Source organism: Variovorax sp. PAMC 28711 (assembly GCF_001577265.1).
Taxonomy (GTDB): domain Bacteria; phylum Pseudomonadota; class Gammaproteobacteria; order Burkholderiales; family Burkholderiaceae_C; genus Variovorax.
Genome location: NZ_CP014517.1, coordinates 4160310 through 4217553, shown reverse-complemented (window position 1 = coordinate 4217553; position 57244 = coordinate 4160310). Strand labels below are relative to the sequence as shown.

Here is a 57244-nt window from a genome sequence, read left to right as displayed (position 1 = left end):
GGGCGCGACCGCGTTGCATGTGCGGGCGACGCCGAGCTTCTACGTGAACGGTGTTTTTTGTGACGTGTCGTTCGGCCTGGAGCACCTGCACCAGGCCATCGACAAGGCACTTTTGGAAGGTTGAGCGCAATGGAGGCTTTGGACACGTGCGACGTTCTGGTGGTCGGCGGCGGGCCGGCGGGCTCGACCATTTCGGCCTTGCTGGCGGCACAGGGACGCAGCGTGGTGCTGCTCGAAAAGGCGCATCACCCGCGCTTCCACATCGGCGAATCGTTGCTCCCGGGCAATGTGGAACTCTTCGAAAAGCTCGGCGTGCGCGACCAGGTCGACAAGATCGGCATGCCCAAGTACGGCATCGAATTCGTGCCGCCCGACCTCGACTACTGCAGCTACGTCGATTTCTCGGAGGGCTGGGACCCGTCGAAGGATTCGGCCTGGCAGGTGCGCCGCTCCGACCTCGACGAGCTGCTGTTCCGCAATGCCGCCACGAAGGGCGCGACCGCCATCGAAGGTGCACGCGTGAGCCAGGTCGATTTCGACGACCACGGCGCCACCGTGCGGGCGGTGCTCGACGACGGCGCCACGCGCACCTGGCGCGCGCGCTTCGTGGTCGATGCGAGCGGGCGCGACACCGTGCTTGCCAACAAATTCAAGAGCAAGAAGAAGAACCCCCGGCACAACAGCACCGCGCTGTTCGGCCACTTCCGCGATGCGCGGCGGCTCGAGGGCAAGCGTGAAGGCAACATCAGCATCTGCTGGTTCGAGCACGGCTGGTTCTGGTTCATTCCGCTGGCCGACGGCACCACCAGTGTCGGCGCTGTGTGCTGGGCCTATTACCTCAAGGCCCGCGACAAGCCGTTGAAGGACTACTTCTTCGACACCATCGCGATGTGCCCCGAGCTGAACGACCGCCTGAAAGGCGCGACGCTGGTCGACGACGCGGTGCACGCCACCGGCAACTTCGCCTATTCCAGCACGCACGCGACCGGCGACCGCTATCTCATGCTGGGCGACGCTTACACCTTCATCGACCCGATGTTCTCGTCGGGCGTGTACCTGGCGATGCAGAACGCATTCGACGGTGCCGCGATGGTCGAGACGGCACTCGACCGGCCGGCCGAGCTGCGTGCGGCGCGGCAGGCCGTCGAAAAGAAGATGCGCGACGGCCCGCGCGACTATTCGTGGTTCATCTATCGGGTCACGAACCCGACGATTCGCGACATGTTCATGCACCCGCAAAACATCTTCAATGCCAAGCAGGGGTTGATGTCGTTGCTGGCCGCCGATGCCGACCCGGCGCCGGGCTACCGGCGCTCGCTCTTCATGTTCAAGGCGGTCTATTACTTCGTCTCGCTGATCAACTTCAAGCGCACCTGGGCCGGATGGAAGCGGCACAGCATCGCCATCCGCGACGTGGGCGCGCTGAAGGGCGAGACGGTCCTCAGGCCATAGCGGCGCGGCGTGCGCGCTGCGCTTCGTACGCCTTCAGGTGGACGTAGGCGGTGCGCAGCACGGCGGGCACCGCCCCACCAGCGGCGTCGGTCGAGGCCCGCGCAAGCAGGTCGCCGACGATGTGATCCGCTTCCACGGCCGCGCCCCGCGCGATGTCCTTGTACATCGAGGCAGTGAGCGGCAATCCAGCGGTCGTGAGGAGGGTGCGGCCACGCTCCACGGCCGGCGGACGCGGCGCAAAGCCATGGTGCGCAGCGATGGCACTGCATTCGGCGAACAGCGCCAGTGCGACGTCTTGCCCGCCCGCCTCGACGATGTCGCCGACGGTGGCGCGCATCAGGCTCGTGAGGCTCGCCAACGAGGCGATGAACACCCACTTCTCCCACATCTCCTGGAGGATCGTGTTGCTGGCGGTCGCGGCGCATCGGGTGCCTTCGAACTGCGCGGCGATGGTGGCCACGCGGACCGATGCGGCGCCGTCGAGTTCACCGAAGGTCAGGCCGTGCATCTCGCCCATGTGAAGCACGGCGCCTTCGTCGTCGAGCGCCGCCGAAATCATGCAATAGCCGCCCAGCACCTTCTCCTTGCCGAAGCGCTCGGCCAGTTGATCGAGGTGGCGCATGCCGTTGAGCAGCGGCAGGATGACGGTTTCCGGACCGACCGCCGCCGCGAACGATTCCATCGTCTCGGCGAGGTCGTAGGCCTTGCAGCCGACGATGACGACGTCGTAGGGCTTGTCGAGGCCGGCCGACTGTACATGCGGCGGCGATGCCAGGTGAAGGTCGCCCATCGCGCTGCGGATCACCAGCCCGGTGCGCTCGAGCTGCGCGGCGCGGCGGGGCCGCAACAGGAAGGTCACGTCGCGTTGCGCGGCCATCAGCCGTCCACCGAAATAGCCACCGAGTGCGCCTGCACCCACCACGAGAAACCGCATTTGCTGACTCCTGATCTGGAAAGGGGAAGTCGATCATGCGCGTCTTTGTTACTGTTCCCCGTCCCTCACTTTCATCGGAGCCCCCATGAGCCAATTCAAGATCGCCGTCGTCGTCGGCAGCCTGCGCAAGGATTCCTTCAACCGCAAGCTGGCACTGGCGCTCGCGCACCTGGCGCCCGCCGACTTCACGTTCGAGCATCTGGAGATCGGCGATCTGCCGCTCTACAACCAGGACGACGACGGCAACCAGGCCGCTTCGGTCAAGCGCCTGAAGACCGAAATTTCCGCGGCGCAAGGGCTTCTCTTCATTACGCCCGAATACAACCGCTCGTTTCCCGGCGTGTTGAAGAACGCCATCGACCACGCATCGCGGCCGTACGGCCAGAGCGCGTGGGGCGGCAAGCCGGCCGGCGTGATCGGCGTGTCGGTCGGCGCCATCGGCACCGCGCTGGCGCAACAGCACCTGCGCAATGTGCTGGCCTACCTCGATGTGCCCACGCTCGGCCAGCCCGAAGCCTTCATCCAGAACAAGGACGACCTGTTCGACGACAAGGGCCACATCGGCAACGAAGCGACGAAGAAGTTCCTGCAGACCTGGGTCGACAAATACGTTGCGTGGGTCAAGACGCACAACGGCTGAGCGCCGATCGACGCATGCAAAAAGCCCGCGCGAGCGGGCTTTTTGCATGGGCGCGTTGCGCGCTCAGGCAGCGATGGCGGCGTTGTCCTGATTCGCAGCGGCCTTGCCGACCGCTACGTCGATGTCCGAGCGGGCGGACGTCAGTGCGGCGGCCTTCACGGCGTCGCCCATTGCCAGTCCTTCGGCGCGCACGAAGCGCACGTCGGTGATGCCGAAGAATCCGAACACCACCTTGAGGTAGCTCTCCTGGTGTTCCGCGGCCTGGCCGCCGTCGGTGGTCGAGTACACGCCGCCGCGGCTGGAAGCCACGATCACCGTTTTGCCGCCCGCCAGGCCGACGGGGCCCTTGTCGGTGTACTTGAAGGTGCGGCCCATTTGCGCCAGGCGGTCGATCCAGGCCTTGAGCTGGGTCGGAATGCTGAAGTTGTAGAGCGGCGCGCCGATCACCAGCACGTCGGCCGCGAGGAACTGGGTCACCAGCTGTTCGGACACGGCGTTCTCGCGGCGCTGGGCTTCGGTCGGCTCGGCCTGCAGGCCGGTCTTGATGCCGATCGAATTCGCGTCGAAATGCGCCGGCGCATTGACGGCGAGGTCGAGGTGCTTGACTTGCGTGTCCGGGTGCGAGGCCACCCAGGCGGCGACGATTTCGGCGGTGAGCAGGCGGGACACCGAGTGGGCACCCAGGATGGAGGAATCGACGTGGAGCAGCTTCATGATCAATGGCTTTCAAAGAGTCGGCGCTCAAGGTGGCCGGCGTTGTCAGAATTCTATTTTTGTTGCGAGTGGGTGATAAGTAGCTGAAAATCAGTCAGTTCGTTCCAAAAACAGGACAGTCATCGCATGCAAGACCTCAACGACATGGTCTATTTCGCCGAGGTGGCCGAGCGTGGCGGCTTCGCGGCGGCCAGCCGGGCACTCGGCATCCCCAAGTCGCGCCTCTCGCGCCGCGTCGCGGAGCTGGAGGCCCAGCTCGGCGTGCAACTGATGCAGCGCAGCACTCGCAGCCTGTCGCTTACGCCGGCCGGTGAGATCTACCTTCGCCATTGCGCCGCCATGCGCGATGCGGCGCAGGCGGCGTCCGAGGCGGTCGCCCAGGTGCAGACGGAGCCACGCGGCACGGTGCGTTTCAGCTGCCCCGTCACGCTGGCGCAGAGCGCCGTCGGGCCGTTGCTCCCCGAATTCATGCGCCGCTATCCGCTGGTGAAGGTTGACATGCGCGTGTTGAACCGGCCGGTCGATCCGGTGGAAGAGGGCGTCGACCTGGCGCTGCGGGTGCGGCCCGTGATCGAGGACAGCACGACACTCGTGGCGAAATCGTTCGGCCTGAGTCGCGGGCTGCTGGTCGCGGCGCCCGATCTGATCGCGCGGCAGGGGCCGGTGAGCGTGCCGGCCGATCTCGCGAGGCTCGATGCGGTGGCGATGTCGGCCGTCGACGGCCGCTCGACCTGGCGCCTGGAGGGGCCCAACGGTGCCGTGTATTCGCACACGGCCGCGCCGCGCTATCTGGTCGATGATCTGGCGACGGTGCGCTTCGCGGTGCTGGACGGCATCGGGATGGCGATGCTGCCCGACTACATGTGCCGCGACGACCTCGCCGCCGGTCGTCTGGTCACGCTTCTGCCCGAATGGGGGCTGCCGCCCGCGATTTCGCACTGCGTCTTCCCGGCGCGCCGCGCGCTGATGCCGGCCGTGCGCCATCTGATCGACTTCCTGGCGGCGCACCTCAACGCCGACGAGCCGCACACCCCGACGCCGGTCGTTATGCGAAAAACGCCATATTCAAACAATTAGATATTCGTTTGTTATCCGAAGGAAGCTCCGGACAATCGCCGCTCCCATCCTCCTGGAGCGACCATGGCTACCCTTCGACTCGGCGACACCGCCCCCAATTTCACGCAGGACTCGAGCGTCGGCCCGATCGATTTCTACGGATGGGCGGGCAATGCGTGGGTGGTGCTGTTCTCGCATCCGGCGGATTTCACGCCCGTCTGCACCACCGAACTGGGCAAGACGGCGGCACTCTCCGGTGAGTTCGCAAGGCGCGGCGTCAAGCCGATCGCCTTGAGCGTCGACCCTGCGGCCAAGCACCAGGAATGGATCGCCGACATCAACGAGACGCAGAACACCACGGTCGATTTCCCGATCCTGGCCGACGCCGACAGGAAGGTCGCCGACCTCTACGACATGATCCACCCGAACGCGTCGGCCACGGCCACGGTGCGCAGCGTGTTCATCATCGATCCGAAGCACGTGCTGCGCACCACCTTCACCTACCCGGCGAGCACGGGCCGCAACTTCGACGAGATCCTGCGCGTCATCGACTCGCTGCAACTCACTGACAGCCACAAGGTGGCGACGCCGGTGAACTGGCAGGACGGCGACGACGTCGTCATCGTGCCGAGCATCCAGGACCCGGCCGAGATCGCCGAGCGCTTTCCCAAAGGCTACAAGGCGATCAAGCCCTACCTGCGCATCACGCCGCAGCCGAACAAGTAAAGCGACCCTGTGACGGCTCCTCGCATCGTCATCGTGCCGGGCTGGCGCGACTCCGGGCCCGGCCATTGGCAGAGCCTGTGGGAGGCGCGCATGCCGGGCGCGGTGCGCGTGCTGCAGGACGACTGGGTTAGGCCTACGCGCACTGCGTGGGTCGGCGCGCTGGCGCGGCTGGTGCTGGCGAGCGACGAGCCCGTGGTGATCGCGGCGCACAGCCTCGGCTGCATCGCGACGTCGCATCTGCCGCCCGAAGCCGCGGAGCGCATCCAGGGTGCACTCCTCGTGGCGCCGGCCGACCCCGAACGTCGCGCCGTGCTGCACGACTTCGCGCCGGTGCCCTATGGCGCGTTGCCGTATCGCAGCATCGTGGTCGCGAGCAGCAACGATCCTTTTTGCCCCGTTCGGCTGGCGGGTGCCTACGCCCGGGCCTGGGGCAGTGAATTTGTCCGCATGCAGAATGCGGGCCACATCAACACCGACTCGGGACATGGAGAGTGGCCGCTCGGCCTGGCCCTGCTTGAGTCGCTGACTTCCGTAGAAACCTTGGCAACCACATGACTTCCAGAATCAAGACTGCCCTTGCCGTCCTCGCCTTCGCCGCGAGCGGTGTCGCTTCCGCCCAGACCACGTTGCTCAATGCGTCGTACGACGTGGCCCGCGAGTTCTACAAGGACTACAACGCGGCCTTCGTGGCGCACTACAAGAAGACCACCGGCAAGGACGTGAAGATCGATCAGTCGCACGGCGGTTCGAGCGCCCAGGCGCGCTCCGTGGCCGACGGCCTCGACGCCGACGTCGTGACCATGAACACCACGACCGACATCGATTTCCTCGCGGGCGTGGGCGTGGTCGCGAAGGACTGGCAGAAGAAATTCCCGGACAACGCATCGCCGACCACGTCGACCATGCTGTTCCTCGTGCGCAACGGCAATCCCAAGGGCATCAAGGACTGGGATGACCTCATCAAGCCGGGCGTGCAGGTCGTGATCGTCAACCCCAAGACCGGTGGCAACGGGCGCTACGCCTACCTCGCGGCCTGGGGCTACGTGAAGAAGAAGGGCGGCACCGATGCACAGGCGGCTGAATTCGTCGGCAAGCTGTTCAAGAACACGCCGGTGCTGGCACGCGGCGGTCGCGATGCCACCACGGCCTTCCTGCAGCGCAACATCGGCGACGCGCTGATCACCTTCGAATCCGAAGTGGTGTCGATCGACCGCGAATTCGGTACGGGCAAGGTCGATTCGATCTACCCGTCGATCAGCATCGTGGCCGAGAACCCGGTGGCGGTGGTCGAACGCACGACCGCCAAGAAGGGCAGCGGCGAGATCGCCAAGGCCTACCTCGACTGGCTCTATTCCGAAGAAGCACAGGACATCGCGGCCAAGCATGCGCTGCGCCCGCGCTCGCAAACCGTGCTGAAGAAATACGCCGCGACCTTCAAGCCGCTGCAGCTCTTCACGGTTCAGGAACTGTTCGGCAGCCTCGGTGAAGCGCAAAAGGTCCACTTCAACGACGGCGGCCAGTTCGACAAGCTCTACACGCCCGGCGCGAAGTAAATGACCGGGGTCGCTTCTTCGGCGCTGCCGTCCGCGGTGGCGCGGCTTTCACGTCCGGGCCAGCGTGCTGGCCGGCGTGTATTGCCAGGCTTCAACATCACGCTCGGCTACACGGTGCTGTATCTGAGCCTGATCGTGCTGGTGCCGTTGTCGGCGCTGGTGTTCAAGACCTTCACGCTCACCTGGGACCAATTCTGGGTCGCGGTAACGGCGCCGCGCGTCATGGCGTCGTACCGGCTGACGTTCGGCGCTTCGCTCATCGCGGCGCTGGTCAACCTGGTGTTCGGCCTGCTCGTGGCCTGGGTGCTGGTGCGCTACAAGTTTCCGGGCAAGCGCATCGTCGACGCGCTGGTCGACTTGCCGTTCGCCTTGCCGACCGCGGTGGCCGGCATTTCCCTCACGGCGCTTCTCGCCGGCAACGGCTGGATCGGCCAGTTCCTCGAGCCGCACGGCATCAAGCTGGCCTTCACGCCGGCCGGCATCGTGATCGCGCTGATCTTCATCGGCTTGCCCTTCGTGGTTCGCACCGTTCAGCCGGTGCTCGAAGACACCGAGAAAGAACTCGAAGAAGCCGCGACGTCGCTCGGCGCCACGCGGCTGCAGACCTTCACCAAGGTGATCCTGCCGACCATCACGCCCGCGCTGCTCACCGGCTTCGCGATGGCCTTCGCGCGCGCCATCGGCGAATACGGCTCCGTGATCTTCATCGCCGGCAACATGCCGATGGTGTCCGAGATCACGCCGCTCATCATCATCGGCAAGCTCGAGCAGTACGACTACGCCGGCGCCACGGCGGTCGCGCTGGTCATGCTGGTGATTTCGTTCCTGCTGCTGCTCGTTATCAACGGACTGCAAACCTGGCAGCGCCGCCGCGCGGGAGCACCGTTGTGAGTGCGCCCGCCAAGGTGATCCGTCGCGCGCGCGCCGGCACGACCGAAGCGCCCTGGGTGCGATGGACGCTGATCGGCATCGCGCTGGCGTTCATGTTCCTGTTCCTCGTGCTGCCGCTGGCGGCCGTGGCGACCGAGGCGTTGCGCAAAGGGTGGGGCGCGTATGTCGAGGCGCTCAAGGAGCCCGACGCTTGGAGCGCGATCGAACTCACGCTCATCACGGCGGCCATCGCGGTGCCGCTCAACCTCGTGTTCGGCGTGGCGGCGGCGTGGGCCATCGCCAAGTTCGAGTTCCGCGGGAAGTCGTTCCTGACGACGCTGGTCGATTTGCCCTTCGCCGTGTCGCCGGTGGTGGCCGGCCTGATCTACGTGCTGGTGTTCGGCGCGCAGGGCTGGATCGGCCCGTGGCTTGCCGGGCACGACATCAAGATCATCTTCGCGGTGCCCGGCATCGTGCTGGCGACCGTGTTCGTGACCTTCCCGTTCATCGCGCGCGAATTGATTCCGCTGATGCAGGCGCAAGGCACCGACGAAGAGCAGGCGGCGATCGTGCTCGGCGCGACCGGCTGGCAAACCTTCTGGCGCGTCACGCTGCCCAACATCAAGTGGGGCCTGCTGTACGGCGTGATCCTGTGCAACGCACGTGCCATGGGCGAGTTCGGCGCGGTGTCGGTGGTGTCGGGCCACATTCGCGGCCAGACCAACACGATGCCGCTGCACGTGGAAGTGCTCTACAACGAATACCAGTCGGTCGCTGCGTTCGCCGTGGCGTCGCTGCTGGCCATCCTCGCGCTGGTCACGCTGGTGATCAAGTCGGTCATCGAATGGCGCCACGAGCGCGAAATGAAGGCCATTTCGGAGCTGCCGCCCGAACGACCCACGCCAGCGTCTGCGGCCTGAGAGAGAAGAACCATGAGCATTGAAATCCGCAACATCAGCAAGCAGTTCGGCGAGTTCCGCGCACTGAACAACGTGAACCTCGACGTCGAATCGGGCGAACTCGTCGCGCTGCTCGGGCCGTCGGGCTGCGGCAAGACGACGCTGCTGCGCATCATCGCGGGCCTCGAAACCGCCGACCAGGGCAGCATCCTGTTCTCGGGAGAGGACACGACCGACGTGCATGTGCGCGAGCGCCAGGTCGGTTTCGTGTTCCAACACTACGCGCTGTTCCGCCACATGACCGTGTTCGAGAACGTTGCGTTCGGCCTTCGGGTCAAGCCGCGCAAGGAGCGCCCGAGCGATGCGCAGATCAAGCAGAAGGTGACCGACCTGCTCAAGCTGGTGCAGCTCGACTGGCTGGCCGATCGCTATCCGTCGCAGCTGTCTGGCGGGCAGCGCCAGCGCATCGCGCTCGCACGCGCGCTGGCGGTCGAACCGAAGGTGCTGTTGCTCGACGAACCCTTCGGCGCGCTCGATGCCAAGGTGCGCAAGGAGCTGCGGCGGTGGCTCCGCCGCCTGCACGACGAGCTGCACGTCACTTCGATCTTCGTGACGCACGACCAGGAAGAGGCGCTCGAAGTGGCCGACCGCGTGGTGGTGATCAACAAGGGCCACATCGAACAGGTCGGCTCGCCGCAGGAGGTCTGGGACCATCCGGCCAGCCCGTTCGTCTACGGCTTCCTCGGCGACGTGAACCTGTTCCATGGCCGCGCCGACCACGGCGCGGTGCAGCTGGACGGCATGCGGCTCGATTCGCCCGAGCACAGCGCCGCGCGCGACGCCAAGGCCATGGCCTATGTGCGACCGCATGATCTGGGCGTCGAGCGCTACACGCCCGGTGCCACGGGTATCGTCGCCACGCTGACGCGGGTGATCGTGGTCGGACCGACCGCGCGGCTGGAACTTGAGCCCACCGAATCGAATCCAGATAATCCGGGCTCCGGAACCATCATCGAAGCGCAACTCCCTGCGCAACAGTTCCGGGAACTTGGCCTGAAGGAAGGCGACACCGTCGTCGCCACGCCGCGCAAGGCCAAGGTGTTCGTAGAAGACTGGGTTTCTCCTTGATCGATTGGTACTTCGGCGCGCCGCGCCGCGCGTTCGCGCTGATCACCGTGGCCTGCGTGGCCATGTTGGCATTCGGCTTCTATCTGCAGCATGTCGTCGGACTCGAGCCCTGCCCGATGTGCATCGTGCAGCGCTACGCACTCATCCTGGTGGGACTGATTGCCGGACTGACGGCGCTGGCGAGCGGGCGCCGCCTGCAGTCCACCGGGGCGGTGCTGGCACTGATCGTCGCGATCGGTGGTGCCTACACCGCCGCGCGCCAGAGCTGGCTGCAGTGGTATCCGCCGGAGTTCGGCTCCTGCGGTCGCGACATCTACGGAATGATCGAGACCTTCCCGTTGCAGCGCGCCATTCCTATGATCTTTCGCGGCAGCGGCGACTGCACCAAGATCGACTGGACCCTCCTCGGTCTGTCGATCGCGAACTGGTCGTTCGTGTGCTTCGTCGGTTTCGCGCTGTTGTTGCTGGTGCTGATCTTCAAGCGCGCACGCAGCGCCTGACACGCCAGCGCTTCAGGCGCCGACGAAATCCGGAATCAAGGCCGCCACCGCAGCCAGTGCGGCGTCGCGTTGTTCGAGCGCCGCCGCGGTCTGCGTGAGATAGGCCGCGACGAGAACCGGCGGGCGATTCGGCGGCCAGACGACGCCCACGTCGTTGTTGGTGCCGAAGGCACCCCCGCCCGTCTTGTCACCCACTTTCCAGCCAGCCGGGAGGCCGGCGCGGAGCTTCCGGTCGCCGGTCTTGTTGGCCAGCAGCCAATCGCGCAATTGCTCGCGCGAAGCGGGCTTCAACGCATCGCCGAGCACCAGTTTGCGCGTCAGGCCGAGCATGGCCGCGGGTGTCGTCGTGTCGCGTGGGTCGCCGGCGATCGCTTCGTTCAGGCTGGGCTCGTTGCGATCGAGGCGCGTCGTCCTGTCGCCCAGTGAACGCACATAGGCCGTGAGTGCGGTCGGGCCGCCGAAGCTGGCCAGCATCAGGTTGGCCGCCGCGTTGTCGCTCTGGGTGATGGTCGCTTCGCAGAGTGCGCCCAGGGTCATCGTGCCGCCGACATGCGGTTCGGTGAGCGGCGAATGCGGCACGATGTCGGCGCGCGCCACCGTCACCGCACGCGCGAGCTCTTCCTGGCCAGCATCGACGCGGTGTAGCACCCGGGCCGCCGCGAGCAGCTTGAAGGTGCTGCACATCGGGAAGCGTTCGGCGGCGCGGTATCCGATGCGGCGTCCGCTCGCGGTGTCCAGCATGCACACGCCCAGGCGCCCGCCGCTCGCCTGCTCGATGCGCTGAAGTGCCGCCTTCAAGTCGCCGGTGCCGTCAGGACGGCTCAGGTCGCTGGCAGTGGCGCGGGCCGCCATGGCCGCCAATCCGGCGGTCAGGGCCAGTGAAAAAACTCGTCTCTGCATTCGTTGCTTCGGGTTGCTGACTCAGAGCGGCAGGGTGTCGAAAGCCGCGTAGGTGGTCGTCAGCCAGCTCTTCACGCGTTGGCGTTCCAGCAGGCCCAGCGCATGCGGGCCTTCGCGGTCGTTCACGGCTTTCCAGAAACTGGTGTTCTGCGAATCGATCTTGCGCATGCTGGCGTCGTGCAGGCGCGGCAGCGCGATCACGCGCGCCCCGTTCGCCGTGGCCTTGGCGAGCGCCTGCGATGCCAGCAGCATGCCGAAGTCGCTGCCGCGGCCATAGTTCTGCACCACGATGTAGTTGGGCCGACTCCCGAAGGTGTCGATGAGCGTGCCGAGCAGGTCGGTCGAATCCCTGCCATCGTCCAGCACATGCCAGAAATTGACTGCCACGCCGAGTTCGGCGAACACGTCGAACAGGTCCGACTCCTTGATCCAGCGCGACAGCGGTGCCAGCGTTTGCGCGGCCAGGTCGACGATCACGCTCTGCGCGGGGTTCGTCTCGAAGCTGTTCACGATGGTGTCGAGCCCTTCGAAGCTGTCGACCACCACCGGCGACGCAAACCCTTCGTAGAAACGCGTGAAAGAGCTGTGCGACCGGTCGGTGTCGAAGCCGGTGAACGGCTTGCTGTGGTCGATGAAATATTGCGCAAGCACCCGTGCGGTGACCGACTTGCCGACGCCGCCTTTTTCGCCGCCGATGAAATTGATGGAGCTCATGAAGTGCCTGGAAAAAGTTGGGAGAAGGGTGGAAGAAAGCAGCAAAGCATTTTAGGTGCCGCGCCGCGCAAGACCTTGCAGGAAAGGATGCGCCTGCAAGCGCTGCCGGAGCCGTTTTTGCCAGGCTGGCGGCAGGCTGGAGCCCTCGATCATGGCGGGCCAGCGGTCGCGTGCACGGCGGCTGGTGTCGGCGATGAGCTTGCGCACCAGCGGCTCGTGCAGCGCGGCAGCCGCGCAAAACGCGCGCAAGGTGGTCGGCGTGAAAAGCGCGGTGCGGCGGGCGGGGCGCACCGCGCCTGCCGCGCTCGGCATCAGCGGCAGCGCGTGCCCTTCGACGCCTTGCAGCGCCGCGTAGGCCACGATGTCGTAGGCCGGTGCCAGGCGCGGCGCCATGCCGTCGGGGTAAAGCACGCCGAAGTTCTTCAGGTGCCCATCGGGGTTGCCGAGCAGGTCGTTGACGGCGAGGCGCCGCAGCAGTTCCAGTACAGCGTCTTCTCCCAACGACGGAAAGGCCTGCATCGCCAGCGCCATTTCGAGATAGCTCGCGCTGTATTTGTTCAGGGGGTCGATCGAGAGCACCTGTGCGAAGTCTTCGAAGTGGATGCGACGCGCGCCGTCGCGGTCGAAGCGGGTGACGGCGAGAAAGTCGGACTCGTCGGGCAACGCATAGCTGTGCTCCGCATGGATGGCCGAGAGCGGCGCCAGCTCGGCATGGCACACCTCGACGCCCGCGGCGGCGGCCATGTCGAGCGAGAGCTTTTCGAGCCGCGGCATGTGCGGCTGCCCGACCACCGGGAGCTTGGCGATCACGCGTGTGCTGGCGCCCGCGCGGGTGCGCGCCACGTACCGCCCGCCCTGGCGACGCAGCCCCAGCTTGGGTTGCACACCCGAGACCGAAATGCCTTGCGGCAACGGAATCTCGACCACCGACATTTCGAGCGCGTCCTGGTCTTGCGTGACCAGGCGCTGCAATGTCGCGCGGTCGACCGCGACGGGCCGTGCGCCGACCGCGCCGGGCAGGTCGCCGCCGCAGGCAGCCAACAGCTCGAAGTGATCGTCGTCGCGGCAGCCGCGCAACTGCGCGATGTGCGTGCGCAATACGCCCTCGGGCAGCAGGTTCTGAAAGAAGGTCGGCAGGCGTCCGCCCTGGGCATTGAAGAGCGGGTTCTTCACGTCGCGCCACAAACCGGACTGGCCCGCAACGTCGCCGGCCACCATCGACAGCGACAGCACCTCGAGCGGCGGATCGGCGGCCAGCGCCGGCTCGGCGACGAAGCGGCACAGGTCGGCGTACTGAAAGAGCTTGCCGAAGCGCCGGGCGCCGAGCGAAATCTCGAGGATCTTGACGTTCATGCCGCGCTGGCCCGCTTGCGGACGGGAGACGGGGCGGCCGGCGCGCGTGCCACGGCAGCGCCGATGCGCGTGGTGACGGGCCGGTAGTCCGGATCGGCCTCGGCGCTGGCGCCGAAGCCCTTGGGCACGAGCTGCAGTTCGAGCCCCAGCGCGTCGACCAGCGCCAGCAGCGACGACAGCTGCGGGTTGCCTTGCAGGCCGAGCGCATTGCGGACCGACCGGTCGGTCAGGCCGGAGCGAAGCGCGATCGCGGCGTTCGAGAGCCCAGCGGCGTCACGGCGGGCGACGAGTGCAAGCGTGAGTTCCTTTTTATTCACGGAAAGATATTACCGTAAATAGCTTAAAAAGAAATTTGTTTCCTAAGGTTTGGTCAGTGCAATCAGGGGGCCGAGACTGCCCAGAATCCAGTTCTGGCTGAAATCCAGCGCCGCCCGCCGGTACTTTTCATCGGCCTGCGCCGCCATCAGATCGAGCCGCGCGGTGACTTTCGAGAGCTCACGGTCGGCTACCAGATTGCGGCCGCGCTCGCTGATCTCGGTGGCGAGCAGCAGCGGCTGGCCATCGGCGCCGCTTTTGGAGCCGAGCAGCCACAACGAGATTTCGAAGTTGCGCGCTGCGCGGTAGGCGTTCTCGGCATCGACGCCGTCGAGCATCTTCTGCTCCCAGGTGTCGCCATTGGCCTGCTTGAGCATGGAGGCCCAGCCGTACACCAGTGCCGCGATGCGATCGCCCTGGAACCCTTGCGACCCGTTGTCGAACGCCAGCCGGATGGCCTCGATGCCCGTCGTGCCGCGCCACTCCGGCAAGGGCGTGCCCTGCAGGGCCGCATCCCAGGTGCGCTTAATGGCCTCCTCGGCGCTGGGCGCCCATTTGCGCCACTCGCGCGGGTTGCGCCGGTACAGCGTGAGTTGCACGCGTCGTACCGATTGCAGGTTGTCGCGCAGCGCCAGATTGGCGACACGATTGGTCCCGGATTGCAACCATTCATTGCCGGTATAGGTATCGGCGCGCTCCGTGGTTCGCATGGCGCCGCAGCCGTTCAATGCAAGCGCCAACGCCAGCGCTGCCAGAGGCCAGCGGGTATGCGCGAAGGGGGTGGGATTCGGTGATTCGCTCATGGTGCGCACGTTATCATCGGCGCTTCGGGCGGCACCGCATTCCGCATGCGTTTTTCCTTACAAATCAACACCTTGGCAAAAAAGCCAACACGTCGTGCGTCTCAACTCCATCAAGCTTTCCGGCTTCAAATCGTTCGCTGAGCCCACCAATTTTTTGCTGCCCGGCCAACTCGTCGGCGTGGTCGGCCCGAACGGTTGCGGCAAGTCGAACATCATGGATGCGGTGCGTTGGGTGCTCGGTGAATCGCGCGCCAGCGAACTGCGCGGCGAGTCGATGCAGGACGTGATCTTCAATGGCACCACGACGCGCAAGCAGGCCAGCCGATCGAGCGTCGAACTGGTGTTCGACAACGCCGACCACCGTGCGGGCGGACAGTGGGCGCAGTTCACCGAAATCGCCGTCAAGCGCGTGCTGACGCGCGACGGCACCAGCAGCTACTACATCAACAACCAGCCGGTGCGTCGGCGCGACGTGCAGGACGTGTTCCTCGGAACCGGCCTCGGCCCGCGTGCCTACGCGATCATCGGGCAGGGCACGATCAGCCGGATCATCGAGTCCAAGCCCGAAGAGCTGCGCCTGTTCCTCGAAGAAGCGGCCGGCGTGTCGAAGTACAAGGAGCGTCGCCGCGAGACCGAAAGCCGGCTCGGCGACACGCGCGAGAACCTCACGCGCGTCGAAGACATCCTGCGCGAACTCAACGCCAATCTGGAGCGACTCGAGAAGCAGGCCGAGGTGGCCGCGCGCTACAACACGCTGCAGGGCGATGCCACGAAGAAGCAGCACCAGCTGTGGTTCCTGAAGCGCGGCGAGAGCGAGAACGACCAGGCGAAGGTCAAGGCCGATGCGGGCAAGGCGCTGAACGATCTCGAGTCGCGCACCGCCGATTTGCGCCGCATCGAATCGGAACTCGAAACCGTGCGCCAGGCGCACTATGCCGCCGGCGACCATGTCAACCAGGCCCAGGGCAAGCTCTACGAAGCGAGCGCAGAAGTCGGCCGGCTCGAAGGCGAGATCCGCTTCGTGGTCGAAGGGCGGCAGCGGGTGGAGCAGCGCCTTGTCCAGTTGCGCGAACAGATCGCGCAATGGGGCACGCGCCGTGAAGATGCCGAGGCCGAAATCGAAACGCTGGCGGGCCAGGGCGTCACCGCCGAGGAGCAGGCCATCACGCTGGCCGCGCAACTGGAAGACCATGACGCACGCATGCCGGAGCTCGAAGAAGCGCAGCAACGTGCGCAGACCGAAGCCAATGCCCAGCGCGCGACGGTGACGCAGGTGCAGCAGCAGATCCAGGTGCTGGCGGCCGACCAGCGCAACATCGAAGACCAGAACCGCCAGCTCACGCAGCGCAGCGAACGCCTTCGCGCCGACAAGAACGCCCTGGCCGCACCCGATGAAGCACGTCTGCTCGAACTGCAATCGCAACTCGACGTGGCACAGGAATCCTCCGCCGAAGCCGAAGCCCGCTTGCAGGAGCTTCAAGACAACGTACCGCAACTCGACGACGACCGTCGGACGCGGCAGCAGGCCGTCAACACCGAGGGCGCCCGCCATGCCGAGCTGTCGGCGCGGCTCGAGGCGCTGCGTGCGCTGCAGGAAAAGGTCAAGACCGACGGCAAGCTCGCGCCGTGGCTCGCGAAGCACGGCCTCGAAGGCCTGCAGGGGCTGTGGAGCCGCATCCACATCGAGCAGGGTTGGGAGAGCGCCCTCGAATCCGCGCTGCGAGAACGCATGGGCGCACTTGAAGTCAGCCGGCTCGAGATGGTGCGCGCCTTCGGCAACGACGCGCCGCCCGCCAAGCTCGCGTTCTACAGTCCGCCCGCCGCAGGCGTGTCGACCGGGCAGGGCGCCTTGCCCCGCCTGTCGGACCTGCTTCGGCTGAACGACGCCGGCCTCCAGGCCTTGCTGGTCGAATGGCTGCACGGCTGCCTCACGGCGCAGAGCTTCGACGATGCGATGGCGCAGCGCGACCAGTTGCAGCCCGGCGAAGTCATCTATGTAAAGAGCGGCCATGCCGTGTCGCTGCACAGCGTGAGCTTCTACGCGCAGGATTCCGAGCAGGCCGGCTTGCTGGCGCGCCAGCAGGAGATGGAAAACCTCGACCGTCAGCTGCGTGCCCAGACCCTCATCAACGACGAGTCGCGCACCGCGTTGGTCCGCGCCGAGGCCGCATACGCGGATGCCGCTTCGCGGCTGGTCGGTGCGCGCCGTGAAGCCGCCGAAACCCAGTCGCGCGCGCATGAGCTGCAGGTTGAAACCTTGCGCCTGTCGCAACTGGCCGAGCAGACGCGCGCGCGCAGCGAGCAGCTCGCCAACGACCTCGGCGAGGTCGATGCGCAGCTCGAAGAGTTGCAGGAAAAGCGGTTCGCCGCCGAGTCGCGCTTCGAGGAGCTCGACATGCAGCTGGCCGACAGCCAGGAGCGCCACGCGCAACTCGACGAGCGCGTGATCGAAGCCGGTCGTGCGCTCAACGCCGCGCGCGAACAGCACCGCAGCCTGGAACGCCAGGCACAGGAGGCGACGTTCTCGCAACGCACGCTGGAAGCCCGCCGCGGCGAGCTGAACCGCGCCATCGAAACGGCCGCGCAGCAGAACGTCGCGCTGGCCGACGAAGAAGAGCGCGCTCGCGCGGAGTTCGGACGCCTGTCCGACGCCGCAGCCCAGGCCGGCCTGCAAGACGCGCTGTCGCTCAAGCTGGAACGCGAGACCGCGCTCGGCGCGACGCGCAGCCAGTACGACGACCTCACGCAGAAGCTGCGCGCCAGCGACGAGCGGCGGCTGACGCTCGAGCGCGAGCTCGATCCGCTGCGCCAGCGCATCACCGAATTCCAGCTGAAGGAACAGGCCGCGCGTCTCGGCTTCGAGCAGTACCAGCAGCTGCTGACCGATGCGGAGGCCGATCTCGAAGCGGTCGCGCTGTCCATCGACACCGACAAGGTCAAGCTGACCGGCCTGCAGGGCGAGATCGACCGTCTGCACCGCGAAGTCGCCGCACTCGGCGCGGTCAATCTGGCGGCGCTCGACGAACTGGCCACGGCCACCGAGCGCAAGACCTTCCTCGACGCGCAATCGGCCGACCTGAACGAGGCCATCGGCACGCTGGAAGACGCGATACGCAAGATCGACGGCGAGACCCGCGAACTGCTGGGCGGCACCTTCAAGGTGGTCAACGAGCATTTCAGCCGCATGTTCCCGGAGTTGTTCGGCGGCGGCAATGCGAGGCTCGTCATGACCGGCGACGAAATCCTCGATGCCGGCGTGCAGGTGCTCGCGCAGCCGCCCGGCAAGAAGAACCAGACCATCCATTTGCTCTCGGGCGGCGAGAAGGCGCTCACCGCGATTGCGCTGGTGTTCGCGATCTTCCAGCTCAACCCTGCGCCTTTCTGCCTGCTGGACGAAGTGGATGCGCCGCTGGACGACGCCAACACCGAGCGCTATGCCAAACTCGTCACCGCCATGAGCCGCGAAACCCAGTTCCTCTTCATCAGTCACAACAAGATCGCCATGGAAATGGCCGAACAGTTGATCGGCGTGACGATGCAGGAGCAGGGCGTGTCGCGCATCGTGGCGGTCGACATGGAATCCGCCGTGTCGCTCGTCGAAGCTGCCTGATCCCGCACCCGCCCGCACCATGAGCAATCTCACCGTCGCCCTGGCGATCCTCGGCGGCCTCGTCCTCGCGGCCGTCATCGGCTACAACGCCTGGAGTTCACGCCGCAACGCGCCGCGCCAGCCCGATGCCGTCGACGGCGAACTGCCCCGGGGCACGATGCCGGCGCCGCTGTCGCCTGAAGACCCGGTGATGCACAGCGATCCGTATCCGACACCGGGCAACGAGCGGCACGAGCCCTTGTTCGACCCCGATCTGCCGGCGCCCACGGCGCTGCCGATCCCGACGGCGGACCGCCGTGGTGGCCTCGACCCGCTGATCGACGTCATCGCCCCCGTGTCGCTCGACGGTCTCGCCTCGGGCGACGCCGCCATCGCCGCGATGCCCGCGACGCGCCGCGCCGGCAGCAAGCCGGTCGCGATCGAGGGCCTCAACGAGCACACCGGCGAATGGGAAATGCCCGCGCCCGGCCAGCGCTACGGCGCGTTCCAGGTCGGCGTGCAGCTGGCCAATCGCACCGGCGCGCTCAACGAAATCGAATATTCGGAGTTCGTCGTCAAGGCGCAGGCCTTCGCCGACGCGCTCAATGGCGCCCCGGAATTTCCCGAGATGCTCGACGAGGTCTCGCGTGCGCGCGAACTCGATCAGTTCGCGAGCGGGCACGACGCGCAGCTCGGTTTCGTGCTGCGCGCCCTGCACGCGGCCTGGAGCCCTGGCTACGTGCAGCAGAACGCGGCACGCCTGGGCTTCGTGGCGGGGATCATCCCCGGCCGCATGGTCTTGCCGACCTCCGAAGCCGGCCTGCCACCGATCCTCGGCCTGTCCTTCGACACGCAAGCTGCGCTGGCCGATGACCCGGCGCAATCGGCGATTCGCGAACTGACCCTGAGCCTCGACGTGCCGCAAGTGGACCGCGGCGAAGAGCCGTTCCGCCGCATGCGCGAAGCCGCCGCCTCGCTGGCGCGCGACATGGATGGCGTCGTGACCGACGGCGACGGGCAACTGCTGCGCGACGAGACCATGGACGTGATCGGTGCCGACCTCGAACAGCTCTACGACACGCTCGAAGCGCGCGACCTCGCGGCCGGATCGCCGCTCGCGCGCCGGCTCTTCAGCTAACGCCGGAGTCGCGCACGCGTCCCGGCGCCGGGAAAGCCCGGTTGCCGCGGCCTCCGGACGGCCGCTAGATTGCCTTCGCGCACCTCTGCGCGAGGAGACAACCATGAAAAAAACCACCTTCCGGGCCGCATGGCTCGGCGCTGCGCTGGCGTTGCTCGGCGCCTGCACCTCGCCGCCGACGCGGCCCGCGGCCTGGGCGGCGCCCGAAGTGCTGGTCGCACCGTCGTCGTTCGCGGGCGTCCACGGGCTGGCGGTCGACCAGAAGGGCCGCTTGCTGGCCGGCTCGGTCGTCGGCAGCTCGCTGTGGGAAGTCGACCGCACGACCGGCGCTGCAAAGGTGCTGGTCCCCGGGCCCGAAGGACAAGCCGACGACATCGCGGTCGGCGCGCGCGGCGAGCTCGCGTGGACCAACTACCTCATGGGCATGCTGCGCTACCGCGAGAGCGACAGCGCACCGATGCAGGTGCTGGCGAAGGATCTTCCCGGCCTCAACTCGCTGGACTTCGACCGGCGCAACGGCAAGCTCTATGCGTCGCAGGTGTTCCTCGGCGATGCGCTGTGGGAGATCGATCGCGCAGGCAAAGCGCCGCCGCGGCTCATCAAGAAAGACATGGGCGGTTTCAACGGCTTCGAGGTCGGTCCCGACGGCATGCTCTACGGACCGCTGTGGTTCAAGGGCCAGGTGGTCAGGATCGATCCGGCCAACGGCAACATGACCGTGATCGCGGAGGGCTTCAAGATTCCGGCCGCCGCCAACCTCGATGGCAAGGGCAACCTGTGGGTGGTCGACACCCGCTCCGGCGAGCTGGTCAAGGTCGACCTCGCCACGGGGCGCAAGACCGTTGCCAAACAACTCGAACCGTCGCTCGACAACCTCGCGATCGCGCCGGACGGCACGGTCTACGTGTCGAACATGGCCAACAACCAGATCCAGGCGTTCAATCCGGCCACCGGCGACCTGCGGACCCTGACGAGCGGCAAGGTGGCCCTGCCCGCCGGCCTGAAGATCGACGGCGACGACCTCTGGGTGGCCGACGTCTTCGGCTTCCGGCAGGTGGATGTGCGCAACGGCGCGGTGCGCGACGTGTTCCGCATGCAGCGCGATCCCGATCTCGACTATCCGTTTGCCGTGGGGTTGTCGGCCAGGCTGTTCGCGCTGACGTCGTGGTTCACCGGCACCGTGCAGCTGGTCGACCGCCAGACGCTCAAGACCGTCGAGACGATCCACGGGCTGAAGGCGCCCTACGACGCGATTCCGATGGCCGATGGCAGCGTGGTGTACGCGGAGATCGCCACGGGCTCGATCACTCGCGCCAGTGGCCCCAAGTTCGCCGACAAGAAAGTGCTGGCCAGCGGATTGGGCGGGCCGGTCCAGATGGTGCTGGGCCAGGACGGCGCGCTCTATGTCACCGAGGCCGCCGGCAAACTGACCCGCGTGCCGCTCGACGGCGGTGCGTCGCGCACCGTCGCAGAAGGACTCGCGCTCCCGGAAGGCGTGGCGCAGACCCCGTGGGGCAGTTTCATCGTGGCGGAAAGTGCGGCGCGGCGGCTTGTGGAGATCGACGCGGTCGACGGCCAGCGCCGCACGGTGGCCGAGAACCTGCCGATCGGCATGGCCGGCGGGCCCGGCATGCCGCCGCCCTATGTGGTGACGGGTGTGGCCGTGGGGCGCGACGGCTCGATCTACATGAGTGCCGACCTGAACAACGCGATCTATCGCATCCGTCCACAGCGCTGACCTGAAGGGGCCGGGGCCCGCGTCTATGATCGGCGCGAGCCGCCCCGACGCCGACCTCGGCCGTGGGCACACGATGACCCGGCCACGCGCCGTTCCAGGATCGACAGGATGACCCCACGGGAGCAGGCGGTGCAAGAGGCCGCTGCATTGAGCGAACAGTTGCGCCACCACGCGCACCGCTATTACGTACTGGACGCGCCGGAGCTGCCCGATGCGGCGTACGACCAACTGTTCCAGCGCCTGCAAGCCCTGGAAGCCGAACATTCCGACCTGCGCACCGCCGACTCGCCCACGCAACGCGTCGGCGGCAAGGTGCTCGATGGCTTCACCAAGGTGCGCCACAAGGTGCCGATGCTGTCGATCCGCACCGAGACCGACATCACCGCCGCCGGCGCGAGCGCGTTCGATGCGCGCGTGCGCAAGGAACTCGGCCTCGCCGAGGACGGGCCGCCGGTCGACTACGTGTGCGAGCTCAAGTTCGACGGGCTCGCGCTCAATCTGCGCTACGAGCACGGCGTGCTCGTGCAGGCCGCCACGCGCGGCGACGGCGAGGTCGGCGAAGAGGTCACGCAGAACATCCGCACCGTGCAGCAGATTCCGCTGCGGCTGAACGGCAGCGCGCCGCCGGTGGTGGAAGTGCGCGGCGAGGTCTACATGCGTCGCGACCAGTTCGAGGCGCTGAACGAGCGGCAACGCGCGAAGATCGCGGCCGGCCAGAAGAACGAAAAGGTTTTCGTGAACCCGCGCAATGCAGCGGCCGGGGCGGTGCGGCAGCTCGATCCGGCCATCGCCGCCGCACGGCCGCTGAGCTTCTTCGCGTACGGGCTCGGCGAGGTCACGCCGGCGAGCGAGGGTGGCCCCGACTGCACCACGCAGTTCGATTGGCTTCAGCAGTTTCATGCGTGGGGTTTTCCGGTCGCGACGCAGACGCAGCGTGCGCGCGGCGCGATCGAACTGATCGCTTTCCACGAGACGATCGGGCGGCAACGTGATGCATTGCCCTACGACATCGACGGCGTCGTCTACAAGGTCGACAGCGTCGCGCTGCAAAGGCAGCTGGGCTTCGTTTCCCGCGAGCCGCGCTGGGCGGTGGCGCACAAGTACCCGGCGCAAGAGCAGCTCACCACGGTGCAGGGCATCGAAGTCCAGGTGGGCCGCACCGGCAAGCTCACGCCCGTGGCGAAGCTGGCGCCGGTGTTCGTGGGCGGCGTGACGGTGACGAACGCGACGCTGCACAACGAAGACGAAGCGCGGCGCAAGGACGTTCGCGTCGGCGACACCGTGATCGTGCGGCGCGCCGGCGACGTGATCCCCGAAGTGGTCGGCGTGGTGCCCGAAAGCGCAGCGAAGCCCGACGATCAGCGCGGGCCGGTCTTCACCATGCCGCGCCAGTGCCCGGTGTGCGGCTCCGATGCGGTGCGCGAAGAAGACGAGGTCGATTACCGCTGCACCGGCGGCTTGTTCTGCGCAGCGCAGCGCAAGGAAGCGATCCTGCATTTCGCGGCACGTCGCGCGGTGGAGGTCGAAGGCCTCGGCGACAAGCTGGTCGAGCAACTCGTCGACGCCAACCTGATCCGCACACTGCCCGACCTCTACAAGCTCGGCTTTACCACGCTGGTGGGCCTCGACCGCATGGCCGAGAAGTCGGCGAAGAACATCGTCGCGGCGCTGGAAAAGTCCAAGCAGACCACGCTGCCGCGCTTCCTGTTCGGGCTCGGCATCCGGCATGTGGGCGAGAGCACGGCCAAAGACCTTGCCAAGCATTTCGGCAAGCTCGACGCGATCATGGACGCGACGGAAGTTGAACTGCTTGAGGTGAACGATGTCGGCCCGGTCGTGGCCCAAAGTCTGCGCACCTTCTTCGATCAGCCGCACAACCGCGAGGTGGTCGAACAACTGCGCGCTTGTGGCGTTACCTGGGAAGAAGGCGAGCCCGCACCGCGCACGGTGCTGCCGCTTGCGGGCAAGACTTTCGTGATCACCGGTACCCTTCCTACGCTGGCGCGTGACGAGGCGAAGGACAAACTCGAGTCGGCCGGTGCCAAGGTCGCCGGGTCGGTCAGCAAGAAGACCGACTACGTGGTGGCGGGCGCCGAGGCCGGCAGCAAACTCGACAAGGCAATCGCGCTGGGGGTCGAGGTGATCGATGAAGCGAAGATGCTGGCGTTGCTTGCCGCCGGAGAATGATGCTTACCGCAGGTTACCTGGCTTCACACAAGCGCAGTCAACAAGGTTTACGGTAGGCCGTTGAAACAGGTGTCACAGGAGTTATGCCATGAACAGAATTCGATCGCTCGGCCTTGTCGCCGCCATGGGTGCCGTCGTCACGTTGACCGGCTGCGTTGCCGGGCCCGGGTACTACGGGGACGGCGGCTATTCGCAGCCGTACTATTCCGATCCGTCGCCGGTGGTGGTCGCGCCGCCCGTCTACATCCAGGGCGGTGGCTATTACGGCGGCGGTTCGTCGTATTACCGTGAGCCTTACCGGCAACCGTACTACGACGGGCGCGGGAGAGGCGGCAACGGGTATTACGGTGGCCGACCCGGCTACACGCCGCCGCGTCCTGGTGGCGGCTATGCGCCCGGCGTCGGACCGGGCCGTCCTATTCAGCCGCAGCCCGCAGCGCGTGCACCGCAAGGCGTGCCCCGCCCGTTCGTCGTGCCCCCGTCGGCACGTGGTCCTGGCGCAGTGGTGCAGCCATCGTGGAACAACAAGGAACAGCCCTGACCGTTCGCGACATTCTCAAGATGGGCGATCTCCGCCTGCTGCGCATCGCGCAGCCGGTGGCGGCCTTCGACACCGACGAACTGCACCTGTTGGTGCGCGACATGTTCGAAACCATGCACAGCGTCAACGGCGCTGGCCTGGCTGCCCCGCAGATCGGGGTCGACCAGCAGCTCGTTATTTTTGGGACGGATTCGGTGAATCCACGTTATCCCGAAGCGCCGATCGTGCCGCGCACTGTGCTTCTCAATCCGGTCATCACGCCAATGGGCGACGACGAAGAAGAGGGCTGGGAAGGCTGTCTTTCAGTGCCCGGATTGCGCGGCGTGGTGCCGCGATTCGCCAGCATTCGCTACACCGGCTTCGATCCGTACGGCGACCCGATTGACCGCACCGTGAGTGGGTTCCATGCGCGAGTCGTGCAGCATGAAGTCGACCATCTGCTCGGCAAGCTGTATCCGATGCGGGTGCGCGATTTTTCGCGCTTCGGTTTTACCGAGGTCCTGTTTCCAGGCCTCGATGCCGGCGACGACGACTGAACCCTGACGGATCAGTTGAACTTGCCGGTGCTGCCGCCCAGGCTCAGGCGGCCAGCGCCCATGAAACCGACCGCGATGGCGGCGAACAGGAACATGCCTTGCAGTTCGAGCGCCCAACCGCCTTGTTTGGTCATGGCGCCGAGGTCGGCCATGTGGACCAGGAAAATCGCGAACACCATGTTGATCGCGATGATCCATGCGGCAGGCCGGGTGAAAAAGCCGACGATGACCAGAATCGGCGCGACGACTTCGCCGATGTAGGCGCCGTAGGCGAGCGCGGCGGGCAAACCGTGTGCTGTCAGCTGGCCGGAAATGAAGCCGACGCCGCCCTTGAGCTTGGCGATGCCGTGCAACAGGATCAGGATGCCGAGCGCCAGGCGCAGGACCAGCTTGCCGGTATCGTCACTTTTGAACATTTGTGTATTCCTCTGAATGGTTGGAGTGCCCGGATGGTAGTGACTTTCAGGCCGGGTCGCCCAGGGCGCTGTTGACCACTTGTTGTGCCTCGGCGAGGATGCGCTTGAGGTGATCGGCGCCGAGAAAGCTTTCGCCGTAGATCTTGTAGATGTCTTCGGTGCCCGACGGGCGTGCCGCGAACCACCCGTTCTCGGTCATCACCTTGACGCCGCCCAGCGCAGCGCCGTTGCCTGGCGCATTGCTCAGCACGCGGGTGATTTTTTCGCCGGCCAGTTCCTTCGACTGGATTTGCGCGGGCGACAACGTCGACAGGCGCTTTTTCTGCGCCGGCGTGGCCGATGCGTCGACGCGATCCGACACCGGGTTGCCGAGCTTCGCCGTCAGCGCTGCGTAGCGCTCGCCAGGGTCGCGCCCGGTGCGTGCCCGGATCTCGCCCGAGAGCAGGGCCGGTGCCAGACCGTCCTTGTCGGTGGTCCAGACCGAGCCGTCGCGTCGCAGGAAACTGGCGCCGGCGCTCTCTTCGCCCACGAAGCCGAGCGAGCCGTCGACCAGCCCGTCGACGAACCACTTGAACCCCACCGGCACTTCGTACAGCGTGCGGCCCACGTTCGCGGCGACGCGGTCGATCAGGCTGCTGCTCACCAGCGTCTTGCCGAGCGCTGCGGTCTTCGGCCACTCCGGGCGGTGCGTGAAAAGGTAGTCGGCCATCACCGCGAGATAGCTGTTGGGCTGCAGCAGGCCAGCCGATGCGGTGACGACGCCGTGGCGGTCGTGGTCGGTGTCGCAGGCGAAGGCGATCGGGTAGCGGTCTTTCAGCGCGATCAGGCTGTTCATCGCGTACGGCGACGAGGGGTCCATGCGGATGCGGCCATCCCAGTCGAGCGTCATGAAGCGGAACGTCGGATCGACCGCGTCGCTCAGCACGGTGAGGTCGAGCTTGTAGCGGGCCGCAATGGCGCCCCAGTAGTGGACGCCGGCGCCGCCCAGCGGGTTGACGGCGAGCGGGCCGCCGCCGCTGCGGATCGCGTCCATGTCGACCACGTTAGCGAGGTCTTCGACATAGGTCGTCAGGAAATCATGGCGATGCGTGGTCGACGCCCGCAGTGCCTGCGCGAGCGGCATGCGCTTCACGCCCGCCAGCGCGTTTGCGAGAAACTGGTTGGCAGCCGCCTCGACCGCGCCCGTGATATCGGTGCCGGCCGGCCCGCCGTTCGGCGGGTTGTACTTGAACCCGCCGCTCTCGGGCGGGTTGTGCGAAGGCGTGATGACGATGCCGTCGGCCAGGTGCTCGGTGCGCCCGCGGTTGTAGACCAGGATGGCGTGAGAGATGGCGGGCGTCGGCGTGTACTCGTCGTCTTTGGCCAGCATCAATTCGACGCCGTTGGCCGCCAGCACTTCGATCGCGCTGCAGAGCGCCGGCGTCGACAGCGCATGCGTATCGATCCCGAGAAATAGCGGGCCGTCGATGCCCTTCTGCCGACGGTCATCGCAGATCGCCTGCGAAATAGCCAGCACGTGCCACTCGTTGAACGCGTTGTCGAACGACGATCCGCGGTGGCCTGACGTGCCGAAAGCCACACGCTGCGCCGGCACCGAGGGATCGGGCCGTCCGGTGTAGTACGCCGAGACGAGCCGCGGCACGTCGACGAGCAGGCTCTGGGGTGCCGGGTGGCCGGCGAGGGGGCTGATCTTCTGGCTCATGATGTGGCTTCCGTGTGCGGGTGTGTTCAGTGTGTCCACGTCAGCGTGGACAGGTCGGCGATGCGTTCGATCGTGATGTCGGCCGGCTCGAAGCCGGCGATGGCTTCGGTGTCGAGCGCGTAGTGCCCCTGGCGCACGAAGACCGTCGTCAGGCGCGCGCCCCAGATGGCTTTCATGGCCGCGAGGATGCGCAGCTTGTCGTCGATCATCACGTAGCGGCGCGCGGGATACAGCTGCGCAATCGTCTCGAGCATGTGCTCCTTGTGCACGTAGATCAGCACCTGCCCATCGACCGCGCCCCACAGGCCGGAACGCTCGACCTTGCGCGGCTGGAACACCACGTCGCCGTCCGAAACGATGACGGCCGAGCCCGTCGTCTGGAGGTACTGGAGCGCCGGCAGTGCGCCCGGATAGAGCCGGTCGGCGAACGGGTAGTCGACCATGTAGCGGCCGATCTGCAGCAGGCGCGGATCGCTGATTTGCAGCGGGTCCATCTCGCGGCGCAGGCGCTGCACCGCGCCGAGGTAGTCGACATAACCGAGCTCGTCCCGCAGTGCCTCGAGGCCGGCCCAGTAGCGTGCCGCGAGTGCCTCGCCGAGCTCGGCTTCGATGTGGGTGTGCAGGTCGGCGATGACGCCGTCGTTGTCGAGCAGCGTGTTGTCCACGTCGATGAGAAAGACGATGTCGCGGGTGGGGTCGGTCGTCGCGTTCATCGCAGGGGGCCTTTCACGCAGCGAGTGCGTCCATCAATTCGGTTTGGATCGCGAGCTGCGCACGCTGGCCCTGCAGTTCGGGGCCGCTGATCAGGAAGGTGTCTTCTACCCGCTCGCCGAGCGTCGTGACCTTGGCGAGCTGCAGGTTCAGATGGTGCTGCGCCAGCACGCGCGCCACGGAGTAGAGCAGGCCCGCGCGGTCGCTGGCGGAGATGTTGAGCACCCAGCGTTGCGCCTTGTCGTCGGGCAGCAGGCTGATGCGTGGCTTGATCGGAAAACTGCGCACCCGACGCGACACGCGACCCTTGGCCGGCGGCGGCAGGGGGCCGGCTTCGTCGAGCGTTTTCGCAAGGCCGGTCTCGACCATGCTGATGAGGTCGCGGTAATGCTCCGGCACATAGGCGGTGACGATCTGGAAGGTGTCGAGCGCGTAGCCGTTGCTGGCGGTATGCACCTTGGCGTCCAGGATGCTGAACGACGACTGGTCGAAGTAGCCGCAGATGCGCGCGAAAAGATCCTGCTGGTCGGGCGTGTAGACGACCACCTGCAATCCCTCGCCGACCGGCGAGGTGCGGGCCCGCACGATGGCGCGCGCCTTCGCATCGATCGGCATGCCCTTCACCGGCACATGCCGCGAGAGCTGCTTGGTGTGCCAGGCGATCTCCGAGGCGTCGTGCCGCATGAAGTAGCCGACGTCGAGCGTCTCCCAAAGCGCCTTGTGCGCTTCGAAAGGCTGCGCGTACAGCGCGAGCTGCACCAGCGCGTCGTGTTTGCGCGCTTCGATCTCGGCGCCGGCGTCGGGCATGTGGCCCCCGAGCGCGCGCAAGGTGATGCGGTAGAGGTCTTCGAGCAGCTTGCCCTTCCAGGCATTCCAGACGCGCGGCGAAGTGCCACGAATGTCGGCCACCGTGAGCAGGTACAGCGCGGTGAGGTAACGCTCGCTGCCGACGCGCTTGGCGAAGGCGGCCACCACTTCGGGGTCGCTCAGGTCTTGCTTTTGCGCGACCGTGCTCATGGTCAGATGCTCCGATACCAGGAACTCGACGAGCTTCATGTCGTCGCGCGCGATTTCGTGCTGGCGACAAAAGCGCTGCACGTCGCGGGCGCCGAGCTTGGAGTGATCGCCGCCACGGCCTTTGGCGATATCGTGGAAGAGGGCGGCCACGTACAGCACCCACGGCTTGTCCCAGCCCGCCGCGAGTTGCGAGCAGAACGGGTACTCGTGGGCATGCTCCGCGATGAAGAAGCGCCGCATGTTCCGCAGCACCATGAGGATGTGCTGGTCGACCGTGTACACGTGGAACAGGTCATGCTGCATCTGCCCGACGATGCTGCGGAACACGCGCAGGTAGCGCCCCAGCACCGAGGTCTGGTTCATCAGCCGGAACGCGTGGGTGATGCCGCGCGGCTCCAGCAGGATGCGCATGAAGGTGACATGGTTCACGCGGTCGTTGCGGAACTTGCTGTCCATCACGCGACGCGCGTTGTAGAGCGCGCGCAGGGTGCGCGACGACAGCCCGTTCACACCGATCGTCTTCTGGTAAAGCAGGAAGGTCTCGAGGATCGCGTGCGGATCGCGCTGGTACAGATCGTCGCTGGCAATCTCGATGAGGCCGGCGCGCTCGTAGAAGCGGTCGTTGATCTTCGTCGGCTCTTCGGCCACCGGCTGCAGGCGCTCGGCAATGTTCAGCAGCAGGATCTGGTTGAGCTGGCCCACCGCCTTCGCCGCCCAGTAGTAGCGGCGCATCAGCGCCTCGCTCGCCTTGCGCTGCGATTCGCCCACGTAGCCGAAGGTCGCAGCCACGGCGGTCTGCAGGTCGAACACCAGGCGATCTTCGCGCCGGTTGGCGATCACGTGCAGCCGCGCGCGGATGAGGCTGAGCAGCGCCTCGTTGCGCTTGATCTGCTGCACCTCGAAGGGCGTGGCCAATCCGTTTTTCGCGAGGTCGTCCCACCGGTTGCCGAAGCCTGCCGCCTTGGTCATCCACAGGATGGTTTGGAGGTCGCGCAGGCCGCCGGGCGACTCCTTGCAATTGGGCTCGAGCGCATAGGGCGTGTTGTCGAACTTCTGGTGGCGGTGCCGCAGCTCCTGCGACTTGGCCGCAAAGAACGCTTCGGGGTCGATATCGGCCAGGAAGCGCTTGCGAAAGGTGGCGTAGAGCTTCTTGTCGCCGGTGATGAAGCGCGATTCGAGCAGCGAGGTCTGGACGGTGACGTCCTTGGCCGCTTCGCCCAGGCATTCGTCGACCGTGCGCACGCTCGAGCCGATCTCCAGCCCTGCGTCCCAGCACTGGCCGATGAACGCCTCGACCCGGGCCGGCTCGATGGCCTCTGCATGGCCTTCGGGCAGCAGCAGGAGCACGTCGACATCGGAGTACGGAAACAACTCGCCACGACCGAAGCCGCCGACCGCGGCCAGCGTGAACGTGGCGCCGAAACCTGCGTCGTCCCACAGAGCGGTCAGTGTTTCGTCGGCCAGCGCGGAGAGCTGGCGCAGCACCGTGTGGACGCTGCGGGTGGGCGCGCGCGCCAGCCGAAGCGTGTCGAACAGGGCGAGCTTGTTCGCGCGGTAGGCCTCGCGCAACATCGCCACGTCGATCTTGGGCGCCTCGATCAAATCAGGTCTTGGTAGCGGTCACGAAGGAGGGCAGCGGCGGACTGCCGGCCGACAGCGTGAGCACCTCGTAGCCGGTTTCGGTGACCAGCACCGAATGCTCCCACTGCGCCGACAGCGACCGGTCCCGCGTCACGATGGTCCAGCCGTCGTACTTGCCGGCCTTGTGGTCTTCCTTGATCTCGCGCTTGCCGGCGTTGATCATGGGTTCGATCGTGAAAATCATGCCGGGCTTGAGCTCTTCCAGCGTGCCCGGGCGGCCGTAGTGCAGCACCTGCGGCTCGTCGTGGAACTTGCGCCCGACGCCGTGGCCGCAGAACTCGCGCACGATCGAGAAACCGTGCCCCTCGGCGAACTTCTGGATCGCATGGCCGACGTCGCCCAGGTGCGCACCGGGGCGCACCTGCAAGATGCCGTGCCACATCGCCTCGAAGGTGATCGCGCACAGCCGTTTGGCCGCGATCGAGGCGTCGCCGACGATGAACATCCGGCTGTTGTCGCCGAACCAGCCGTCCTTGATGACGGTCACGTCGATGTTGAGGATGTCGCCCTTCTTCAGCGGCTTGTCGTCGGGGATGCCGTGGCACACCACGTTGTTGACCGAAGTGCAAAGCGACTTGGGGAACGGCTCGCTGCTGGCGCCCATGTATCCGACGGTGGCCGACGTCGTGCCTTGCTCGACCATGTAGTCGGCCGCCAGACGATCGATTTCATTGGTGGTGATGCCGGGTTGGATGAAGGGCGTGAGGTAGTCCAGCACCTCGGAGCCCAGCCGGCCCGCCGTTCGCATCGCGGCGATGCCCTCGGCGTCGTGATAGGTAATGCTCATCCTCGAATTATCCCATTCGGCCGGCTAAAATTCCGGGTTAACGCGGATGGCCCCAGTCAGCGGCTTTCCGGCAAGAAATCGTTCATTTCTCCCTTGGCCGAAGGCCCCATCACCGTGACGCAGCCCGCATCCATCGCCACCCCCATCGTGACCATTTTCGAGGGCGGTGCCGCACTCAGCGACTTCCGTGCACGCCAGCTTCTGCCCCGGCTGCAGGCCATCGAGCCGAAGATCGAATCGATCGCCGCACGCTTCGTCCACTTGGTCGTGACCGAGACCGCACTGGCGGTCACCGCGCGCGAGCAGTTCGCCGCGTTGCTCAGCTACGGGGAGCCCTTCGATGCGCCGAAGCACGCGGCGACCACTGTGGTCGTCACTCCGCGGCTGGGCACCGTCTCGCCGTGGGCCTCGAAGGCCACCGACATCGCGCACAACTGCGGTCTCGCGCTGCGCCGCGTTGAGCGCGTCACCCAATACCACCTGAGCCTCAAGTCGCCGCTCATCGGCAAGACGCCGGCGCTGTCGGGCGACCAGCTCGCTGCCGCGGCCGCGCTGCTGCACGACCGCATGACCGAATCGGTGCTGCCGGGCGTGGAGGGCGCTGCTGCTCTGTTCGCCGAACTGCCGGCCCAGCCGATGGCGCAGGTCGATGTGTTGACGGGCGGGCGCGCTGCGTTGGTGGCGGCCAACACCACCTTCGGCCTGGCGCTGGCCGAGGACGAGATCGACTACCTGGTCGACGCCTTCACCCGGCTCGGCCGCAATCCGAGCGATGTCGAACTGATGATGTTCGCGCAGGCCAACAGCGAGCACTGCCGTCACAAGATCTTCAATGCCGCCTTCACGATCGACGGCTCCGTGCAGCCGCACAGCCTCTTTTCGATGATCCGCCACACCGAAAAGCAGAACCCGCAGCACACGGTGGTCGCGTACTCGGACAACGCGTCGGTGATGGAAGGCAGCACCATCGAACGGTTCGTTGCACGGTCGGGCGGCACGGTCGCTGGCGCAGGTGACGGGCGCTACCAGAAAGACAGCGCGCTGATGCATGTGCTGATGAAGGTCGAGACGCACAACCATCCGACGGCGATCTCCCCGTTTCCCGGCGCGGCCACAGGCGCCGGCGGCGAGATCCGCGACGAGGGTGCGACGGGCCGCGGCTCCCGGCCCAAGGCCGGCCTGACCGGCTTCACGGTGTCCAGGCTGTGGCCGGAAGACGGTCACTACGGCAAGCCGGCGCACATTGCGAGCCCGCTGCAAATCATGACCGAGGGGCCGCTCGGCGGCGCCGCGTTCAACAACGAGTTCGGCCGGCCCAATCTGCTGGGCTATTTCCGTGAGTACGAGCAGACGATTGCGAGCGACGTCGACAAGGTGCAACGCGGCTACCACAAGCCCGTCATGATCGCGGGCGGCCTCGGCAGCATCGACGCAACGCAGACGAAGAAGATCCTGTTCCCCGCGGGCTCGCTGCTGATCCAGCTCGGCGGTCCCGGCATGCGCATCGGCATGGGCGGCAGCGCTGCCAGTTCGATGGCGACCGGCGCCAACGCGGCCGAACTCGACTTCGATTCCGTACAGCGCGGCAACCCCGAAATCGAGCGGCGCGCGCAGGAGGTCATCAACCATTGCTGGCAGCAGGGCGCGGCCAACCCGATCCTCGCTATCCATGACGTGGGGGCGGGCGGCCTGAGCAATGCGTTCCCCGAGCTCACCAACGACGCCGGTCGCGGCGCGCGCTTCGACCTGCGCGCCGTGCCGCTCGAAGAGTCCGGCCTCGCGCCCAAGGAAATCTGGTGCAACGAAAGCCAGGAGCGCTATGTGCTGGCCATCGCGCCGGAATCACTCGAGCAGTTCAAGGCTTTTTGCGAGCGCGAGCGCTGCCCGTTCTCGGTCGTCGGCGTCGCGACCGAGCAGCGCCAGCTGGTCGTGGCCGACGAAGGCGCCGACGCGCAGCCGGTCGACATGCCGATGGACGTGCTCCTGGGCAAGCCGCCGAAGATGCTGCGCGACGTGAAGACGGTCGTCCGGCAGTTCAAGCCGCTCGATCTCACCGACGTGAAGCTGCAGAAAGCGGCGATCGACGTGCTCGCGCACCCGACCGTGGCGTCCAAGCGCTTTCTCATCACCATCGGCGACCGCACCGTGGGCGGCATGAGCCACCGCGACCAGATGGTCGGCCCGTGGCAGGTGCCGGTGGCCGACTGCGCCGTCACCCTGGCCGACTACGCCGGCTTCGCAGGCGAGGCCATGAGCATGGGTGAGCGCACGCCGCTGGCCGCGCTCGACGCGCCCGCATCGGGCCGCATGGCCGTTGCCGAGGCGATTACCAACCTGCTGGCCGCGCCCATCGAACTCTCGCGCGTCAAGCTGTCGGCCAACTGGATGGCGGCCTGCGGCGAACCGGGCGAAGACGCCGCGCTGTACGAAACCGTGAAGGCCGTGGGCCTCGAACTGTGCCCGGCGCTGGGCGTGTCGATCCCGGTCGGCAAGGATTCGCTGTCGATGCGCACCCATTGGTCGGACGGCGCCGAGAAGAAGAAGGTCACCTCGCCGGTGAGCCTGATCGTGACTGCCTTCGCGACGCTGGTCGATGTGCGCGGCACGCTCACGCCGCAGCTCGATGCGAACGAGCCCGACACCACGCTCGTGCTCATCGACCTGGGCCGCGGCCAGCACCGAATGGCGGGCAGCATTCTGGCGCAGACGCTGGGGCAGAGCGGTGACACGGTGCCCGACCTGGACGACCCGGCGCAACTCGTGGCGCTGGTCGACGCCGTCAACGCGCTGCGCGCCGACGGCAAGATCCTCGCGATGCACGACCGCAGCGACGGCGGCCTGTTCGCCGCCGCCTGCGAGATGGCGTTCGCGGGCCACGTCGGCGTGGCGTTGAATGTCGACATGCTGGTCACCGAAGGCGACGGCATCTCGGACAGCCGCATGGAAACGGGCGACGCCAAGAACTGGGCGCAGCAGGTGAGCGCGCGGCGCGAGGAGCTCACGCTCAAGGCGCTCTTCAGCGAGGAGCTCGGCATGCTGCTCCAGGTGCGCACCGAAACCCGCAACGACGTCATGCAGGTGCTGCGCGCCCACGGCCTCAGTGCCCACAGCCATTTCGTCGGCAAGACGCGGCCGGCGAGTTCGACGATGGATGCCGGAAAGGGCAAGGTCGAAGTCTGGCGCGATGCCAAGTCGGTGTTCAGCGCGAGCCTGCACGACCTGCATCAGGTGTGGGACTCGGTCAGCTGGAAGATCGCCCGCGAGCGCGACAACCCGGCCTGTGCCGATGCTGAACACGCCGCGGCCGGCGATCCGGTGGACCCCGGCATGCACGTCTTCCTCCCTCTCCCCCCGGAAGAGGGTCGGGGTGAGGGCATCGCCCCGGCGTACCTCCAGTCCCGCCCCAAGGTCGCCATCCTGCGCGAGCAAGGCGTCAACTCGCACGTTGAGATGGCCTACACCTTCACCGAGGCAGGTTTCGAGGCCTACGACGTGCACATGACCGACCTGCAGTCGGGCAGGGCGGACCTGGCCGACTTCAAGGGCGTGGTCGCCTGCGGCGGGTTCAGCTACGGCGACACGCTGGGCGCGGGCATCGGCTGGGCGCGCAGCATCACCTTCAACCCGAAGCTGTCGGCGCAGTTCCAGGCGTTCTTTGGCCGCGCCGACACCTTCGGCCTCGGCGTGTGCAACGGCTGCCAGATGTTCGCCGAGCTGGCCGACATCATTCCCGGCGCCGAGGCCTGGCCGCGCTTCACCACCAACCAGAGCGAGCGCTTCGAGGCGCGGCTCGCGATGGTCGAAGTACTCGAGTCGCCCAGCATCTTTTTCGGCGGCCTGGCCGGCAGCCGGCTGCCGATCGCGGTGGCGCACGGTGAGGGCTACGCCAACTTCAAGCACCGCGGCGACGCGTCGAAGGCGATCGCGGCGATGCGCTATGTCGACAACCACGGCCAGTCTACCGAGCAGTACCCGTTCAATCCGAACGGCAGCGCCGGCGGCCTGACCTCGGTGACAACGCTGGACGGACGCTTCACCGCCGTGATGCCGCACCCCGAGCGCGTGTTCCGCAACATCCAGATGAGCTGGACCTCGGAAGACAAGAGCGCGTTCAGCCCCTGGATGCAGATCTGGCGCAATGCGCGAAAGTGGGTCGGGTGAGCCCGGCGCACGCATGAAAAAAGCGGCCCGCGGGCCGCTTTTGCTCCGGAGCGCCAGCGCGCTTATTCCACCTTGGCTTTCGCGCGCAGGTCTTCCTGGTACTTCTGCAGCTTTTGCTGCGCCAGTTGCTGCGTGATCTGAGGCTTGACTTCATCGACCTTCGGCAGCTGCGCCTGGCGCACGTCGTCGACGCGAATGATGTGATAACCGAACTGCGATTTCACCGGCACCTGCGTCATCTCGCCCTTCTTGAGCTTGATCATGGCTTCAGAGAACTCGGGCACGAAGCTCGACGGGTTGGCCCAGTCGAGGTCGCCGCCGTTGGCGCCCGATCCCGGGTCCTTCGATTGCTTCTTGGCGATGTCCTCGAACTTGGCGCCCTTCTTGAGGTCGGCAATGATCTTCTTGGCGTCTTCTTCCTTCTCGACCAGGATGTGGCGCGCCTTGTATTCCTTGCCGCCGTTGGCCGCGACGAACTTGTCGTACTCGGCCTGCACTTCAGCGTCGGTCACCGGATTTTTCTTGCGGTAGTTGTCGAACAGCTGGCGGATCATGATCGCCTGGCGGGCCAGCTCGAGTTGCGCCTTGTAGTCGTCGGTGGCGTCGAGGCCCTGCTTTTGCGCCTCTTGCATGAACACCTCGCGTGCGACCACTTCTTCGCGCAGCTGGCCCTGCATTTCGGGGGTGACCGGCCGGCCAGCTGCCGCGAGTTGCTGCGCCAGCATGTCCATGCGGGCCTTGGGAATGGCCTTGCCGTTCACGATGGCGGCGTTTTGCGCCAGCGCACCGAACGAAAGGGTGCCAATGAATGCGGCGGCAGCGACGGCCTGCAGAAGTTGTTTTTTCATGGGAGGTGGGAGAGTGAAAGGGTCGCGAGCGGAAACGTCCAGCGATCGGGGAGAGCGCTCAGAGCGTCTCGATGGCAATGGCGTGAAGGCCCTGTGCGATAAAAATCTGCAGCGAATCATACACAAGGCGATGCCGCGCCACGCGGCTCTGGCCCTCGAAGCGGGGAGACGCGATGCGCACCCGAAAATGCGTGCCGAAGCCTTCGGCGTTCGCTCCCGAATGACCGGCGTGCGCGGCGCTTTCGTCGATCACTTCGAGGCTCGTGGGCTGCAACGCGGCCCGCAAGGTCGCTTCGAGCGCTGCACTGGTCGGCAGCGCGGTCGTCGGTTGCTGCGCGCTCATGCGGCGGGCTCGTCCGACTTCATGTGCGGCGAGATGTAGAGCCCCTGCGCGATCAGGAACACGATCGGGAACGCGTAACCCCATAGCTTGAAATTGACCCAGGCCTCGGTGCTGAAGTAGGTCGCCACGTAGGCGTTGATGGCCGCCATGAAAACGCAGTATCCGATCCACGCGATGTTCAGGTGGGTCCAGATGCGGTCGGGCAACTGGAGCTGCTGGCCGAGCATGACCTGCAGGAAATTCTTCTTGACCACCCAGTACGCGACGGCCAGCCCGATCGCCATCGCGCTGTAGAGCACCGTCGGCTTCCACTTGATGAAGCGGTCGTCGTGCAGCACCAGCGTGAGCGTACCGAAAAGCAGGATCAGCACCAGCGTGGCCTTCTGCATGGCCTGAAGCTTGTGCTCACGCAGATAAATGATGACCATCTGGAGCACGGTGGCGCCCATCAACACGCCGGTCGCGGTGTAGATGTCGGCGAATTTGTAGGCGCCGAAAAACAGCACGATCGGAAAGAAATCAATGAGCAGTTTCATGCGGGGTGCGGGTCAGCGCTTCTGGAAGTCGAGCGAGGCGGAGTTCATACAGTAGCGCAAGCCGGTGTCGGTCGGGCCGTCGGGGAACACGTGGCCCAGGTGGGCACCGCAATTCGCGCAGACGTTCTCGGTGCGCGTCATGCCGTGCGAGCGATCGACGATGTTTTGGATGGCGCCGGGCACGGCTTCTTCAGAAAAGCTGGGCCAGCCGCAGCCGGCGTCAAACTTCTTGCCGGCTTCGAACAGCTTTGCGCCGCAGCAAATGCAGTGGTAAGTGCCGTCCGCCCACTCGGCTTCGTACTTGCCGGTGTAAGGACGCTCGGTGGCCGCGTGGCGCGTGACTTCGAAGGCGCCGCGCTCGGCGCCTTTTTCGGCGAGGATGGCTTTCCATTCGGCATCGGTTTTCTGGACGGGTGGGGTCATGATGAGCAGCTGATTTCGATGGAGGAGGCCCAGTCGGGCGGGAAGCCGGCTTGGTGTTCGAAGCCGGGATGTTCTTCAAATGGGGTTTCGAGCAGTTTCAGCAAGCGCTCGACGCCGCTGAAGTCTTTTTGCCGGGCGAGTTCGATGGCTTCCTGCCCGAGGTGGTTCCGCAGCACGAACTTCGGGTTGGTGGCGAGCATCGATTTGGCCGTGACCTCCCGTGGCGTCTGGGCGGAGCGTTCCGAGAACAGGCGCAGCCAGGCATCGAAACCCGCACGGTCGACGAAGAGGTCGCGCACCGGCTCCGGGTTGCCGTCGGCGACATGGTGGGAGAGCCGGCGCCAGAAGATGGTCCAGTCGACGCGCTCGGCGGCGAGCAGTTTGAGCAGTCCTTCGACCAGGATCCGGTCGCCGTCCGCCGCATCTGCAAAGCCGAGCTTCGCGCGCATGCGTGCTTCGAACTCGCGCGGAAACACGGTTTTGTACGACTCGAGCGCGGCAATCGCGATTTCCTGGTCGCCGATCAGCGGAAACAGCGCCTGGCCAAGGCAGAACAGATTCCAGTACGCGACGTTGGGCTGCTGGTTATAGGCATAGCGGCCGCCGGTGTCGCTGTGGTTGCAGACGTGCTTGGGGTCGAAGCCGTCGAGGAACTGGAACGGGCCGTAATCGATGGTGAGCCCGAGGATGCTCATGTTGTCGGTGTTCATCACGCCATGGCAAAAGCCGACGGCCTGCCATTGCGCCATCAGCGCGGCGGTGCGCTCGCTCACGGCTTCCAGCAGCGCGGCGTAAGCGTTGCCGCCGAAGCGATCGGTGGTGCGGCAGGCCGGGTAGAAATTGTCGATCACGAAGTCGGCGAGCGCGCGCAGCTCGTCGTCGCGTTCTGCCGCGGCGAAATGCTCGAAGTGACCGAAGCGGATGAAGCTGGGCGCGACGCGCGTGACGACGGCCGCCGTCTCGACTTCTTCGCGGCGCACGCCCTGGTCGGAGCCGGTGACGCAGAGCGCACGCGTGGTCGGGATGCCGAGGCCATGCATCGCCTCGCTGCACAAGAATTCGCGGATGCTTGATCGCAGCACCGCCCGGCCATCGCCGCCACGGGAGTAGGGCGTGCGACCGGCGCCTTTCAGCTGCATTTCCAGACCGCCGCCCGTCTGGCCGAGCAGGATCGCGCGCCCGTCACCGAGCTGGCCGGCCCACACGCCGAACTGGTGACCGCTGTACACGGAGGCGAGGGGCGCCATGCCGGGCAGCAGTGCGTTGCCGGTGAAAACCGCCAGCGCCCCGGGCGTCGGAAGCCAGTCGGCATCGATGCTGGCGTAGCGGGCGACCGCGTCGCTGCGACCGACCCAGTACGGGGCGGGCAGCGGCGTCGGCTTCAGATCGGTGAAAAAGGCCGGCCCGAGCGCCCGGAATCCGGTCGTCCAGCGCAGGCCCGAGTCCACGGCGCCGGTGGTGTCCAGAAGCAAGCTCATGGCCGCGATTGTCCGGCAGAGCGCGAAACCCCTCGGCGCGAGGGCCATGGTGATCGCGCAAGCCGATACGGGCATTCCCCCATCGGTGAAATGCTGCGCTGCGCAATACTCCCGCCAGGCTAATTTTTTCCATCCAAGGAGTTTTCCCGATGCTGGGTTTGATGCAAGACCAACCGCTGTCGATCTCGTCGTTGATCGAGTTCGCCGATCGCCACCATGGCGACGCCGAGATCGTGTCGCGCCGCGTCGAAGGCGACATTCATCGCACGACGTGGTCGCAGATCGCCACCCGTGCACGCCAGGTGGCGAACGCGCTGGAAGAAGAGCAGTTGCTGTTCAGCGACCGCGTCGCCACGCTGGCCTGGAACGGTTACCGCCACCTCGAGTTGTATTACGGCGTGAGCGGCAGCGGACGCGTGCTGCACACCATCAATCCGCGTCTGCATCCCGACCAGATCGCGTGGATCGCAAATCACGCCGAAGACCAGATCCTGTGCTTCGACATCACCTTCCTGCCGCTGGTGCAGGCGGTGCACGCGCGCTGCCCGGGCATCAGGAAATACGTCGCGCTGTGCGACGCCGACAAGTTGCCGGCCGACACCGGCGTGCCGAATCTCGTCAGCTACGAAGCGTGGATCGGCGCCCGCTCCACCGACTACGACTGGCCGACCTTCGACGAGAACTCGGCGTCCAGCATGTGCTACACGAGCGGGACCACCGGCAATCCGAAGGCGGCGCTCTACAGCCACCGCTCTTCGGTGCTGCACGCGTACGCCGCGGCGCTGCCCGACGTGATGGCGATCTCGGCGCGCGATTCGGTGCTGCCGGTGGTGCCGATGTTCCACGTCAATGCGTGGGGCATCCCGTATTCGGCCGCGCTGGTCGGCTGCAAGCTGGTGTTCCCGGGCGCCGCGATGGACGGCAAGTCGATCTTCGAACTGATCGAATCCGAGGGCGTGACCTTCGCGGCCGGCGTACCGACCGTGTGGCAAATGATGCTGGGCCACATGCAGACCAACCACCTCAAGTTCTCGAAGCTCAACCGCACTGTGATCGGTGGCTCGGCCTGCCCGCCGGCCATGATCCACGCGTTCCAGGAGCAGTACAACGTCGAGGTGCTCCACGCGTGGGGCATGACCGAGATGAGCCCGCTCGGCACGCTCTGCACGCTCAAGAACAAGCACCTGGCCCTGTCGCGCGACGAGCAGACCGCGATCCGCCTGAAGCAGGGCCGCGCGATCTTCGGTGTCGACATGAAGATCGTCGACGGCGACGGCATGGAACTGGCCTGGGACGGCAAGGCCTACGGCGACCTGCTGGTCAAGGGGCCGTGGATCGTCAAGGAGTATTTCAAGGGCGAGGGCGGCGATCCGCTCATCCCCGACACGCAGAACCGCGGCTGGTTTCCGACCGGCGACGTCGCCACCATCGATGCCGACGGCTACCTGCAGATCACCGACCGCAGCAAGGACGTGATCAAGTCGGGCGGCGAATGGATCAGCTCGATCGAGATCGAGAACATCGCCGTCGCGCACCCCGCGATCGCCATGGCCGCGTGCGTCGGTGTGTTCCATCCAAAATGGGACGAACGCCCGATCGTCGCGGTGGTCAAGAAGCCGAACGCCGACGTCACGCGCGAAGAGCTGCTGAAGTTCTACGAAGGCAAGACGGCCAAGTGGCAGATTCCCGATGACGTGGTGTTCGTCGAAGCGATTCCGCTCGGCGCCACCGGAAAGATCCTGAAGACGAAGCTGCGTGAGCAACTCAAGGGCTACAAGCTGCCGGGACTTTGATCCCGCAGCGCATTCGATTGACAAGAACGGAGACAAGACCATGAAATTTGCCATCAAAACCATCGCGGCCTGCGCCATGCTCGCAGGCGCGACCGCCTCGTTTGCCCAGAAAGGCGAGACCGTGAAGATCGCCTGGCTGGACCCGCTGTCGGGCCTCATGGCCTCGGTCGGCACCAACCAGCTGAAGACCTACCAGCTGCTGGCAGAGGACTTCAACAAGAAGAACGCATCGGGCGTGAAGTTCGAGATCATCGGCATCGACAACAAGCTGAGCCCGCAGGAAACCACCAGCGCGCTGCGCTCGGCCATGGACCAGGGTGCACGCTATGTGACGCAGGGCAACGGGTCCGGCCCGGCGCTGGCGATCATCGACGCGCTCGAGAAGAACAATGCGCGCAACCCGGGCAAGGAAATGCTGTACTTGAACTACGCGGCGGTCGACCCCGACCTGACCAACAGCAAGTGCAGCTACTGGCATTTCCGGCTGGATGCCGACACCTCCATGAAGATGGAAGCGCTGACGACTTTTATGAAGGACCGACCGGAGATCAAGAAGGTCTACCTGATCGGCCAGAACTACTCGCACGGCCAGCAGGTCTCGAAGTTCGCCAAGGAAGACTTGAAAGTCAAACGCCCTGACGTCCAGATCGTCGGGGACGACCTGCATCCGCTGGCCCAGGTTCGCGATTTCGCGCCCTACATCGCGAAGATCAAGGCGTCTGGCGCCGATACCGTGATCACGGGCAACTGGGGTTCCGATCTCGCGCTGCTCCTGAAGGCCGCGAACGACGCAGGCCTCGACGTCAATTTCTACACTTACTACGCCTTTGGCGCGGGTGCGCCGACGGCGATGGGTTCGGCCTCGGCCGGCAAGGTCTACGCGGTCACTTACGGCCACTACAACATGGGCGGTCCGATCCAGCCGCTCATGACCGAGTTCAAAAAGAAGATGAACGACGACATGACGCAGACATCGATCTACAACACGTTCGCGTTGCTGGACGCAGCCTTCGTCAAGACCAAATCCACCGATCCGGTCAAGGTCGCTGCGGCGTTGGAAGGCATGAAGCTCAAGAGCTTCAATGGCGAGATCGAGATGCGCAAGGCCGACCACCAGTTGCAGCAAGGGCTCTACATCACGCGCTGGGAAAAGGCGAGCGCCAAGTACCCGTACGACGCCGAGAACACGGGCTACACGATGGCGCCGATCAAATACTACGAGCCCTACGTCGCGAGCACGCCGACGTCCTGCCAGATGAAGCGCCCGGGCTGAGAAGCCTGACGTTTTCTACCCATCGGTAGGAAAAAATTCGCCGCGGTATGCCGGGCCTGTCGCATGCGCGATAGAAACCTGCCCCGCGGCGCTCTTCTTACGGGCATTCCCTGAGCGGCAGGGTTCCAAACGCTTGTAATCTCGCTCGGCTTTGGCAGCACAGCCAGCCTTGAAACCAGGAGACACAGATTGACCTTCGCTCTTAAATTCGTTGCAGCATCCATCCTTGCTGCGAGCGCCACCGGCGCTTTTGCCCAAAAGGGCGAAACCGTGAAGATCGGCTGGCTGGACCCGCTGTCGGGCCTCATGGCATCCGTCGGCACCAACCAGCTCAAGACCTTCCAGTTCTTCGCGGAAGAGTTCAACAAGAAGAACGCCGCTGGCGTCAAGTTCGAGATCATCGGCATCGACAACAAGTTGAGCCCGCAGGAAACCACCAGCGCGCTGCGCTCCGCGCAAGATCAGGGCGCCCGCTATATCGTTCAGGGCAACGGCTCCGGCCCGGCCCTGGCGATCATCGATGCGGTCGAGAAGAACAACGCGCGCAATCCTGGCAAGGAACTGCTGTACCTCAACTACGCAGCCGTCGACCCCGATCTCACCAACAGCAAGTGCAGCTACTGGCAGTACCGTTTCGATGCCGACACCTCCATGAAGATGGAAGCGCTGACCACCTACATGAAGGATCAGTCCGAGATCAAGAAGGTCTACCTGATCAATCAGAACTATTCGCACGGCCAGCAGGTTTCGAAGTTTGCCAAGGAAAACCTGAAAACCAAGCGTCCCGATATTCAAGTCGTCGGCGACGACCTGCATCCGCTGGCGCAAGTGCGCGACTTTTCGCCGTACATCGCCAAGATCAAGGCATCGGGTGCCGATTCGGTGATCACCGGCAACTGGGGTTCCGACCTGGCGCTGCTCATCAAGGCGGCCAACGATTCGGGCCTCAACGTCAAGTTCTACACCTACTACGCCGTGACCACCGGTACGCCGACCGCCATGGGCGCAGCATCCGACGGCAAGGTGTATCAGGTTGGCTACGCCCACTACAACATGGGCGGTGAGATGAAGAAGTACGCGGACGACTTCAAGGCGAAGTTCAACGACGACCTCTACACCACCGACATCTACACCGTGTTCCAGGCGCTGACCGAAGCGTTCGTGAAGGCCAAGTCCACCGATCCGGTCAAGGTCGCGGCTGCCATGGAAGGCATGAAATTCAAGAGCTTCAATGGCGATGTCGAATTGCGCAAGGCCGATCACCAGATCCAGCAAGGCCTCTACATCGCCAAGTGGGAGAAGGCCAGCGCCAAGTACCCGTACAGCCCGGAGAACACCGGCTACACGCTGGCGCCGGTCAAGTACTACGAGGCCTATGTGTCGAGCACACCCACCACCTGCCAGATGAAGCGGCCCTGAGCCGGCGCTTCGACCCTGAGGTAAGCAAGGCCCGATCTCACCCTTCGGGCCTTTTTTTCGAGGATGTGATTCCGGGAGTCCGATGAACGTCGAATTTTTTGTTATTTCGCTGCTCAACGGCGTGAGCTACGGCTTGCTGTTGTTCATGCTGAGTTCGGGCCTGACGCTGATTTTCAGCATGATGGGCGTCCTCAATTTCGCCCATACCAGTTTCTACATGGTGGGCGCCTATCTGGCATACACCCTGTCGGGCATCGTGGGTTTCTGGCCGGCGTTGGTTCTGGCGCCGCTGCTGGTCGGCGTGATGGGTGCGGCTTTCGAGCGGTACAGCCTGCGCCGCGTTCACAAGTTCGGCCACGTGCCCGAGCTGTTGGTGACCTTCGGTCTGTCGTACTTGATTCTTGAGGTGGTGCAGCTGGTCTGGGGACGCTCGACGGTGCCGTACGGCCTGCCGGAGCAATTGCAAGGCCCGCTGTTCACGATCTATGGCACGCAATTTCCGAAGTCCCGCTCTTTCATCATGCTGGTCGCGTTGCTGATGCTGGTGTCGGTCTGGCTGCTGCTCACCCGCACCCGCATCGGTCTCGTCATCCAGGCGGCGCTGAAGCATCCCGAAATGGTCGAATCGCTCGGCCACAACGTCCCGCGCATCTTCATGCTGGTGTTTGGCGGGGGCGCCGCGCTGGCGGGCCTGGCCGGCGTGATCGGCGGCAACACCTATGTGACGGAGCCGGCCATGGCCGCTTCGGTCGGCTCGATCATCTTCGTGGTGGTGGTGGTCGGCGGCATGGGGTCGCTGGCCGGGGCGTTCCTCGCGTCGCTCCTAATCGGCGTGGTGCAGACCTTCGCGGTGGCGATGGACCAGTCGCTCGCGACGGCGCTGCAAGCAGTCGGTGTGGCCGTCACCGAGCAGACCTACGGCTACGAATTGCTCAAGCTGACGATCTCGCAAGTCGCGCCGATCCTGCCGTACCTGTTCTTGGTGCTGATCCTGATATTCCGGCCGAAGGGCCTTCTCGGCACTCGGGAGGACTGACGCCATGACCACCTCAACCACGAAGTACTACAGCTTCAAACCGCTCAACATTGGCCGCCTGTTGGTGTGGTCGCTGTTCGCGATCGCGCTCATCGTCGCGCCCATGATCTTCAAAAGCAGCCTGGCGCTGACCATGCTGTCGCAGATCGGTTACCTGATCATCATCTGCCTCAGCTACAACATGTTGCTGGGGCAGGGCGGCATGCTCAGTTTCGGCCATGCCGTCTACGTCGGGCTCGGGTCGTTCATCGCGATCCACACGATGAACCTCGCCTCCAAGGGCAGCCTGCCGGTGCCGCTGGTGCTGATCCCGCTGATCGGCGGCCTCGGCGGGATGTTCTTCGCCGTGCTGTTCGGCTATGTGAGCACCAAGAAGTCGGGCACCACGTTCGCGATGATCACGCTGGGCCTCGGCGAACTGGTCGCTGCCATGGCGCTGATGTTCCCGACCTTCTTCGGCGGCGAAGGCGGCATCACCACCAACCGCGTCTACGGCACGCCGTTTTTCGGCATGACCTTCGGCCCGCAAAGCCAGGTCTATTACCTGATCGCGGTGTACTGCTTCATCTGCACGGCCCTGATGTTCGCCTTCACCGGCACGCCGCTCGGCCGCATGCTGAATGCGGTGCGCGACAACCCGGAGCGGGTCGAATTCATCGGCTACAACACGCAGTACGTGCGCTACTTCGCCTTCATCATCGCCGGCTTTTTTGCCGGCGTCGGCGGCGGGTTGGCAGCGATCAACTTCGAGATCGTGAACGCGGTCGACAGCCTGAACGGCGCACGCTCAGGCGGCTACCTGCTGTTCACTTTCCTGGGCGGCGCGGTGTTCTTCTTCGGCCCGATCATCGGTGCAGTGCTGCTGGTGTTCGCATCGGTGCTGTTGTCCGAGCTCAGCAAGGCGTGGTTGCTCTACCTCGGCCTGGTGTTCCTGCTGATGGTGATGTTCGCGCCGGGCGGCGTGGCGAGCCTGATCATGATGAACGTGCGGGTGGCGCTGTTCGGCAAGTTCAAGCGGTTCTATGCGTTGTACGCCGGCCTCGCGGCCACGGCGCTCCTCATGGTCGCGGGCGCCGCAGCCATCGTGGAGATGATCTATCACATGCAGCTGAACGCCGCGCTGGGACCAATCGTCAAGCTCGGCGGCTTCGAGCTCAACACCGCGTCACCGACCACCTGGGTCGTCGCGAGCGCATTGCTCGTGGTGGGCATCGGCCTGTTCGAAATCGTGCGCCGCCGTTTCGTGGGGGTCTGGGGCCAGGCCCAGGAAGAAATTGAAGCCGAGATCAAACGGCGGGAGCTTGCATGACCTATTCACTCGAACTCAAGGACTTGCGCAAGAGCTTCGGCAAGACCGACATCATTCGCGGGGTTGACCTCGCGGTGAACGCGGGCGAGCGCATTGCGGTGATCGGACCGAACGGCGCCGGCAAATCGACGCTGTTCAACCTCATCAGCGGGCGACTCAATCCGAGCAGCGGCGAAGTCCTGCTGAACGGCCAACGCATCGACGGCAAGAAGCCGTACGAGATCAACCGGCTGGGCCTCGCGCGCAGCTTCCAGATCACCAACATCTTTCCGAAGCTGAGCGTTTTCGAGAACCTGCGCTGCGGCGTGTTGTGGAGCCTCGGCTATGGCTACACCTTCCTGCGCTTTCTCTCGAACCTGCACGACGCCAACGAGAAGACCGAGGAGCTGATGCGCCAGGTCGGTCTCGAGAAAAAGCGCGATGTGCATGCCGTCAACCTGACGTACGCCGAGCAACGCGCGCTCGAGATCGGCGTGACGATCGCCGGCGGCGCCAGCGTGATCTTGCTGGACGAACCAACGGCCGGCATGAGCAAGACCGAGACGGCGCATTTCATCGCGCTGATCAAGCAAATCACTGTCGGCAAGACGCTGCTCACGGTGGAGCACGACATGGGCGTGGTGTTCGGCCTGGCCGACAAGATCGCGGTGGTCGTCTACGGCGAAGTGATCGCCTTCGACACGCCCGACGCGGTGCGCGCGAATCCGAAGGTGCAGGAGGCGTATCTCGGCTCATCCGTGGCAGACGCCCAGGCAGGACACTGACATGCTGAAACTACAAGACATTCACGGCTACTACGGCAAGAGCCACGTGTTGCACGGCGTTTCTTTCGAGGTCGGCGCCGGCGAAATCGTGGCGCTGCTCGGGCGCAACGGCTCGGGGCGTTCGACCACGGCCAAGGCCATCATGGGACTGGTGCACGCCGAAGGGCAGATTCACTGGAAGGGCAAGGATATTCTGCGCAGCAAGGCGTATGAGATCGCCCACCTCGGCATCGGCTACGTGCCCGAGAACCGCGATATTTTTCCGAAGTTGACGGTGCACCAGAACCTGCTGCTGGGCCAGAAGGGCACCGGCAAGGGCAGCCGCTGGACCTTCAAGGACATGTATGAGATGTTCCCGCGCTTGAAGGAGCGCGAGCACACCGAGGCCGGTGTGCTGTCGGGCGGCGAGCAGCAGATGCTGACGCTGTGTCGCACGCTCATGGGTGACCCGGATCTCATCATCATCGACGAGCCGACCGAAGGTCTCGCACCCAAGATCGTCGAGTTGGTGGGGCAGTATTTGAAGACGCTCAAGGACAAGGGCGTCTCCGTCCTGTTGATCGAGCAGAAGCTGACCATTGCGATGCGCATCTCCGATCGCGCACTCGTGATGGGGCACGGCAGCATCGTGTTCGACGGCACCCCGGACAGCCTGCGCGCCGATGCGACCACCCGCAAGGAATGGCTCGAAGTCTGAGCGGGTTACTGCTTGTCCCGGCAGCGACTGCGGGCGGTTGCTAGGCGTCCGAAAACGCCTAGAATTTCACAAAAAAGAACACTCGTGCTTTTTGGAGGCAACGTGTGCGCCACACGCCACCGGCGGCTCGCTCCCTCACTCGCTCTTCCCATTTTTTCCCCAACCCAAGGAACGCAGCATGACGGCTGAATACAAAGTGCTCGGCGATGTCGCCGTGATCACCATGACCAATCCCCCGGTCAACGGTCTCGGTTTCTCGACACGCCAGGGAATCACCGATGGTCTGTCCAAGGCACTGGGCGACGACGCGGTCAAATCCATCGTCATCACCGGCGCCGGCAAGGCCTTCTCGGGTGGCGCCGACATCAAGGAGTTCGGCACGCCCAAGGCGCTGCAGGAGCCGAATCTGCTGAGCGTCATCCTCGCGCTCGAAGCGTCGCAAAAACCCGTCGTGGCGGCGATCCACAGCGTGTGCATGGGCGGCGGTCTCGAACTGGCGCTCGGCTGCCACTATCGCGTCGTCTCGCCGGGCACCAGCGTCGCACTGCCCGAAGTCAAGCTCGGCTTGCTGCCGGGCGCCGGCGGCACGCAGCGCCTGCCGCGCGTACTTGGCGTGGAAACCGCCCTCAACATGATCGTCAGCGGCGAAGCCGTGAAGAGCGAACTGCTGGCATCCGCGCCGGGCCAGAAGCTGTTCGACAAGCTCGCGGCATCGCCCGAATCGCTGATGGACGAAGCCATTGCGTTTGCCAAATCGGTCGCCGGCAAGACCGGTGATGCGCTGCCGCTGGTGCGCAATCTGCCGTGCAAGCATCCGCAAGGCGATGCTTACTTCCAGTTCGCCAAGAACATGGTCGGTGGCATGTCGAAGAACTACCCGGCGCCGCTCAAGTGCGTCGATGCTGTGCAGGCCGCGACCACGATGAAGTTCGACGCGGGCATGGCCGAAGAACGTCGCCTCTTCACCGCGCTGATGTTCACGCCCGAGTCGCTGTCGCTGCGTCATCTCTTCATGGCCGAGCGTGCAGCATCGCGCATCCCCGACGTCCCCGAAGACACCCCCAAGCGCGACATCAAGACTGTCGGCGTCATCGGCGCCGGCACCATGGGCGGCGGCATCTCCATGAACTTCCTCAACGCCGGCATCCCCGTCAAGATCCTGGAAATGAAGCAGGAAGCCCTGGACCGCGGCCTCGCCACCATCAAGAAGAACTACGAATCCCAGGTCAAGCGCGGCAAGCTGAAGCAAGACAAATACGACCAGCGCATGGCGCTCCTGTCCACCACCCTCAGCTACGACGACCTCAAGGACTGCGACCTCATCATCGAAGCCGTCTTCGAAGAACTCGGCGTCAAGGAAAAAGTCTTCAACGAACTCGACCGTGTCGCCAAGCCCGGCGCCATCCTCGCCTCCAACACCTCCACCCTCGACGTGGACAAGATCGCTGCCTTCACGAAACGTCCGCAAGACGTCGTCGGCATGCACTTCTTCAGTCCTGCCAACGTCATGAAACTGCTGGAAGTCGTGCGCGGCAAGCACACCGCCAAGGATGTGCTGGCCACCGTCATGGCCATTGGCAAGAAGATCAAGAAGACGGCCGTCGTCTCCGGCGTCTGCGACGGCTTCATCGGCAACCGCATGATCGAGCAGTACAGCCGCCAGGCCGGCTTTTTGCTCGACGAAGGCGCCACCCCCCAGCAAGTGGACAAGGCCGTCGAGAAATTCGGCTTCGCCATGGGCCCCTTCCGCATGGGCGACCTGGCCGGCAACGACATCGGCTGGGCCATCCGAAAGCGCCGCGCCAGCGAACGCGCCGACATGAAATACAGCCGCACGGCCGACAAGCTCTGCGAACTCGGGCGCTTCGGCCAGAAGACCGGCGCCGGCTGGTACGACTACCAGGCCGGCAAGCGCGACGCCATCCCGAGCGACCTGGTCACCAAGATGATCGAGGACCACCGAAAGGAACTGGGCATCACCCCGCGCAAGATCTCCGACGAAGAGATCGTCCAGCGCCTGGTCTATGCGCTGGTCAACGAAGGCGCGCACATCCTGGAAGACGGCATCGCCAGCAAGGCGGGCGACATCGACATGGTGTACCTGACGGGCTACGGCTTCCCGATCTTCCGTGGGGGCCCGATGCACTACGCAGGGCAGGTGGGTCTGTACAACGTGGCCGAGTCGATGAAGCGCTTTGCGAAGAATCCGCGCGACGATGCGGCGTTCTGGCAGCCGGCGGCGTTGATTCAGAAGCTGGTGGGGGAGGGGAAGAGCTTCAGCTGAAGCGTCTTCCGACGGCAATCACACCGCGACCCATGATCAAACGCGTTTTGCTCGGACTGTTGCTGGTGCTTGTGGCACTGGTGGCTGCGGTCGCCGTCAACACCTGGCGCACGCCATCGCGACAGCTCGCGGTGGCGCCCGCGCCCACATTCGATATCGACGTCGACGCGGCCGCGAAGCGGCTGGCTGGCGCGATCCCCATTCGCACGGTGTCCAGCCTGGACGACATCTCGGGCAACAACGCTGAGTTCGACAGGCTGCACGCTTATCTCGCACAAGAGTTCCCCAAGGTTCACGCCACCCTGAAGAAGGAAGTGGTGGGCCAGAAGGCGCTGCTTTTCACATGGGCCGGCACCGATCCTGCCGCCAAACCGATCGCGCTGATGGCGCATCAGGACATGGTGCCGATCGCGCCCGGTACCGAGAAGGCCTGGAGCGTCGATCCTTTCAGCGGTGAGATCAAGGACGGCTATATCTGGGGTCGCGGCACGCTCGACAACAAGGGCAACCTGTTCGCGCAAATGGAAGCCATCGAAGGCTTGGTCGGCGCCGGCTTCAAGCCGAGGCAAACCGTCTACCTGGTGATGGGCGACGACGAAGAGGTGAGTGGCCTGCGCGGTGCGCTGCCGATCGCCGAGCTGCTGAAATCCCGCGGCGTCCAGCTCGACTGGGTGCTCGACGAAGGGCTGCTCGTGCTTGACGGCGTGTTGCCCGGCCTCTCCAAACCCGCAGCGTTGATCGGCCTCGCCGAAAAAGGCTACGGCACCTTCTTCCTGTCGCTCGACACCGCGCCGGGCCATTCGTCGATGCCGCCGACCCACAGCGCGATCGGCTTGATGAGCGCCGCGCTGGCACGGCTCGAAGCGACACCGATGCCCGGCGGTATCAAAGGCGTGGCCGGCGACATGTTCGGCACGTTGGCGCCTGAAATGAGCGGCGTGAACCGCGTGATGCTGTCCAATCTGTGGCTCACCGGGCCGCTGGTCGCGGGGCAACTCGAAAAAAGCCCGAGCAGCAACGCCATGCTGCGCACGACCACCGCGCTGACGATCGTTCGGGCCGGCAACAAGGACAACGTCTTGCCCGGCCGCGTCGAGGCCGCAGTGAATTTTCGCGTGCTGCCGGGCGACTCGCTGGCGAGCGTCGAAGCGCATCTTCGCAAGGCGCTTGGCAACGACGCGATCCAGGTCAAGGCCTACCCCGGCAACTCGGAGCCCTCGCCGATATCGCCGACCGACAGCGCGGGCTATCTCGCGATCCAGAAGACGGTGCGCGAGGTGTTCAGCGATGCCGTGGTCGCGCCGGGCCTCATGACCGCCGCCACCGACTCGCGCCATTTCAGCGCGCTGAGCGCCTCTGTTTACCGCTTCTCGCCGGTTCGCGTGAAGGCCGAAGACCTCGCCCGTTTCCACGGCACCAACGAGCGTCTCGCCATTGCGAACTACGCCGAGATGATCCAGTTCTATCACCACTTGTTGCGCAATGCCGCGCAGTCCCGGTAGCCCCGTTCACCCCCCGTTCAACCCTCTTCAAAGGAAACCACCCATGACCAGCGCCGTCATCGTCTCCACCGCCCGCACCCCGCTCGCCAAGAGCTGGAAAGGCGCCTTCAACATGACCCATGGCGCCACGCTTGGCGGCCACGCGGTCCAGCACGCCGTGCAGCGCGCCGGCATCGACCCGGCCTCGGTCGACGATGTGATCATGGGTTGTGCGACGCCCGAAGGCGCGACCGGCGCCAACATCGCGCGCCAGATCGCACTGCGCGCCGGCCTGCCCATCACGACCTCGGGCATGACCATCAACCGTTTCTGCTCGTCGGGCCTGCAGACCATTGCCACCGCAGCGCAACGCATCATCGCGGGCGAGGGCGAGGTCTACGTGGCGGGTGGCGTCGAGAGCATCTCGTGCGTCCAGAACGAAGCCAACAAGCACATGATGACCGACCCGTGGCTGGTGAAGAACAAGCCCGAGATCTACTGGAACATGCTGCAAACGGCCGAGCAGGTCGCCAAGCGCTACAACATCGGCCGCGATGCGATGGACGAGTACGGCGCTGCCAGCCAGCAGAAGGCCACCGCCGCGCTGGAAGCCGGCCGTTTCAAGGAAGAGATCGCCCCGATCACCGTGCTGGCCGGCGTTGCCGACGCGGTGCTGGGTCTGCGCACCAAGGAAGTCACCATCGAGAACGACGAAGGCATCCGCGCCGGCACCACCAAGGAAGGCATCAGCGGCATCCGCTCGGCCATGCCCGGCGGCCTGATTTCGGCCGGCAACGCCAGCCAGTTCTCGGACGGCGGCGGCGCCTGCGTGCTGGTCGACGAAAAGTACGCCGAGCAAAAGGGCCTGAAGCCCATCGGCCGTTTCCTCGGCTTCGCCGTGGCCGGTTGCGAGCCTGACGAAATGGGCATCGGCCCGGTTTTCGCGATTCCCAAGGTGCTCAAGCGCCTCGGCCTCACGGTCAACGACATCGACCTGTGGGAACTGAACGAAGCCTTCGCGGTGCAGGTGATCTACTGCCGCGACAAGCTCGGCATTCCGGCCGACCGCCTGAACGTGGACGGCGGCGCGATCGCCGTGGGTCACCCGTACGGTGTGAGCGGCCAACGCCTGACGGGCCATGCGCTCATCGAAGGCAAGCGCCGCGGTGCCAAGAAGGTGCTGGTGACGATGTGCATCGGCGGCGGCATGGGCGCTGCGGGCGTGTTCGAAGTCATTTGATTCGCCCCCAGGCTGCGCGGCACTTCGTGTCCGCTGCGCCTTCCCCCTTCCGGGGGCAACACCGGCGGACCGGCAGAGCCGGAACCGCGGTGTTTCACGAACGGGCCGGGCTTCGCCGGCCGATGGTTGGCGGCCGCGCAGCGGTCGCTGACCTCCACACCGAGATCCGATCATGAGCCTGCGCCCCACACTCGACTTTTTGCTCTACGACTGGCTCGATGCCGAGTCGCTGAATCAGCGCGATCGCTTCACCGACCACTCGCGCGAAACTTTCGACGCGGTGCTCGACACCTGCGAGCGCATTGCGCGCGACAAGTACGCGCCGCACAACCGCACGGTCGACATGCAAGAGCCGCATTTCGACGGTGAGAAGGTGATCCTGCCGCAAGCCACGCACGATGCGCACAAGGCTTTCGTCGACTCCGGAATGATGAGCGCGGCGCAGGACTACGACATCGGCGGCATGCAGCTGCCCTACACCCTGCAGGCGGCCGCGAGCAGCTTCTTCGCGATGGCCTCGGTGAGCATCGGCTCGAACATGCTGACCAGCGGCAACGCCAACCTCTTGCTGGTGCACGGCACCGACATGCAGAAGGAAGTGTTCGCGAAGAATGAATTTTCGGGCCGCTGGGCCGGCACGATGTGCCTGTCCGAGCCGCAGGCCGGCTCGTCGCTGAGCGACGTGGCAACACGCGCGGTGCCCGACGGCGAGGACTTTCAGGACGATCCGCTCGGGCCGCGTTACCGGCTCACGGGCAACAAGATGTGGATCTCGGCGGGCGACCACGAGCTCACCGAAAACATCGTGCACATCGTGCTGGCGAAGATTCCGGACGAGAACGGCAAGCTGGTGCCGGGCACCCGCGGCATCTCGCTGTTCATCGTGCCCAAGAAAATGGTCGACACAGCAGGCCAACTCACCGGCGAACGCAACGACGTGGCGCTGGCCGGCCTCAACCACAAGCTCGGCTGGCGCGGCACCACCAACACGCTGCTCAACTTCGGCGAGGGCAAGTTCCCGGTGGATGGCCAGGCCGGGGCGGTCGGCTACCTGGTCGGCCAGGCCGGCAAGGGCCTGCACTGCATGTTCCACATGATGAATGAAGCGCGCATCGGTGTCGGCACCGCGGCGACCATGCTGGGCATGGCCGGCTACTACGCCTCGCTCGACTACGCCAAGGCGCGGCCGCAAGGCCGGCTCGTCAAGAAGCCGACCGACGGCTCGGGCAGCGCGGTCGGCAAGGACTCCGCGAGCCCGCAGGTGCGCATCATCGAACACGCCGACGTGCGCCGCATGCTGCTCGCGCAGAAGGCGTACTGTGAAGGCGCGCTGGCGCTCGAGCTCTACTGCGCCCGGCTGGTCGACGAACAGAAGACCGGCGATGCGCAGGGCGCCGACGATGCGCGGCTGCTGCTCGAGGTGCTCACGCCGATCGCCAAGAGCTGGCCGAGCGAGTGGTGCCTGGAGGCGAATTCGCTGGCGATCCAGGTCCACGGCGGCTACGGCTACACCCGTGATTTTCCGGTGGAGCAGTACTGGCGCGACAACCGCCTCAACATGATCCATGAGGGCACGCACGGCATCCAGGCCGCTGACCTGCTGGGCCGCAAGGTGCTGATGGAGGGCGGCCGCGGCCTGACGCTGTTGGCCGGCCGCATCACCGATACGATCGGCCGCGCGGCCGAGGTGCCCGAGCTGGCTCACCACGCCAAGGCGCTGAGCGAGGCACTGCAACGCATCGGCAGCGCGACCGAGGCGGCCTGGTCGACGGGCGACCCGGCCGATGCCCTGGCAAACGCCGTGCCGTATATGCAAGCCTTCGGCCACACGGTGCTGGCCTGGATCTGGCTTGACGTCGCGCACAGAGCGCTCGCGATCGATGCTGCAAAATCGAAGGCTGCCACCGCAGGACGAACGGGCGCCACCGCCTATTTCTTTCACTACGAACTACCCAAAATCGGTGCTTGGCTCAACGTGGTCGAAAGCCGCGATCCCACCTGCACCGCTTTGCCCGAAGAGGCTTTTTGATGACCACCGGAAGTTACATGCCCCAGCTCAAATCCAGCGCGCCGCCCAAGCCGCACGCACGCCTAGAGAAGTGGATCTGGATCCTGATCTATGCAGGGTTGTTCCTGTTCATCCTCGGCATCGCCACCGGCAGAAGCGAGGCTGTGACCGGCTGGCTGCTGGCCGCGCCGGGCGCCATTGCCGTCGCCGTCGGCGTGGTGCTGATCTACGTTCGATCACGCTTCAACGACCCGAAATGATCAAGCACATCGTGATGTGGAAGCTGATCGACGCTTCCACGGCGCCGCGTTTCAAGGCCGAACTCGAGCGCTGCAAGGGCCTGGTGCCCGGCATGCGCGAGTTCGAGATCGCCACGCGTGCCGAAGGCTTCGAGGCCAATCACGACGTGGTGCTGTACTCGGTGTTCGACGATGCTGCCGCACTCGAGGCCTATCTGGTCCATCCGACGCACAAGCAGGTCGCGGCCACGCTCGGCACGTTGCGTGAGTCGCGCAGCGTCTTCGACTATTCGATTTCCTGAATTCATCTTTTTGCCGGAGACACCCGCATGACCCCTCGTACCACGCAACAGCTTTTCGATCTCACCGGCAAGACTGCACTCATCACCGGTGGCTCGCGCGGTCTCGGCCTGCAGATGGCGCATGCGCTCGGCGAAGCCGGCGCGAAGATCATGCTGAGCTCGCGCAAGGCGGAAGACCTCGAACAGGCGGCCGCCGAACTGCAGGCCGCCGGCATCGACGCGCGCTGGATCGCAGCCGACTGCTCCAAAGAAGAAGACACGCGCCGGCTGGCCGACCAGACGCTCGAGCGCATGGGCGCGATCGACATCCTCGTGAACAACGCCGGCGCGAGCTGGGGCGCCCCGGCCGAAAGCCATCCGGTGGCGGCCTGGGACAAGGTGATGAACCTCAACGTGCGCGGCTATTTCATCCTCGCGCAGCAGGTCGCCAACGCTTACATGATCCCGAAGAAGGCCGGCAAGATCATCAACATTGCGTCGATCGCAGGCCTGAACGGCAATCCCCCCGAGATGCAGACGCTGGCCTATAACACCTCCAAGACGGCGGTCATCGGCTTCACGCAGACCCTGGCTGCCGAGTGGGGGAAGTACGGCATCAACGTGAACGCCATTTGCCCGGGCTTCTTCATGACGAAGATGGCGAGCGCATTGGTCAAGTCGATTGGCGAAGAAAAGATGGCCAACGCCGCGCCGCTGCGTCGCCTGGGCGATGAAGAAGACCTGAAAGGCCTGACCTTGCTGTACGCGAGCGATGCTGGAAAGCACATCACCGGCCAGTGGCTGGCGGTCGACGGCGGCGTGAGCGTGGTTCTCGGCGCAGCCTGACCATGAGTTTGTCCTTTGGCGTCGCGATCCCGTTCGTCGACCACCTTGGCTTCACGCTCGAACGCTTCGAGAACGGCGAATCGGAGTTGCACTACACCGCGGCGCCCGAGCACCTGAACAGTTTCTTCGTCACGCACGGCGGCGCCTGCATGACACTGATGGACGTGACCATGGCCGCGGCGGCGCGCAGCATGCAGAACGACATGGGCGTGGTCACCATCGAGATGAAGACCAGCTTCATGCAGCCCGCACGCGGACCGCTCGCGGCCAAAGGCCGGCTGATGCACCGCACCGCGACGATGGCCTTTACCGAGGCCACGATCTACGATGAAAAAGGCCGTGCCTGCGCGCACGCCACCGGCACCTTCAAATACGTGAAACGGCTTCCCGTCGACGGCAAGACCGTTCACAGCCTGCAGCCCCTGTCGACCGACTGAATTTTTTCCACAAGAGACACTCATGCCAACCAACAAGCAAATCCACCTCGACAACCGCCCCGAAGGCGAAGCCACCGCCAGCAACTTCAAGCTGGTGAGCGTCGAAACGCCCGCGCTCGCCGACAACCAGGTGCTGGTGCGCCATCACTACATGAGCCTCGACCCCTACATGCGCGGCCGCATGAACGACTCGAAGAGCTACACCGCGAACCAGCCGACCGGCGCCGTGTTCCAGGGGGGCACCGTGGGCGAAGTGATCGAGAGCAAGCATCCGAAGTACGCGGTGGGCGACAAGGTCGTCGGTTTCGGCGGCTGGCAGGAATACAGCGTGGTCGATGCTTCGGTGCCCGGCGCGCTGAAGAAGGTCGACACCACGCACGTGCCGCTGTCGCACTATCTCGGCGCCGTCGGCATGCCGGGCGTGACCGCCTGGTACGGCCTGGTGAAGATCATCGCGCCGAAGGAAGGCGAAACCGTCGTCATCACCGCTGCCTCCGGCGCGGTCGGCAGCGCGTTCGGTGCGCTGGCCAAGGCGCGTGGCTGCCGCGTGGTCGGCATCGCCGGCGGCCCGGACAAGTGCAAGTATGTGACCGACGAACTCGGCTTCGACGCGTGCATCGACTACCGCGCGCACCCGGACGTGAAGAGCATGAGCACCGCGCTGAAGGAAGCCTGCCCCAAGGGCATCGACGGCTACTTCGAAAACGTCGGCGGCTACATCTTCGATGCCGTCATGCTGCGCCTGAACGCGTTCGCACGCATCGCGATGTGCGGAATGATCGCCGGCTACGACGGCGCGCCACTGCCGCTCGCCAACCCCGCGTTGTTCCTCATCAACCGCGTCAAGCTCGAAGGCTTCATCGTCAGCGAGCACATGGAGATCTGGCCCGAAGCGCTGGCCGAACTCGGCCAGCTGGTCGGCAGCGGCAAGCTCAAGCCGCGCGAGTCGGTCGCACAGGGCATCGAGGCGGCACCTGAAGCTTTCCTCGGCTTGCTGAAGGGCAAGAACTTCGGCAAGCAGCTGGTCAAGCTGATTTAACGCGGCGGCACGAAGGCGCGGAACCGGCGCACGATCATTTCGTAGGGGATGTTCTTGCCGTGGCTCTGCGAATTCATCAGCAGATAGAAATTCTGCTGTCGCGCGATTTTCGGAACGGCCGGCGGACCGGCCTCGCTGATTTTCTTGCCGTCCAGCCACCAGACCACCTTGAGTGTCCTGGGCTCGAACGACGCGCTGAAGGTATGGACCTGGCGGCGGTCGAGTACCGGGCCCAGTTCCCAGTGGGGACTGCGCTCGGTCTGGTGCTTGGGCCAGATGCCGGTCCAGCTGTGAACGGTGCCGAGCCAGCCCGTGGTGAACCCGCCTTCGTCGACGTCCAGTTCCATCCAGCGCTGGAAGTCTTTCGGATCGCCCGGATACACGTCGCCCTGGCTGAGGTTGTGTTCGCGCGGCATGAGCCACAAGGCGGGCCAGTGGTCCCGGTCGTTGCTGGAGAGATAGGTTTCGAACTCCACGAAGAATCCCCGGTCACCCGCCAGCGTCGGCAAGGTGCCCTGCGCGCCGACAGGCGAGAGGGTCGTGACGCCGCCGGTCAGCTTGATGGCCAGCCCGTCCGGCACCGTCCGATACGTGTCGGGTGGAGCCCGGAAGGTGTCCCAAATCGCACCGTTGTAGAGCTTGAAGCTTCCCTGTCCATCGGGCGAAATGTCGGTCGCCTTGGGGCACACGTCGATCACGGCACGGGTGAAGCCCATCGCGCGCGCCGCGGGGGGCACGGCGCGATCGGC

The 57244-nt window shown here is 65.4% G+C and carries 52 protein-coding genes (2 of these 52 only partly in view); 34 read left to right on the top strand and 18 right to left on the bottom strand.

Annotated features, from left to right (window positions below; translation table 11 throughout):
- Together AX767_RS20325 and AX767_RS20320 are read left to right on the top strand one after the other, a co-directional pair.
- On the top strand, positions 1-124 hold the 3' end of the coding sequence (locus AX767_RS20325) for a DsbA family protein (RefSeq protein ID WP_068633956.1). It extends 428 nt beyond the left edge of the window; the window shows 124 of its 552 coding nt (coding positions 429-552); its start codon lies off the left edge, out of view; it ends in the stop codon at positions 122-124.
- 5 nt (positions 125-129) lie between these two features.
- Entirely contained in the window at positions 130-1452 is a 1323-nt protein-coding gene (locus AX767_RS20320) for an NAD(P)/FAD-dependent oxidoreductase (RefSeq protein WP_068633024.1), read from the top strand.
- Here the strand turns inward: AX767_RS20320 and panE are convergent.
- Complete coding sequence (panE, locus tag AX767_RS20315) at positions 1442-2386, bottom strand: 2-dehydropantoate 2-reductase (protein ID WP_068633022.1); 945 nt, start codon at positions 2384-2386, stop codon at positions 1442-1444. The two genes, AX767_RS20320 and panE, sit on opposite strands and share 11 nt — an antisense overlap.
- Before the next feature lie 85 nt (positions 2387-2471).
- Between panE and AX767_RS20310 the strand changes: the two genes are divergently transcribed.
- Entirely contained in the window at positions 2472-3026 is a 555-nt protein-coding gene (locus AX767_RS20310) for an NADPH-dependent FMN reductase (protein WP_068633020.1), read from the top strand.
- 63 nt (positions 3027-3089) lie between these two features.
- Here the strand turns inward: AX767_RS20310 and AX767_RS20305 are convergent, their stop codons facing one another.
- A complete protein-coding gene (locus AX767_RS20305; RefSeq protein ID WP_068633955.1) occupies positions 3090-3740 on the bottom strand; it encodes an FMN-dependent NADH-azoreductase in 651 nt (216 codons plus the stop codon).
- Positions 3741-3866: 126 nt separating this feature from the next.
- Here AX767_RS20305 and AX767_RS20300 point away from each other — a divergent pair, with 126 nt between their 5' ends.
- From AX767_RS20300 to AX767_RS20265, 8 genes are all read left to right on the top strand, one after another.
- Complete coding sequence (locus tag AX767_RS20300) at positions 3867-4817, top strand: LysR family transcriptional regulator (protein ID WP_068633019.1); 951 nt, start codon at positions 3867-3869, stop codon at positions 4815-4817.
- Positions 4818-4880: 63 nt separating this feature from the next.
- Positions 4881-5522, top strand: a complete 642-nt coding sequence (locus AX767_RS20295; protein WP_068633017.1) for a peroxiredoxin — start codon at positions 4881-4883, stop codon at positions 5520-5522.
- Between the two features lie 9 nt (positions 5523-5531).
- Positions 5532-6077 carry an RBBP9/YdeN family alpha/beta hydrolase gene (locus AX767_RS20290; RefSeq protein WP_068633015.1) on the top strand — a complete coding sequence of 182 codons (546 nt, stop codon included), beginning with the start codon at positions 5532-5534 and terminating at the stop codon, positions 6075-6077.
- Positions 6074-7075 (top strand): sulfate ABC transporter substrate-binding protein, encoded by a 1002-nt coding sequence (locus AX767_RS20285; protein ID WP_068633013.1) that lies wholly within the window; start codon positions 6074-6076, stop codon positions 7073-7075. The genes AX767_RS20290 and AX767_RS20285 overlap by 4 nt, the downstream gene beginning before the upstream one ends.
- On the top strand, positions 7076-7966 hold the full coding sequence (cysT, locus tag AX767_RS20280; RefSeq protein ID WP_068633011.1) for a sulfate ABC transporter permease subunit CysT: 891 nt from the start codon (positions 7076-7078) through the stop codon (positions 7964-7966).
- Entirely contained in the window at positions 7963-8865 is a 903-nt protein-coding gene (gene cysW / locus AX767_RS20275) for a sulfate ABC transporter permease subunit CysW (protein ID WP_068633010.1), read from the top strand. Before cysT ends, cysW begins: the two co-directional genes overlap by 4 nt.
- A gap of 12 nt (positions 8866-8877) precedes the next feature.
- A complete protein-coding gene (locus tag AX767_RS20270; protein ID WP_068633008.1) occupies positions 8878-9972 on the top strand; it encodes a sulfate/molybdate ABC transporter ATP-binding protein in 1095 nt (364 codons plus the stop codon).
- On the top strand, positions 9969-10472 hold the full coding sequence (locus tag AX767_RS20265; protein ID WP_068633006.1) for a disulfide bond formation protein B: 504 nt from the start codon (positions 9969-9971) through the stop codon (positions 10470-10472). The genes AX767_RS20270 and AX767_RS20265 overlap by 4 nt, the downstream gene beginning before the upstream one ends.
- A 12-nt stretch (positions 10473-10484) precedes the next feature.
- Here AX767_RS20265 and bla read toward each other — a convergent pair whose 3' ends face one another.
- Genes bla through AX767_RS20240 form a run of 5 tightly spaced genes read right to left on the bottom strand, consistent with a single transcriptional unit; the run spans position 10485 to position 14557 of the window.
- On the bottom strand, positions 10485-11372 hold the full coding sequence (gene bla, locus AX767_RS20260) for a class A beta-lactamase (protein WP_068633004.1): 888 nt from the start codon (positions 11370-11372) through the stop codon (positions 10485-10487).
- Positions 11373-11393: 21 nt separating this feature from the next.
- Positions 11394-12086 carry a mobilization protein gene (locus tag AX767_RS20255; RefSeq protein WP_068633002.1) on the bottom strand — a complete coding sequence of 231 codons (693 nt, stop codon included), beginning with the start codon at positions 12084-12086 and terminating at the stop codon, positions 11394-11396.
- A gap of 51 nt (positions 12087-12137) precedes the next feature.
- Entirely contained in the window at positions 12138-13439 is a 1302-nt protein-coding gene (locus tag AX767_RS20250) for a type II toxin-antitoxin system HipA family toxin (RefSeq protein ID WP_068633000.1), read from the bottom strand.
- Complete coding sequence (locus AX767_RS20245; protein WP_068632998.1) at positions 13436-13756, bottom strand: helix-turn-helix domain-containing protein; 321 nt, start codon at positions 13754-13756, stop codon at positions 13436-13438. The genes AX767_RS20250 and AX767_RS20245 overlap by 4 nt, the downstream gene beginning before the upstream one ends.
- Positions 13757-13798: 42 nt before the next feature.
- Complete coding sequence (locus AX767_RS20240) at positions 13799-14557, bottom strand: hypothetical protein (protein ID WP_068633954.1); 759 nt, start codon at positions 14555-14557, stop codon at positions 13799-13801.
- 94 nt (positions 14558-14651) lie between these two features.
- Here AX767_RS20240 and smc point away from each other — a divergent pair, with 94 nt between their 5' ends.
- From smc to def, 6 genes are all read left to right on the top strand, one after another.
- Positions 14652-18167: a chromosome segregation protein SMC gene (gene smc, locus AX767_RS20235; RefSeq protein ID WP_068632996.1), complete on the top strand. Its 3516-nt coding sequence runs from the start codon at positions 14652-14654 to the stop codon at positions 18165-18167.
- Between the two features lie 19 nt (positions 18168-18186).
- Positions 18187-19284 carry a cell division protein ZipA C-terminal FtsZ-binding domain-containing protein gene (locus AX767_RS20230; RefSeq protein WP_068632994.1) on the top strand — a complete coding sequence of 366 codons (1098 nt, stop codon included), beginning with the start codon at positions 18187-18189 and terminating at the stop codon, positions 19282-19284.
- A 103-nt stretch (positions 19285-19387) separates the two neighbouring features.
- Positions 19388-21022 carry an SMP-30/gluconolactonase/LRE family protein gene (locus AX767_RS20225; protein ID WP_068632992.1) on the top strand — a complete coding sequence of 545 codons (1635 nt, stop codon included), beginning with the start codon at positions 19388-19390 and terminating at the stop codon, positions 21020-21022.
- 108 nt (positions 21023-21130) lie between these two features.
- Positions 21131-23209, top strand: coding sequence for an NAD-dependent DNA ligase LigA (gene ligA, locus AX767_RS20220; protein WP_068632991.1), 2079 nt, complete (start codon positions 21131-21133; stop codon positions 23207-23209).
- A gap of 88 nt (positions 23210-23297) precedes the next feature.
- On the top strand, positions 23298-23750 hold the full coding sequence (locus tag AX767_RS21115) for a hypothetical protein (protein ID WP_082755099.1): 453 nt from the start codon (positions 23298-23300) through the stop codon (positions 23748-23750).
- Positions 23747-24286: a peptide deformylase gene (def, locus tag AX767_RS20215; protein WP_068633953.1), complete on the top strand. Its 540-nt coding sequence runs from the start codon at positions 23747-23749 to the stop codon at positions 24284-24286. Before AX767_RS21115 ends, def begins: the two co-directional genes overlap by 4 nt.
- Positions 24287-24297: 11 nt before the next feature.
- Here the strand turns inward: def and AX767_RS20210 are convergent, their stop codons facing one another.
- The 5 genes from AX767_RS20210 to map are packed head-to-tail and all read right to left on the bottom strand — an operon-like array spanning position 24298 to position 30560.
- Positions 24298-24702: a DoxX family protein gene (locus tag AX767_RS20210; protein WP_068632989.1), complete on the bottom strand. Its 405-nt coding sequence runs from the start codon at positions 24700-24702 to the stop codon at positions 24298-24300.
- 46 nt (positions 24703-24748) lie between these two features.
- On the bottom strand, positions 24749-26404 hold the full coding sequence (pgm, locus tag AX767_RS20205; protein ID WP_068633952.1) for a phosphoglucomutase (alpha-D-glucose-1,6-bisphosphate-dependent): 1656 nt from the start codon (positions 26402-26404) through the stop codon (positions 24749-24751).
- A gap of 26 nt (positions 26405-26430) precedes the next feature.
- A complete protein-coding gene (locus tag AX767_RS20200) occupies positions 26431-27117 on the bottom strand; it encodes an HAD family hydrolase (protein ID WP_068632987.1) in 687 nt (228 codons plus the stop codon).
- A gap of 13 nt (positions 27118-27130) precedes the next feature.
- Positions 27131-29734: a [protein-PII] uridylyltransferase gene (locus AX767_RS20195; RefSeq protein WP_068632985.1), complete on the bottom strand. Its 2604-nt coding sequence runs from the start codon at positions 29732-29734 to the stop codon at positions 27131-27133.
- 1 nt (position 29735) lies between these two features.
- Positions 29736-30560, bottom strand: a complete 825-nt coding sequence (map, locus tag AX767_RS20190) for a type I methionyl aminopeptidase (RefSeq protein ID WP_068632983.1) — start codon at positions 30558-30560, stop codon at positions 29736-29738.
- Positions 30561-30674: 114 nt separating this feature from the next.
- On the opposite strand from map, the gene purL reads away from it, so the two are divergent.
- On the top strand, positions 30675-34721 hold the full coding sequence (gene purL / locus AX767_RS20185) for a phosphoribosylformylglycinamidine synthase (RefSeq protein WP_210392667.1): 4047 nt from the start codon (positions 30675-30677) through the stop codon (positions 34719-34721).
- A gap of 62 nt (positions 34722-34783) precedes the next feature.
- Here the strand turns inward: purL and AX767_RS20180 are convergent, their stop codons facing one another.
- From AX767_RS20180 to AX767_RS20160, 5 genes are read right to left on the bottom strand one after another with little or no spacing between them, the layout of a single operon-like run.
- Complete coding sequence (locus tag AX767_RS20180) at positions 34784-35569, bottom strand: peptidylprolyl isomerase (RefSeq protein ID WP_068632981.1); 786 nt, start codon at positions 35567-35569, stop codon at positions 34784-34786.
- 58 nt (positions 35570-35627) lie between these two features.
- Positions 35628-35912, bottom strand: coding sequence for a BolA family protein (locus AX767_RS20175; RefSeq protein ID WP_068632979.1), 285 nt, complete (start codon positions 35910-35912; stop codon positions 35628-35630).
- Positions 35909-36448, bottom strand: a complete 540-nt coding sequence (locus tag AX767_RS20170; RefSeq protein WP_068632977.1) for a septation protein A — start codon at positions 36446-36448, stop codon at positions 35909-35911. The genes AX767_RS20175 and AX767_RS20170 overlap by 4 nt, the downstream gene beginning before the upstream one ends.
- 12 nt (positions 36449-36460) lie before the next feature.
- Positions 36461-36871 carry a peptide-methionine (R)-S-oxide reductase MsrB gene (gene msrB, locus AX767_RS20165; protein ID WP_068632975.1) on the bottom strand — a complete coding sequence of 137 codons (411 nt, stop codon included), beginning with the start codon at positions 36869-36871 and terminating at the stop codon, positions 36461-36463.
- Positions 36868-38349, bottom strand: a complete 1482-nt coding sequence (locus tag AX767_RS20160) for a protein adenylyltransferase SelO (RefSeq protein ID WP_068632973.1) — start codon at positions 38347-38349, stop codon at positions 36868-36870. The genes msrB and AX767_RS20160 overlap by 4 nt, the downstream gene beginning before the upstream one ends.
- Before the next feature lie 149 nt (positions 38350-38498).
- Between AX767_RS20160 and AX767_RS20155 the strand changes: the two genes are divergently transcribed.
- The 16 genes from AX767_RS20155 (at position 38499) to AX767_RS20080 (ending at position 56495) form a co-directional block, all read left to right on the top strand.
- Positions 38499-40142, top strand: a complete 1644-nt coding sequence (locus tag AX767_RS20155; RefSeq protein ID WP_068632972.1) for a 3-(methylthio)propionyl-CoA ligase — start codon at positions 38499-38501, stop codon at positions 40140-40142.
- Between the two features lie 40 nt (positions 40143-40182).
- Complete coding sequence (locus AX767_RS20150) at positions 40183-41415, top strand: branched-chain amino acid ABC transporter substrate-binding protein (protein WP_068632970.1); 1233 nt, start codon at positions 40183-40185, stop codon at positions 41413-41415.
- Positions 41416-41604: 189 nt separating this feature from the next.
- Positions 41605-42834, top strand: a complete 1230-nt coding sequence (locus AX767_RS20145) for a branched-chain amino acid ABC transporter substrate-binding protein (protein ID WP_068632968.1) — start codon at positions 41605-41607, stop codon at positions 42832-42834.
- Positions 42835-42916: 82 nt separating this feature from the next.
- Positions 42917-43870 carry a branched-chain amino acid ABC transporter permease gene (locus AX767_RS20140; protein ID WP_068632965.1) on the top strand — a complete coding sequence of 318 codons (954 nt, stop codon included), beginning with the start codon at positions 42917-42919 and terminating at the stop codon, positions 43868-43870.
- Positions 43871-43874: 4 nt separating this feature from the next.
- Positions 43875-45179, top strand: a complete 1305-nt coding sequence (locus tag AX767_RS20135; protein ID WP_068632964.1) for a branched-chain amino acid ABC transporter permease — start codon at positions 43875-43877, stop codon at positions 45177-45179.
- On the top strand, positions 45176-45943 hold the full coding sequence (locus tag AX767_RS20130; protein ID WP_068632962.1) for an ABC transporter ATP-binding protein: 768 nt from the start codon (positions 45176-45178) through the stop codon (positions 45941-45943). The genes AX767_RS20135 and AX767_RS20130 overlap by 4 nt, the downstream gene beginning before the upstream one ends.
- A gap of 1 nt (position 45944) precedes the next feature.
- On the top strand, positions 45945-46640 hold the full coding sequence (locus AX767_RS20125) for an ABC transporter ATP-binding protein (RefSeq protein ID WP_068632960.1): 696 nt from the start codon (positions 45945-45947) through the stop codon (positions 46638-46640).
- A gap of 178 nt (positions 46641-46818) precedes the next feature.
- The gene (locus AX767_RS20120) at positions 46819-48924 is read left to right on the top strand and encodes a 3-hydroxyacyl-CoA dehydrogenase NAD-binding domain-containing protein (protein WP_068632958.1); all 2106 of its coding nucleotides are present in this window, start codon (positions 46819-46821) and stop codon (positions 48922-48924) included.
- Between the two features lie 32 nt (positions 48925-48956).
- A complete protein-coding gene (locus tag AX767_RS20115) occupies positions 48957-50426 on the top strand; it encodes a M20 family peptidase (protein WP_068632956.1) in 1470 nt (489 codons plus the stop codon).
- 43 nt (positions 50427-50469) lie between these two features.
- Positions 50470-51645 (top strand): acetyl-CoA C-acyltransferase, encoded by a 1176-nt coding sequence (locus AX767_RS20110; RefSeq protein ID WP_068632954.1) that lies wholly within the window; start codon positions 50470-50472, stop codon positions 51643-51645.
- A gap of 172 nt (positions 51646-51817) precedes the next feature.
- Entirely contained in the window at positions 51818-53674 is a 1857-nt protein-coding gene (locus tag AX767_RS20105; protein WP_068632952.1) for an acyl-CoA dehydrogenase, read from the top strand.
- Positions 53674-53913, top strand: a complete 240-nt coding sequence (locus AX767_RS20100; protein WP_068632951.1) for a hypothetical protein — start codon at positions 53674-53676, stop codon at positions 53911-53913. The genes AX767_RS20105 and AX767_RS20100 overlap by 1 nt, the downstream gene beginning before the upstream one ends.
- Positions 53910-54194, top strand: coding sequence for a Dabb family protein (locus AX767_RS20095; RefSeq protein ID WP_068632949.1), 285 nt, complete (start codon positions 53910-53912; stop codon positions 54192-54194). Before AX767_RS20100 ends, AX767_RS20095 begins: the two co-directional genes overlap by 4 nt.
- Positions 54195-54221: 27 nt before the next feature.
- Positions 54222-55019, top strand: coding sequence for an SDR family oxidoreductase (locus AX767_RS20090; RefSeq protein WP_068632947.1), 798 nt, complete (start codon positions 54222-54224; stop codon positions 55017-55019).
- 2 nt (positions 55020-55021) lie between these two features.
- Complete coding sequence (locus tag AX767_RS20085; RefSeq protein WP_068632945.1) at positions 55022-55456, top strand: PaaI family thioesterase; 435 nt, start codon at positions 55022-55024, stop codon at positions 55454-55456.
- 22 nt (positions 55457-55478) lie between these two features.
- Complete coding sequence (locus tag AX767_RS20080) at positions 55479-56495, top strand: NADP-dependent oxidoreductase (protein ID WP_068632944.1); 1017 nt, start codon at positions 55479-55481, stop codon at positions 56493-56495.
- Here AX767_RS20080 and AX767_RS20075 read toward each other — a convergent pair.
- Positions 56492-57244, bottom strand: partial view of a hypothetical protein gene (locus tag AX767_RS20075; RefSeq protein WP_068632942.1) — the 3' portion only. The gene runs 75 nt beyond the window's last position; the window shows 753 of its 828 coding nt (coding positions 76-828); its start codon lies beyond the right edge, outside the window; it ends in the stop codon at positions 56492-56494. The genes AX767_RS20080 and AX767_RS20075 overlap by 4 nt on opposite strands.

What these genes read in the sequence shown, in the direction of transcription:
- AX767_RS20320 (WP_068633024.1), top strand. Translation starts at nt 130, where the DNA reads ATGGAGGCTTTGGACACGTGCGACGTTCTGGTGGTCGGCGGCGGGCCG.
- panE (WP_068633022.1), bottom strand. Translation starts at nt 2,386, where the DNA reads ATGCGGTTTCTCGTGGTGGGTGCAGGCGCACTCGGTGGCTATTTCGGT.
- AX767_RS20310 (WP_068633020.1), top strand. Translation starts at nt 2,472, where the DNA reads ATGAGCCAATTCAAGATCGCCGTCGTCGTCGGCAGCCTGCGCAAGGAT.
- AX767_RS20305 (WP_068633955.1), bottom strand. Translation starts at nt 3,740, where the DNA reads ATGAAGCTGCTCCACGTCGATTCCTCCATCCTGGGTGCCCACTCGGTG.
- AX767_RS20300 (WP_068633019.1), top strand. Translation starts at nt 3,867, where the DNA reads ATGCAAGACCTCAACGACATGGTCTATTTCGCCGAGGTGGCCGAGCGT.
- AX767_RS20295 (WP_068633017.1), top strand. Translation starts at nt 4,881, where the DNA reads ATGGCTACCCTTCGACTCGGCGACACCGCCCCCAATTTCACGCAGGAC.
- AX767_RS20285 (WP_068633013.1), top strand. Translation starts at nt 6,074, where the DNA reads ATGACTTCCAGAATCAAGACTGCCCTTGCCGTCCTCGCCTTCGCCGCG.
- cysT (WP_068633011.1), top strand. Translation starts at nt 7,076, where the DNA reads ATGACCGGGGTCGCTTCTTCGGCGCTGCCGTCCGCGGTGGCGCGGCTT.
- AX767_RS20270 (WP_068633008.1), top strand. Translation starts at nt 8,878, where the DNA reads ATGAGCATTGAAATCCGCAACATCAGCAAGCAGTTCGGCGAGTTCCGC.
- bla (WP_068633004.1), bottom strand. Translation starts at nt 11,372, where the DNA reads ATGCAGAGACGAGTTTTTTCACTGGCCCTGACCGCCGGATTGGCGGCC.
- AX767_RS20255 (WP_068633002.1), bottom strand. Translation starts at nt 12,086, where the DNA reads ATGAGCTCCATCAATTTCATCGGCGGCGAAAAAGGCGGCGTCGGCAAG.
- AX767_RS20250 (WP_068633000.1), bottom strand. Translation starts at nt 13,439, where the DNA reads ATGAACGTCAAGATCCTCGAGATTTCGCTCGGCGCCCGGCGCTTCGGC.
- AX767_RS20240 (WP_068633954.1), bottom strand. Translation starts at nt 14,557, where the DNA reads ATGAGCGAATCACCGAATCCCACCCCCTTCGCGCATACCCGCTGGCCT.
- AX767_RS20230 (WP_068632994.1), top strand. Translation starts at nt 18,187, where the DNA reads ATGAGCAATCTCACCGTCGCCCTGGCGATCCTCGGCGGCCTCGTCCTC.
- AX767_RS20225 (WP_068632992.1), top strand. Translation starts at nt 19,388, where the DNA reads ATGAAAAAAACCACCTTCCGGGCCGCATGGCTCGGCGCTGCGCTGGCG.
- ligA (WP_068632991.1), top strand. Translation starts at nt 21,131, where the DNA reads ATGACCCCACGGGAGCAGGCGGTGCAAGAGGCCGCTGCATTGAGCGAA.
- AX767_RS21115 (WP_082755099.1), top strand. Translation starts at nt 23,298, where the DNA reads ATGAACAGAATTCGATCGCTCGGCCTTGTCGCCGCCATGGGTGCCGTC.
- AX767_RS20210 (WP_068632989.1), bottom strand. Translation starts at nt 24,702, where the DNA reads ATGTTCAAAAGTGACGATACCGGCAAGCTGGTCCTGCGCCTGGCGCTC.
- pgm (WP_068633952.1), bottom strand. Translation starts at nt 26,404, where the DNA reads ATGAGCCAGAAGATCAGCCCCCTCGCCGGCCACCCGGCACCCCAGAGC.
- AX767_RS20200 (WP_068632987.1), bottom strand. Translation starts at nt 27,117, where the DNA reads ATGAACGCGACGACCGACCCCACCCGCGACATCGTCTTTCTCATCGAC.
- map (WP_068632983.1), bottom strand. Translation starts at nt 30,560, where the DNA reads ATGAGCATTACCTATCACGACGCCGAGGGCATCGCCGCGATGCGAACG.
- AX767_RS20180 (WP_068632981.1), bottom strand. Translation starts at nt 35,569, where the DNA reads ATGAAAAAACAACTTCTGCAGGCCGTCGCTGCCGCCGCATTCATTGGC.
- AX767_RS20175 (WP_068632979.1), bottom strand. Translation starts at nt 35,912, where the DNA reads ATGAGCGCGCAGCAACCGACGACCGCGCTGCCGACCAGTGCAGCGCTC.
- AX767_RS20170 (WP_068632977.1), bottom strand. Translation starts at nt 36,448, where the DNA reads ATGAAACTGCTCATTGATTTCTTTCCGATCGTGCTGTTTTTCGGCGCC.
- msrB (WP_068632975.1), bottom strand. Translation starts at nt 36,871, where the DNA reads ATGACCCCACCCGTCCAGAAAACCGATGCCGAATGGAAAGCCATCCTC.
- AX767_RS20160 (WP_068632973.1), bottom strand. Translation starts at nt 38,349, where the DNA reads ATGAGCTTGCTTCTGGACACCACCGGCGCCGTGGACTCGGGCCTGCGC.
- AX767_RS20155 (WP_068632972.1), top strand. Translation starts at nt 38,499, where the DNA reads ATGCTGGGTTTGATGCAAGACCAACCGCTGTCGATCTCGTCGTTGATC.
- AX767_RS20150 (WP_068632970.1), top strand. Translation starts at nt 40,183, where the DNA reads ATGAAATTTGCCATCAAAACCATCGCGGCCTGCGCCATGCTCGCAGGC.
- AX767_RS20140 (WP_068632965.1), top strand. Translation starts at nt 42,917, where the DNA reads ATGAACGTCGAATTTTTTGTTATTTCGCTGCTCAACGGCGTGAGCTAC.
- AX767_RS20135 (WP_068632964.1), top strand. Translation starts at nt 43,875, where the DNA reads ATGACCACCTCAACCACGAAGTACTACAGCTTCAAACCGCTCAACATT.
- AX767_RS20130 (WP_068632962.1), top strand. Translation starts at nt 45,176, where the DNA reads ATGACCTATTCACTCGAACTCAAGGACTTGCGCAAGAGCTTCGGCAAG.
- AX767_RS20125 (WP_068632960.1), top strand. Translation starts at nt 45,945, where the DNA reads ATGCTGAAACTACAAGACATTCACGGCTACTACGGCAAGAGCCACGTG.
- AX767_RS20120 (WP_068632958.1), top strand. Translation starts at nt 46,819, where the DNA reads ATGACGGCTGAATACAAAGTGCTCGGCGATGTCGCCGTGATCACCATG.
- AX767_RS20115 (WP_068632956.1), top strand. Translation starts at nt 48,957, where the DNA reads ATGATCAAACGCGTTTTGCTCGGACTGTTGCTGGTGCTTGTGGCACTG.
- AX767_RS20110 (WP_068632954.1), top strand. Translation starts at nt 50,470, where the DNA reads ATGACCAGCGCCGTCATCGTCTCCACCGCCCGCACCCCGCTCGCCAAG.
- AX767_RS20105 (WP_068632952.1), top strand. Translation starts at nt 51,818, where the DNA reads ATGAGCCTGCGCCCCACACTCGACTTTTTGCTCTACGACTGGCTCGAT.
- AX767_RS20100 (WP_068632951.1), top strand. Translation starts at nt 53,674, where the DNA reads ATGACCACCGGAAGTTACATGCCCCAGCTCAAATCCAGCGCGCCGCCC.
- AX767_RS20095 (WP_068632949.1), top strand. Translation starts at nt 53,910, where the DNA reads ATGATCAAGCACATCGTGATGTGGAAGCTGATCGACGCTTCCACGGCG.
- AX767_RS20090 (WP_068632947.1), top strand. Translation starts at nt 54,222, where the DNA reads ATGACCCCTCGTACCACGCAACAGCTTTTCGATCTCACCGGCAAGACT.
- AX767_RS20085 (WP_068632945.1), top strand. Translation starts at nt 55,022, where the DNA reads ATGAGTTTGTCCTTTGGCGTCGCGATCCCGTTCGTCGACCACCTTGGC.
- AX767_RS20080 (WP_068632944.1), top strand. Translation starts at nt 55,479, where the DNA reads ATGCCAACCAACAAGCAAATCCACCTCGACAACCGCCCCGAAGGCGAA.